Origin of the sequence: Streptomyces maremycinicus, assembly GCF_001184025.1 — a bacterium.
GTDB lineage: Bacteria > Actinomycetota > Actinomycetes > Streptomycetales > Streptomycetaceae > Streptomyces > Streptomyces maremycinicus.
On sequence record NZ_BBYG01000016.1, the window covers coordinates 115344 to 173014 of the forward strand.

Genomic DNA, 57671 nt, shown 5'->3' on the forward strand with positions numbered 1-57671 from the left:
AGCCGACCGAGTACTGCGAGATCAGCTCGTCGATGCGCCGGGCGTACCCGGCGTAACCCTCGACCAGCTGCATCGTGTACTCGCTCACCGGCGGCTGCCGGGTGTCGGCCCGGGAGAGCCGGATCCAGTCCGCGAGGACCGTCAGGACGTCGACTCCGCGCTGGTCGCCCTCGAAGAGGATCTGGAAGGCGCGCTTGCGGGCCGTGTTGCGAGCAGCCACGGTTAGCTGTTCACCCGGCCGAGGTAGTCGCTGGTGCGGGTGTCGACCTTGATCTTCTCACCGGTGGTGATGAAGAGCGGGACCTGGATCTGGTGACCGGTCTCCAGGGTGGCGGGCTTGGTGCCACCGGTGGAGCGGTCCCCCTGGAGGCCCGGCTCGGTCTCCTGCACGACGAGCTCGACGGCGGCCGGCAGCTCGACGAAGAGCACCTCGCCCTCGTGCTGCGCGACGGTGGCCGTGAAGCCCTCGATCAGGAAGTTGGCGGCGTCGCCGACGGCCTTGCGGTCGACCATCAGCTGGTCGTAGGTCTCCATGTCCATGAAGACGAAGTACTCGCCGTCCATGTACGAGAACTGCATGTCGCGCTTGTCGACAGTGGCCGTCTCGACCTTGACGCCGGCGTTGAACGTCTTGTCGACGACCTTGCCGGAAAGCACGTTCTTCAGCTTGGTGCGCACGAAGGCCGGGCCCTTGCCGGGCTTGACGTGCTGGAACTCGACGACGGACCAGAGCTGGCCGCCTTCGAGCTTGAGCACCAGGCCGTTCTTGAGGTCGTTCGTGGAAGCCACGGTTGCGGAATCTCCTGGACTGACGTGGACGACCCCGGTGCGCGCACCTGCCTAGAGGGCGAGCAGCTCCTTGGTCGTGATGGTGAGTAGCTCGGGTCCGCCGTCCGCCTCGGGGCGCACGACGAGCGTGTCATCGATCCTGACACCGCCCCGGCCCGGGAGGTGGACCCCCGGTTCGACGGTGACCGGCACGCAAGCGTCCAGTTTACCCATGGCCGCGGGGGACAACTGCGGGTCCTCTTCGTTTTCCAGTCCGACACCGTGTCCGGTGAGCGCGTGAAGGCCCTCGGAGTGCCCCGCCGAGTCCAGGATCTGGCGGGCCGCGCGGTCCACGTCGCGGAAGGCGGCGCCGGGCGCCAGAGCCTCGCGTCCGGCCCGCTGGGCAGCGAAGACGAGGTCGTACAGCTCGATCTGCCAGTCGGCGGGAGAGGTGCCGATCACGAAGGTACGGCCGATCTCACAGCGGTAGCCGCGGTAGCTCGCCCCCAGGCAGACGGAGAGGAAATCACCCTCCTCCACCCGCCGGTCGGTGGGCCGGTGTCCGCGCCGGCCGGAGTTCGGGCCGGTGGCGACCGAGGTGGCGAAGGCGGGTCCGTCGGCACCGTGATCGACGAGACGCCGCTCCAGTTCGAGGGCGAGGTGCCGTTCCGTACGGCCCACCAGGATGGATTCCAGCAGCTCTCCGAGGGCCTGGTCGGCGATCTCGGCCCCGATCCGCAGAGAGGAGATCTCCTCCTCGTCCTTGACCACCCTCAACTGCTCGACCGCCCCGCCCAGGTCGGCGAGGCGCAGCCGGGGTGCGACGGACCGCAGGGCGCGGTGCCGGGCGACCGTGAGGTGATGCTCCTCCACCGCGAGGGAGTCGCCTCCCTCGGCCACCAGGAGATCCACGGCGGCGACCGCCGGATCGCCGCCGGACCGGCGCAGGGAGTGGACACGCAGGGCCTCGTCCGGGCGGCCCTCGCCCGGACGGTCGTCCGGCGGATCCACGCAGACGAGCACATCCTCACGTCCGCCGAGCAGCAGGACGGCGCCGCGCGGCGCCGCGCCCGCGAGGTATCTCACGTTGGCGGGGCGGGAGATCAGCGCGGTGGCGCTGCCGCTGGCGTTGCAGCGTTCTCTCAGCCGGGAGCGGCGGGACGCGTAGACCTCTGACATGACACGAGCGTAGGAGGATCGACCGGTTTGTGCCGGTTGGGAGAGCGTTCGGGGGAACCGGCCGGGACGGGTCGGAGCGCCGGGAAGCGCTCTACCACTTCGGGGGGCTCGCGATCGCCCTCGCCAGCACGTCGTCCAGGACTCTCGCCGTCGTCGGGACGTCCATCTGGGAGTTGTCGATGATGGGGAGGCCGGAGCCGTACCAGCCGGCCATGCGGCCGTGGATACGGGCCACCTCCTCGTCGGTGAGGCGGCGGTTGCCGGAGCGTTCGGCGTTGCGCTCCAGGACGACTTCCAGGCCGGGCAGCAGGACGACGGGCAGCAGCCCCGGGCCCACATGCCGTTTCCAGCCGCCCAGGCCCACGGCCGGGCGGTCGGGGAAGATCGCGTCGTCCAGGATGCACGAGATGCCGTTGGCCAGGAAGTTGCGCGCGGCGAAGCCGCAGGTGCGGCGGGCCAGCCGGTACTGGGCCTCGGAGTGGTCGTTCCACCCCGACTGCGGGTCGGCGAAGCCCGAGCGGACCCATTCGCGCACGTCGTCGAGGCTGACGTGGGCCGTGGGGACCCGGCGGTGGTCGGCCCAGAACTTCGCGACGCTCGTCTTCCCGGCGCCCGCCGGGCCGATCAGCAGCACCGCCAGCGTGGTGGCCGTCGGATCGGGGACGGTCGGGGCGGGCGGCGCGCTGGGCATCGGGACCGGACCGCCGGGCGGCAGCGGGACGTGCCCCGTGGTCTCGGTGCCGTGCGGGACCGGGGCGTGCGGGACCGGGGCGGGCGGGGGCGGCACGGGCGGGACCGGTGGCTGGGGCGCGGGCGGCACCGGGCCCGAGGGGGCGCCGAGGTACCCCGGCTGCTGCTGGGGGGCGCCGCCCGGCTGGTGGGGCGGCGGCAGCGGAGAACCCACTGCGTGCTGCATCCGGTGCCACTCCGTCTCGTACAGGCAATGGGCGCTGGTTGTGAGGGGTGCGGAACCCGCTCTTCGCTACTGAACGGTACCGCCCCCGGGTGTCGTTTGGTGAACGGCCGGGGGCGGTCCGAAGTGCCCGGTGTGGAGGGCGAATCGGGCAGAAGGGAAGCGGGCGGACCTTCTCGCCCGTCCCGCGCTCCTACTCGCCCACCTCGCCGTACGCGGCCAGCAGGACGGCCGGGTCGGGTCCCTCGAGGACGTTCGGCTTGCCGAGGCCGTCCAGGACGATGAACCGCAGCAGGTCACCGCGGGACTTCTTGTCGACCTTCATGTTCTCCAGCAGCTTGGGCCACTGGTCGTAGCGGTAGTGCAGCGGCAGCCCCACCGACTCCAGGACCGTGCGGTGCCGGTCGGCCGTCGCGTCGTCCAGCCGGCCCGCCAGGCGGCCCAGTTCGGCGGCGAAGTGCATGCCCACGGACACGGCCGCGCCGTGCCGCCACTTGTAGCGCTCGTTCTTCTCGATGGCGTGCGCCAGCGTGTGACCGTAGTTGAGGATCTCCCGCAGGCCCGACTCCTTCAGGTCGGACGACACGACGTCCGCCTTGACCCTGATGGAACGCTCGATGAGTTCGGCGGTGTGCGGTCCCGCCGGGGTACGGGCGGCCTCGGGGTCGGACTCGATCAGGTCGAGGATGGCCGGGTCGGCGATGAAGCCGGCCTTGATGATCTCGGCGAGCCCGGAGACGTAGTCGTTGACCGGCAGGGAGTCCAGCGCGGCCAGGTCGCACAGCACACCGGCCGGCGGGTGGAAGGAACCGACGAGGTTCTTGCCCTCGGCGGTGTTGATGCCGGTCTTGCCGCCGACGGCCGCGTCTACCATGGCCAGCACGGTGGTCGGGACGGCGATCCAGCGCACCCCGCGCAGCCAGGTCGCGGCGACGAACCCGGCCAGGTCGGTGGTCGAGCCCCCGCCGACGCCCACGACGACGTCGCTGCGGGTGAAGCCGGACTGGCCGAGCGCCTTCCAGCAGTAGGCGGCGACCTCGGCGGTCTTGGCCTCCTCCGCGTTCGGCACCTGGATGGCGACGGCCTCGTAGCCCTGTTCGGCCAGGTCGGCGCGGAGCGCGTCCCCGGTGTCCGCGAGCGCCTCGGGGTGGATCACGGCGACCCGCTTGACCCGGTCGCCGATCAGCCCGCCGAGTTCGCCCAGCAGCTGACGGCCGACCAGGACCTCGTACGGATCCGAGCCCGCGCTGCCGCCGATCCGGATCCGCGTTACGGACTCGCTGCTCATGCTTCCTTCAACTCCAAAGCGTCCAAGGCCACTTGGGTGACCTCTTCGGGCGTACGACCGTCCGTGGTCACGACCGCGGTGGCGACACCCTCGTAGAGGTGGCGGCGGGCTTCCATCAGCTCGCGCCACTGCTTGCGCGGATTGACGGCGAGCAGCGGCCGCGCGGCGTTCAGGCCGGTGCGCTTGACGGCTTCCTCGACGTCCATGGCCAGGTAGACCACCCGCTGCCCGGCCAGCAGCGCGCGGGTTTCCGCGTCCAGGATCGAGCCGCCGCCGAGCGCCAGCACGCCGTCGTGCTCGGCGAGCGCGCGCAGCACGGCCCGCTTCTCGACCGCGCGGAAGGCTTCCTCGCCCTCGTCGACGAAGATCTCCGCGATGCTGCGGCCCGCCTCGGCGACGATGTCGTCGTCGGTGTCCCGGTAGCCGACGCCGAGCCGCTCGGCGAGCAGTTGCCCGACGGTGGACTTGCCGACGCCCATCGGGCCGACGAGGACGACCAGCGGCCCGCTCATCGGATGTGCAGGCTGTCGAGGTACGACCGCACGTTGCGGCGGGTCTCGGTGACGCTGTCGCCGCCGAACTTCTCCGCCACCGCGTCCGCGAGCACCAGCGCGACCATCGCCTCGGCGACGATCCCGGCGGCCGGGACCGCGCACACGTCGGAGCGCTGGTGGTGCGCCTGGGTGGCCTCGCCCGTGGCCACGTCCACCGTCCGCAGGGCCCGCGGCACGGTGGCGATCGGCTTCATCGCGGCGCGCACGCGCAGCAGCTCACCGGTGGTGAGGCCGCCCTCGGTGCCGCCGGACCGGCCGCTCGTGCGCCGGATGCCGTCGGGCGTGGTGACGATCTCGTCGTGCGCCTTCGAACCCGGCACGCGCGCGAGGTCGAAGCCGTCGCCGACCTCGACGCCCTTGATCGCCTGGATGCCCATGAGGGCGGCGGCGAGCCGGGCGTCCAGCCGGCGGTCCCAGTGCACGTGCGAGCCGAGGCCGACCGGGACGTCGTACGCGAGCACCTCGACGACGCCGCCGAGGGTGTCGCCGTCCTTGTGGGCCTGGTCGATCTCGGCGACCATCGCCTTCGACGCGTCGGCGTCCAGGCAGCGGACCGGGTCCGCGTCCAGCCTCTCGACGTCGGCGGGGGTCGGCAGGACGCCGTAGGGCGCCTTCGCGGCGGCCAGTTCGACGACGTGCGAGACGATCTCGATGCCGGCCGTCTCCTTCAGGTACGACCGGGCCACCGCGCCCAGCGCGACCCGGGCGGCCGTCTCGCGCGCGGAGGCGCGCTCCAGGATCGGCCGGGCCTCGTCGAAACCGTACTTCTGCATCCCGGCGAGGTCGGCGTGGCCGGGGCGCGGGCGGGTGAGCGGGGCGTTGCGGGCGAGGCCGGCGAGGACCTCCGGGTCGACCGGGTCGGCCGCCATGACCTGTTCCCACTTCGGCCATTCGGTGTTGCCCACCATGACGGCGACCGGAGAGCCCATGGTCAGGCCGTGCCGGACACCGCCGAGGAAGGTGATCTCGTCGCGCTCGAACTTCATGCGCGCTCCACGCCCATAGCCGAGCCGTCGCCGCGCGAGATGGTCGGCGACCATCTCCGTGGTGATCGGCACGCCGGCGGGAAGGCCCTCCAGCGTCGCGACAAGTGCGGGACCGTGGGACTCCCCCGCGGTCAGCCAACGCAGCCTGCTCAACGATGCTCCTCAGTGCTCGCGCCCTGGTACTGCTCTGCGTACACGCGTCCGTCGTGTACGTCGGTGGCGTGACCGGGTGCGCGGCCCTGGCCCGCCACCTCCGATCCTCCCACGTCCCGGCCCTGGAACCGGTCGCCGGTCCAGCAAGCGGACGGAGGGACGGCGGGGAGGGCGGGCTCAGGGGTGGGGCGAGGCCCCGCGGGCGGCGAGGGCGTGCTCGCCCGCCTTGCGCATGGCCTCCACCGGCGCCGGGATCCGGCCGGTCATCTGCTCCACCTGGAGGACCGCCTGGTGCACGAGCAGGTCGAGGCCGCTGACGACGGCGCCGCCGAACATCGACCAGCGGGCGGCCAGCTCGGTCGGCCACGGGTCGTAGAGCACGTCGAACAGTGTGGCGGGGCGCTCCGGCACCGAGGCGGCGAGGGCGTCCGTGGCTCCGGCCGGGGTGGTCGCGACGACCAGCGGGAAGCGCAGCGCGTCGGCGGCGTCCGCCCAGTCGGCGATCCGGACCTCGACGTCGAGCCGCTCGCCCCACTGCCGCATCTCGGCCGCTCGGGCCGCGCTGCGGACGTAGGCGACGATCTCGCCGGTGCAGACCCTGGCCAGGGCGGCCAGGGCGGAGGACGCGGTGGCGCCGGCGCCGAGGACCGCGGCCGAGTCGACCTGTTCGACACCGCGCTCGCGCAGGGCGGCGACCATACCGGGGATGTCGGTGTTGTCGCCGATCCGGCGGCCGTCCTCGGTGAACACGAGGGTGTTGACCGTCTCTACGGAGGCCGCCGTCTCGCTGATCTCGTCGAGCAGCGGGATCACCGCGCGCTTCAGCGGCATGGTCAGCGAGAGCCCGGCCCATTCGGCACCGAGCCCGGCGACGAAGGAGGGCAGGGCGTCCTCGTCGACGTCGAACCGGTCGTACGTCCAGCCGGTGAGTTCCAGTGCCTCGTACGCGGCGCGGTGCAGCACCGGGGAGAGGGAGTGGACGATGGGGCTGCCGAGTACCGCGGCCCGGCGGGCGTCAGTTGCCCGTGCTGGCATCGAACTTTTCCTTGAGTCTCTGGAATTCCGCGTAGGTCTTCGCGAATTCGGTGTTGCTCTCGCCGTCGGTCGCCACGAAATAGATCCAGCCGTCCGAGGTCGGATTCATCGTGGCCTTCAGCGCGTCCTCACCGGGATTCCCGATCGGTCCCGGCGTCAGGCCCTTGTTGGTGTAGGTGTTGTACGGGTCCTTGTTGCTGTTGATCTCGGACTCGCTGATATTGATCTTGCTCTCGCCCTTCAGGTAATTGAAGGTCGAGTCGAACTGGAGCAACTGGTTGGTCTGGTCGTTCGTCGGCTTGAGCCGGTTGTAGACGACCTCGGCCATCTTGCGGTAGTCGTCGTGCGTCTTGCCCTCGGCCTGGACGAGGCTGGCGACCGTGATGACTTGCAGCGGGCTTTCCAGCTTGAGCGTCTTGGCCTTGGCCTCGAGGTCGTACTCGCCGTACACCTCGTTGGCGTGGGCGACCATCGACCTCAGGACCGCCTCGGGCTTCATGCCCTTGGCCGCGCCGTAGGTCCCCGGGAAGAGGAAGCCCTCCAGCGGGTCCTTGATGTCCTCGTTGTCGTTCGCCCAGGCGGGCAGGCCGAACTTCTTGTAGCCGCTCTCCGCCACCTTCCGGGTGGCACCGGGGGCCAGTCCGAGTTTCGTGTCGATGGCCTTGTAGACGGCGACGTTCCGCTGCCCCGGGGTGACCAGCACGTTGGCCTGGCTGGCCGGGTCGAGCATCATCTCCACGGCGCTCTTCGCGGACATCTCCTTCTTCAGGATGTACGCGCCCGCCTGGATGCCGCCCGCCTCGGGATTGTTCGTGACCGCGGAGACGAACGCGTCCACGCTCTTGACGACGCCGGCCTCCTTCAGCAGGCGGCCGATGGCGGCGCCGCCGGAGCCCTTGGGCACCTGGATGCTGACGGTCTGTTCCGTGCCGTCGCCCGTGTAGTCCGGAGCCGCGGCGTAACGATTCTTGTAGTAGTCGTAGCCGAAATAGCCGACGCCCGCGACGCCGCCGCCGAACACCAGCACGACGACCAGACAGGCGCAGCCGCTGCGGCTCTTCCGGCTCTTCGTGCCCTTGCCGCCCCGGCCCCGCCGGTCGCCGCGGCCCTCCGCCTCGTCGTCGTCCTCGTCGTCCTCGGCCCCGCCGCCCGCGAAGAACGCGTGCTCACCCTGGTCGGGCCCGGGGTCCCAGTCGGTCTTCGACCCGGCCTCCGCCTCGGGCTCCGGTTCGGGCTCGGAGCGCCGCCGGGCGGGCGGCTCCGGCGGCGGGTACGCCTCCGGGGTGCCGTAGAAGTCGGGCTGTTCGGCGCCGTAGGCCGCGGCCTGTTGTCCGTAGGGGTCGCCCGGGTCGGCGGCGTAGGGGACATGGGCATGGGTGCCCGTGCCGTCCCAGCCGCCCTCCTGGTACCCCTCGTGGAAGGCCTGCTGGTCGTGCTGGGCGTACTGCTGGTCCTGAGCGGCGTACTGCTGCTGGTCGTAGCCCTGGTACTGCGGGTCGTACTGCTGCTGAGCGTAGTGCTGCTGCTGGTCGTACTGCTGCGCCTGTCCGTGACCCCAGTCGCCGTACTCCTGCTGCTGCGGCTGCTGCTGCGGGTAGTGGTGGTGCTGTGGCTGGCCGCCGTAGGCAGGCTGATGGCCCGTGGGGGCCTGCTGCCCTTCCCATCCGCCGTCCCCGTACAACGGGTCCTCCGGATGCCACGGTTCGGAGCCTGGGCCCCGGCCATACTCAGTCATCGATCCCCTAGAGCCGCGAGGCGGCGATCACGCGGCTTTCTCAGGCCCGTCACCGTTCCGTCTCTCTCTGTGCGGCTGCTGTTCGAACACCGCCGCATCGCGCGGAACGTTACCGTATCGCGATCAGACAACCACTTCGACGCCCTCGCCCGGCGCTGCACCTGACACCCGTTCGGATTCCAGTGCCTGCTGAAGGATGATCACAGCGGCTGCCTGGTCGATCACCGAGCGGCCCTTCTTCGCTTTCACACCCGAGGCACGCAGTCCCTGACTGGCTGTCACCGTCGTCATCCTCTCGTCCACCAGACGTACGGACACGGGCGCGATTTTGTTCGCCAGCTCCTGTGCGAAGCCGCGGACCTTGACCGCCGCCGGGCCCTCGCCCCCCTTGAGGGAGCGAGGCAGACCCACGACGACCTCGATCGGCTCGTACTCCTCGACCAGTTGTCCGAGTCGGCGGTAGGCCGCGGGGAGGTCCCGGCCGGGGACCGTCTCCACCGGAGTGGCGAGGATCCCGTCGGGGTCGCACGAGGCGACCCCGATCCGGGCGTCCCCGACGTCGATCGCGAGTCGACGGCCCTTCCGCATCGTCCGGCTCACTTGGCCGTTTCCGCCACGAGCCGCTCGACGGCGTCGACGGCGTCGCCGACGGCGGCCGGGTTCTGGCCACCGCCCTGGGCGACGTCCGGCTTGCCGCCACCGCCGCCGCCGAGGGTCTTGGCGGCCGTACGGACCAGTTCACCGGCCTTGAGACCGCGCTCGCGGGCCGCCTCGTTGGTGGCGATGACCGTCAGCGGCTTGCCGTTGTTCACCGTGAACAGGGCGACCACGGCGGCCCGGCCGCCCTGGATGCGGCCGCGCACGTCGAGGACGAGCCTGCGCAGGTCGTCGGGGGTCGTGCCGTCCGGGACCTGACCGGTGACGACGGCGACACCGCTGACGTCCTTGGCGGACTCCACGAGACCGGCGGCGGCCTGGAGGACCTTCTCCGCGCGGAACTTCTCGATCTCCTTCTCGGCGTCCTTCAGCTTGCCGAGCATGGCGGAGACCTTTTCCGGGAGCTCCTCCGGACGGCCCTTGATCAGCTCCTGGAGCTGGGCGACGACCGTGTGCTCCCGGGCCAGGAAGTTGTAGGCGTCGACGCCGACGAGGGCCTCGATGCGGCGGACCCCCGAGCCGATCGACGACTCGCCGAGCAGCTTCACCAGGCCCAGCTGGGAGGTGTTGTGCACGTGCGTGCCACCGCACAGCTCCTTGGAGAAGTCGCCGATGGTCACCACCCGGACCCGCTCGCCGTACTTCTCGCCGAACTCCGCGATGGCGCCCTGCTTCTTGGCCTCGTCGATGCCCATGACCTCGGCCTGGACGTCCAGGTCGCGGGCGAGGATCTCGTTGATCTTCTGCTCGACGTCGGTCATCACCGCCGTCGGGACGGCGGACGGGGAACCGAAGTCGAAGCGGAAGCGGCCGGGCTGGTTCTCGGAACCGGCCTGGGCGGCCGTCGGGCCGAGGGCGTCGCGCAGCGCCTGGTGGGTGAGGTGGGTGGCCGAGTGGGCACGGGCGATGGCCGTGCGGCGGCGGCGGTCGATCGAGGCGTGGGCCTTGGCGCCGAGCGTGACCTCGCCGACCTGGACGACGCCCTTGTGGACGTACACGCCGGGCACCGGCTTCTGGGTGTCGCGGATCTCGATGACGGCGCCGGTGTCCACCCTGATGCGGCCGGTGTCGCCGATCTGGCCACCGCCCTCGGCGTAGAACGGGGTGCGGTCGAGGACGATCTCGACCTCGTCGCCCTCGGTGGCGGCCGGCGAGGAGGCACCGTCGACGAGGATGCCGACGATCGTCGACTCGCCCTCGGTGTCCGAGTAGCCGATGAAGTCGGTCGCCCCGGCACGGTCGGCGATCTCGCGGTAGGCGCCCACGCCGGCGTGCCCGGTCTTCTTGGCCTGGGCGTCGGCCTTGGCGCGCTCCCGCTGCTCCTTCATCAGGCGGCGGAAGCCGTCCTCGTCCACGGACAGCCCCTGCTCGGCGGCCATCTCGAGGGTGAGGTCGATCGGGAAGCCCCAGGTGTCGTGGAGCAGGAAGGCCTTGTCACCGGCGAGGACCGAGCCACCGGACTGCTTGGTCTCGGTGACGGCGGTGTCGAGGATGTTGGTGCCGGCCTTGAGCGTCTTGAGGAAGGCGTTCTCCTCGGCGAGGGCGACCTTCTCGATGCGCTCGCGGTCGGTGACGAGCTCGGGGTACTGCTGGCCCATCATCTCGATGACGGTGTCGATGAGGTCCTTGACGACCGGACCGGTGGCACCGAGGAGGCGCATGTTGCGGATGGCGCGGCGCATGATGCGGCGCAGGACGTAACCGCGGCCCTCGTTGCCGGGGGTGACACCGTCGCCGATGAGCATCACGGAGGTGCGCATGTGGTCGGTGACCACGCGCAGCGAGACGTCCGAGTCGTGGGCCTCGCCGTACTCGACACCGGTCAGCTCGGTGGCCTTCTTGATGACGGCCATCGAGGTGTCGATCTCGTACATGTTCTGCACGCCTTGCAGGATCATCGCCAGACGCTCGAGTCCGAGGCCCGTGTCGATGTTCTTGCTGGGCAGCTCGCCGAGGATCTCGAAGTTGTCCTTGCCGATGCCCTCGCCGCGCTCGTACTGCATGAAGACGAGGTTCCAGATCTCCACGTACCGCTCGTCGTTGACGGCGGGGCCGCCCTCGACACCGAACTCGGGGCCGCGGTCGTAGTTGATCTCGGAACAGGGGCCGCAGGGTCCGGGGACGCCCATGGACCAGTAGTTGTCCTTCATGCCGAGGCGCTGGATGCGCTCCTTCGGCACGCCGACGACCTCGTGCCACAGCCGCTCGGCCTCGTCGTCGTCCTTGTAGACGGTGATCCAGAGGCGCTCCGGGTCCAGGCCGTAACCGCCCTTGTCCTGGGGGCTGGTGAGCAGCTCCCAGGCGTACTTGATGGCGCCTTCCTTGAAGTAGTCGCCGAAGGAGAAGTTGCCGCACATCTGGAAGAACGTGCCGTGGCGGGTGGTCTTGCCGACCTCTTCGATGTCGGGCGTGCGCACGCACTTCTGCACGCTGGTGGCGCGCGCCCACGGCGGCTTGACCTCACCGAGGAAGTACGGCTTGAAGGGGACCATGCCGGCGGGGACCAGGAGCAGAGTCGGGTCGTCCGCGATGAGCGACGCCGAAGGGACGACGGTGTGCCCGCGCTCCTCGTAGAAGCTCAGCCAGCGGCGGCGGATCTCGGCCGACTCCATCAGTGGTCCTCATTCCGGTTGTGCGAGTACGTCGTGTTCTCGATGTGCTCGGGGTACGTGGGGGTACTGCGGTTGTTCTCGATGGCGGTGTACCGCCGGGGCGCGGGGAGTTCGGGGTCCGCGTGGATCCCCAGCGCCTCCCCCAGCTCGGCCTCCCGCTGGGCCATGTTGTCGCGGACGTCGAGCGCGAAACCCACCGCGCGGTCCTTGAGGCGCGCTCCCGTCTCGAGCGCCTTGTTGGCCGCGGTCGCGGCGAGGCTCTCGGGGGTCAGCTGCTTCAGCTTGCGATTGACCTTGGTGGTGGCCCAGACACCGGCGGCGACGCCCGTGGTGAACCAGAAGGTACGGCGGAACATCGCGGTCTCAGTCCCTCTTTCCACGGGGCTTGCGCTTCTCCCGCCGGGAGACCGTTCGGCCCACGATCACGGTGCGCCGGGGTTCCCTGGCGGGCACGTCGTCCTTGCGGCCGCCGAGGGCCCGGCGCACGCCGTAGCCGAAGGCGGCGACCTTCACCAGGGGGCCGCCGAAGGTGGAGGCGACCGTGGTGGACAGCGCCGAGGCGTTCGACGTGACTTCCTGGACGTCGGTGGCGATCGCGTCGACCCGGTCGATCTGGGTCTGCGCGGAACGCACCGCGGCGGAGGCGTCGGCCAGCAGCGGGACGGCCTGCTCGGTCACGTCGGCGACGAGTCTGGTGGTCGCCCTGAGCGTCTGGGCCAGCCTCGCCAGCGCGACGGCCAGGAAGGAGACCAGGATCGCCCAGAACACGGCCACCAGGATGCCGGCCACCTCTCCACCGGACACTGCGCACCCGCTCCCTGTCTGACGAACACCTATCTCTGGAGGCGAGCCTATCGCGCCGGCGCCGGCGTTCCGTACCGGATTAGGCGTGCGAAAGCCCGCCGTCCCACCTGCCCGGAAGGGCAGGGGGACGACGGGCCTTGACGCAGAAGTCCTACGACCGCCGCGGACCGATCCGGAAGGGGATCAGCGGGCGTAGTACTCGACGACGAGCTGCTCGTCGCAGATCACCGGGATCTCCTTGCGGTTCGGCTCGCGGTCCAGGCGGAACGCCAGGGCGCCGAGGTTCACCTGGAGGTAGCGCGGGGTCTCGCCGTCGGGGGCGAAGCCACCGGCGCGGGAGACCTCGAACAGCGTCTTGCCGCGGCTGCGCTCGCGGACCATGACGACGTCGTCCGGCTTGACGCGGAAGGACGGCTTGTCGACCTTCTGGCCGTTGACCTCGATGTGGCCGTGGACGACCATCTGGCGGGCCTGGTAGATCGTGCGGGCGATGCCCGAACGCAGGACCAGCGCGTCGAGACGGCGCTCGAGCTCGATGATCAGGGCCTCACCGGTCTTGCCCTGGACCTTGGAGGCACGCTCGTAGGCGCGGACGAGCTGGCGCTCGGACACGTCGTACTGCGCGCGCAGACGCTGCTTCTCGAGCAGACGGACCTTGTAGTCCGAGTTCTGCTTGCGGCCACGGCCGTGCTCGCCCGGCGGGTAGGGGCGGGCCTCGAAGTACTTGACGGCCTTCGGGGTCAGCGCGATGCCGAGGGCACGCGACTTCTTGACCTTGGGACGGGACTGGTTAGCCACTGTCTTTTGTCTCTTTCCTGAATTTCGGCTTGTCAGAGTTAAGGGAGGTCGCATCCGCAGCCGGGGAGACCCGCCGGGTCCGCGTGGGACCTGTCGGGCAGCCGCTCCCCTGATCTGGGCACATACGTGCAGCACGCGAGTGGCCCACCGACCGTTCCCTGAGCTCCGGGTGGTGGTGGGCTGCCCGCGACACCGTTCGACGGTGCGCGACGCTCCTGGAGCGAGGTCCGAGGACCGGTGCTCCGGCCGACTGTCCTGTTCTGACTGCACGGGACGCGGCACTTCGGGCGAGTCTACAGGGTGCTCAGGACCCGTCGCGACCGAGGTGCTGCCTGGTCCACTCGACCGCGTCCGCGTAGCGGGCCTCGGCGCCGTGCCGGGTGGGCTCGTAGTACGCGCGGTCCTTGATGGCGTCCGGCGCGTACTGCTGGGCGGCGATGCCCTCGGGCAGGTCGTGCGGATACACGTACCCCTGCGCGTGCCCCAGCTTGGCGGCGCCCTTGTAGTGCCCGTCGCGCAGATGCGGCGGGACCGGGCCGGCCAGTCCCTTGCGCACGTCCTCCAGGGCGGCGCCGATCGCGGTCGTCGCGGCGTTGGACTTGGGCGCGAGGGCGAGGGCGATGGTGGTGTGGCTGAGCGTGAGGGCCGCCTCGGGGAAGCCGATCATGGCGACGGCCTGGGCGGCGGCGACCGCGAGGGGCAGCGCTCCGGGATCGGCGAGGCCGATGTCCTCGCTGGCGGAGATCATCAGGCGGCGGGCGATGAACCGCGGGTCCTCGCCGGCCTCGATCATGCGGGCCAGGTAGTGCAGGGCCGCGTCGACGTCCGAGCCCCGGATGGACTTGATGAGGGCGCTGGCGACGTCGTAGTGCTGGTCGCCGTCACGGTCGTACTTCACCGCCGCGCGGTCGACCGTCTGCTCCAGGGTCTGGAGGCTGATCTCGCTCTCGTCCTGGTCCAGGGCCGCTCCGGCGGCCGCCTCCAGGGCGGTGAGCGCGCGGCGGGCGTCGCCGCCGGCGATGCGCAGCAGATGCGCCTCGGTGTCCTCGGGGAGGGTGAGGGAGCCCTTGAGGCCGCGGTCGTCGGTCAGGGCGCGTCGGACGAGGTCGCGGAGGTCGTCGTCCGTGAGGGGTTCGAGGGTCAGCAGTAGGGAGCGGGAGAGCAGGGGCGAGATGATCGAGAAGTACGGGTTCTCGGTGGTCGCCGCGATCAGTGTCACCCAGCGGTTCTCGACGGCCGGCAGGAGGGAGTCCTGCTGGGCCTTGCTGAAGCGGTGGATCTCGTCGAGGAAGAGGACGGTCTCCTTGCCGTAGCCGCCGATGGCGCGGCGGGCGCCGTCGATGACGGCGCGCACCTCCTTGACGCCCGCGGTGATGGCCGACAGCTCGACGAACCGCTTGTTGGTGGCCTTGGAGACGACGTACGCCAGGGTCGTCTTCCCGGTGCCGGGCGGCCCCCAGAGGATCACCGAGGAGGGTCCGGCCGGGCCGGTCGCGCCCTCGCCGACCAGGCGGCGCAGGGGTGAGCCGGGCTTCAGCAGGTGCTGCTGGCCCACCACCTCGTCGAGGGTGCGCGGGCGCATCCGGACCGCCAGGGGGCTCCCGGCTGGGTCCTTCTCCTGGCGGTCTTCGGCTGCGGCGGTGAACAGGTCGGGCTCCACACGTCGGAGCCTACGTCAGAGGTCCGACAGTGGGCTTCGACGCCCTTGCGGTACGGGGCTCAGGCCCAGAGGTCCGCGCCCCAGCGGGTCAGGATCAGCATGGCGATGATGCCGACGTGGGTGACGGGCAGGACCCAGGTGAACTCGGCGAGGAAACGCCTCAGCCAGCCCGGCGCGGGCAGGAGGCCGTTGCGCACGTTGAACGAGGTGACGTACCAGAACATGGTGATCGTCGCGACCCAGGCCAGCGAGCACCACAGGCACAGGGCGTTGATCTCGTACAGCGACTGGTACTGGAGCCAGGTGCAGAAGCCCACGCCGAAGAGCGTGCCGAAGTTGAAGGTCAGCCAGTACCAGCGGGGGAAGGCGACCCGGGTCAGCAGGCTCATGCCGACGCAGATCACGATGCCGTAGGCGACGAGACCGAGCATCGGGTTGGGGAACCCGAAGGCGGCGGCCTGCTTGCTCTCCATGACGCTGCCGCAGCTGATGATCGGGCTGATGCTGCAACTGGGCGTGAAGGTCTTGCCCTCGACCTTGGCCTCGAGGATCTTGAACTTGTCGAGCGTGATGACCCATGCGGCGAGCAGACCGGCGGCGCCGGTGATCAGCAGCAGGATCGCGAACGCACGGCTGCCGCCCACGGTCCGGGGCTCGGTCGCGGCGACGCGCTCGGGCTCCTGGGTGGAGACGTCCTTGACTGTCGTCTTGCTCATCACGCCGATCCGTCACTTGAGAGTTGGACCATCTTCGGGCAGGGGCCATTGTGCCGCACCGGGCCGGGTGCGCACCGTTCGGTGCGCATAAGGAAGTACGTACGGCCGCCCCGCGGCGTTCGGTTCCGGCCAAGGCCAGGCGCGCGACGGCACACGCGCGCGGCCCCCGGGCGGGAGTCCCCTCGCGAGGGCGAACGGGCGGCCGCCGGGTTGACGCCCCGGCGCACGAGGAAGGCGCCGGGTCGGACGACCCGGCGCCTTCCTCGGACGGTGACGCCCGCTAGCCCAGCTTCGACTCGAGCTCGGCCACGATCTCGTTGACGCCGATCGCCGTCTGCTCGCCGGACTCCATGTCCTTGAGCTGGACGACGCCCTCGGCGAGGTCGCGTTCGCCCGCCACGATCGTGTAGCGGGCCCCGCTGCGGTTGGCGCTCTTCATGGCGCCCTTGAGCCCCCGGGAGCCGTACGAGAAGTCCGCCGCGACGCCGAGCTTGCGCAGTTCGGTGACCTTCGCGAAGAGGACCCGGCGGGCCTCCTCGCCGAGCGGGACGGCGAACACGGAGGTCGCGGCGGGCAGTTCCAGCTCCACGCCCTCCGCCTCCAGCGCCAGCACCGTGCGGTCGACGCCCAGCGCCCAGCCCACCGACGGCAGCGCGGGGCCGCCGATCATCTCGGACAGACCGTCGTAGCGGCCGCCGCCGCCCACCGCGGACTGGGAGCCGAGCCCGTCGTGGACGAACTCGAAGGTCGTACGGGTGTAGTAGTCGAGTCCGCGCACCAGCTTCGGGTCGTCCTCGAAGACCACGCCGGCCGCCGTGATCAGCTCCCGGACCTCCTCGTGGTACGCCTTGCACGCGTCGCAGAGGTAGTCACGCAGCAGCGGCGCGCCGCCGAGCTGCTTCTGGACCGCCTCGCGCTTGTCGTCCAGGACCCGCAGCGGGTTGATCTCCGCGCGGCGCAGCGTGTCCTCGTCGAGGTCCAGGCCCCGCAGGAAGTTCTGGAGCGCCTCCCGGTAGACCGGGCGGCACTCCTTGTCGCCGAGGCTGTTGAGCAGGATGCGGAACCGGCGCAGCCCCAGCGACCGGTACGCCTGGTCGGCCAGGATGATCAGCTCGGCGTCCAGCGCCGGGTCCTCCGCGCCGATCGCCTCGGCGCCGACCTGCGAGAAGTGCCGGTACCGGCCCGCCTGCGGCTTCTCGTAACGGTAGTACGAGCCCGAGTACCAGAGCTTGACCGGCAGGTTGCCCTGCTTGTGCAGGTTCGCCTCCAGGGCGGCGCGCAGTACGGACGCCGTGCCCTCCGGGCGCAGGGCCAGCTGATCGCCTCCCTTGGTCTCGAAGGCGTACATCTCCTTGCTGACGATGTCGGTGGACTCACCCACACCGCGCGCGAACAGGTTGACGTCCTCGAAGCCGGGCGTCTCGACGTAGCCGTAGCCGGAGTTGCGCAGCGGGGCGGCGATCGCCTCGCGCACCGCGAGGAACTTCGCGGACCGCGGCGGAATCAGGTCGTACGTGCCCTTGGGGGCCTGAAAGGTACTCACGGAAGGTCTCTCGTCACATTCCTCGTCGGGGAGGGGCGTGCGAACCCGCTCCCTGGCCGCCGGCCGCCACCTGCCGGAGATACCGGTTGGTGGCGCGCTCCTGGCCGATGGTCGTCTGGGGGCCGTGGCCGGACAGCACCACGGTCGAGTCATCGAGCGGCAGGCACACGCGGGCCAGCGACTCGAGCAGCTCGGCCATGTCGCCGCCGGGCAGGTCGGTGCGTCCGATGGAGCCGGCGAACAGCAGATCCCCGGAGAAGAAGACCGACGGGACGTCGGCCGTCTCGGGCATCCGGAAGCTCACCGACCCCTTGGTATGGCCCGGCGTGTGCGCGACGGAGAACTCCAGACCCGCCAGGTCCAGCCGGACGCCGTCGGCCAGCTCGCGGACGTCGTCCGGCTCCCCCACGGTCAGTTCGCCCATCAGCGGCATCCCGATGGACCGGCCGAGCGCCTTCTCGGGGTCGCTCATCATGTAGCGGTCCTCGGGGTGGATCCAGGCCGGCACGTCGTGCGCTCCGCACACGGGGACGACCGAGGCCACGTGGTCGATGTGGCCGTGGGTGAGGACGACGGCGACGGGCTTGAGCCGATGCTTCCTGATCGCTTCCTCGACTCCCGGGGCCGCCTGGTGGCCCGGGTCGATGATCACGCACTCCTCACCGGCGGCGGGGGCGACGAGATAACAGTTCGTCCCCCAGGCCCCGGCGGGGAACCCGGCAATGAGCACGATCGTCCTTCGTTTGTGTCGATACGCGTGGGCTTCTGGGCGGCTGCGCCAGTGGTCAGAGCCTACCGGCGCTGCCGATTCCTCAGCGAACCCATATACGGTACGGGGCACACGCAGGCGGTCGGCTCACAAGACGCACGCGTCCCAGTCGACGTACGAGACGCACGAGGAGAGAACCCGGTGGTCACCCAGGAACAGCGGAAGCGTCAGCTCGCCCGGGAGAAGTTCTTGCGGCAGCAGCAGAGGCGCACCTCCGCGCGACGCAAGGCGCGTGCCCGCAACTCGGTGATCGCGTCGGTCCTCGGCGTGATCATCATCGGCAGTGTGGCGCTGTACGCGACCGGTGTCATGAAGGACGACGACAAGGCGAACGCGAGCTCGGAGACGACGCCGTCCGCGACGCCCAGCGCCGTCAAGGACCCGTGCGAGAAGGCGGCCGCGGGCACGGTCAAGACGCAGACCTGGAAGAAGGAGCCTGCGGTCACGATCGACAAGTCGGCGAAGTACACGATGACCCTCGCGACGACGTGCGGGGACATCGACATAGCGCTCAAGGCGAAGGCCGCCCCGCACACGGTGAACTCGTTCAGCTTCCTCGCCGGCAAGGGCTACTTCGACCACACCAAGTGCCACCGTCTCACCACCAGCGGCATCTACGTCCTCCAGTGCGGCGACCCGACGGGCAGCGGCAGCGGCGGTCCCGGCTACACCATCCCGGACGAGAACCTGAAGGACGCCAGCCTCAAGAACAACATCTACCCGGCGGGCACGATCGCCATGGCCAACACCGGTCAGGCGCACACCGGCGGCAGCCAGTTCTTCCTCGTCTACCAGGACAGTCAGCTGCCGCCGAGCTACACGCCCTTCGGTACCGTCTCGGCCGACGGCATGAAGGTGCTGGCGAAGATCGCCGCCGCGGGCGAGAACACGGGCGCCGGTGACGGGGCCCCGAACGCGACGGTCGTGATCGACAAGGCGACGGTCACGAAATCCTGACGGCGACCTGCCGACCGAGGGGCGGTCAACTGCGCAATTTCGGTCGCGCTGGATGCGGACAGGCTGCCCGCCGGTCGCCTATGTTGGCCGTGACGAAACTGTGGACGATGCCCGGGGGCGCTGAAGCCCCTCGGAGGCATCATGTGGAGGAGGCGCTGTGAGCAGCGACCCGTGGGGCCGCGTCGACGAGACGGGGACCGTGTACGTGCGTACGGCCGACGGCGAGCAGGTGGTCGGTTCCTGGCAGGCAGGCTCCCCCGAGGAGGCGCTGGCCTATTTCGAGCGCAAGTACGAGGGCCTGGTTGTCGAGATCGGCCTCCTCGAGAAGCGAGTGAAGACCACCGATCTGTCGACGAAGGACGCGCAGGTCGCGATCGACCACATCCGCGAACAGGTCGACGCGCACCACGCGGTCGGTGATCTCCAGGCGCTGCGGGACCGGCTGGACAAGCTGGTGGCGACCGTCGAGTCGCGGCGCGAGGAGCGCAAGCAGCAGCGGGCCAAGCAGTCCGACGAGGCCCGCAAGGCCAAGGAGGACCTGGTCACCGAGGCCGAGCAGCTGGCCCAGTCCGACCAGTGGCGGGCCGCCGGTGAGCGGCTGCGGTCGCTGGTGGACACCTGGAAGGGTCTGCCGCGTCTCGACCGCAAGTCGGACGACGAGCTGTGGCACCGGTTCTCGCACGCGCGTTCGGCTTTCTCCAAGCGCCGCAAGGCGCACTTCGCGCAGCTGGACGCGCAGCGCGAGGAGGCCCGCCGGACCAAGGAGCGGCTGGTCTCCGAGGCCGAGGCGCTGTCCGGTTCGTCGGACTGGGGTCCGACGGCGGCTCGCTACCGCGAGCTGATGGCGGAGTGGAAGGCCGCGGGCCGCGCCCAGCGCGAGCACGAGGACGACCTGTGGAACCGCTTCCGCGGCGCCCAGGACGTCTTCTTCGCCGCCCGCAGCTCGGTGTTCGCCGAGCGGGACGCGGAGCAGACGGAGAACCTGAAGCTCAAGGAGGAGCTGGCCGAGGAGGCCGAGAAGCTCCTGCCGATCGGTGATCTGAAGGCCGCGCGTGCCGCGTTCCGCTCGATCAACGAGCGGTGGGAGGCCATCGGTCACGTGCCGCGCGACGCCCGGCCGAAGGTCGAGGGCCGGATGCACGCCGTGGAGCGGGCCATGCAGGAGTCCGAGGAGGCCGAGTGGCGCCGGACGAACCCGGAGGCACGCGCGCGTGCCGCGGGTCTGACGGGTCAGCTCCAGGCCGCCGTGGACAAGCTGCGGACCCAGATCGACGCGGCCCGTGCCCAGGGCAACACCGCGAAGGCCGACAAGCTGGAGCGTGAGCTGGAGGGCCGCCAGGCCCTGCTGGACCAGGCCCTGAAGGGTCTCCAGGAGTTCGGCGGCTGATCCGGGCCCCCGGCTCCCGGCCCGCCCGGTCGACGAAGAGGCCCCCGTACATCGCGTACGGGGGCCTCTCGCGTGCTCTGCTACGGCCTGCGCGCCGATGTGACCCGGTAGACGTCGTAGACGCCCTCCACGCCGCGTACGGCCTTCAGGACGTGTCCCAGGTGCTTGGGGTCGCCCATCTCGAAGGTGAAGCGGGAGGTGGCCACCCGGTCGCGGGAGGTCTGCACCGCCGCGGACAGGATGTTGACGTGCTGGTCGGACAGCACCCGGGTGACGTCCGACAGGAGCCGGGACCGGTCGAGGGCCTCGACCTGGATGGCGACCAGGAAGACGGAGGACTGGGTGGGCGCCCACTCGACCTCGAGGATGCGCTCCGGCTCACGGGACAGCGACTCCACGTTGACGCAGTCGCTGCGGTGGACCGATACACCGCTGCCCCGCGTGACGAAGCCGATGATGGGGTCGCCGGGGACGGGCGTACAACAGCGGGCCAGCTTGACCCAGACGTCGTCGACGCCCTTGACGACCACCCCGGGGTCCTGGTTGCTGCGCCGCTTGCGGCCGCGGGTGCGGGAGGGGACCGTCTCGTCGATCTCCTCGGTGGCCGCCTCCTCGCCGCCGAGGGCCTGCACCAGCTTCTGCACGACGTTCTGCGCGGCCACATGGCCCTCGCCGATCGCCGCGTACAGCGAGGAGATGTCCGGGTAGCGCATCTCGTGCGCCAGCGTGACCAGCGAGTCGCCGGTGAGGATCCGCTGGATCGGCAGGTTCTGCTTGCGCATGGCCCGCGCGATGGCGTCCTTGCCCTGCTCGATGGCCTCGTCGCGGCGCTCCTTGGAGAACCAGGCCCGGATCTTGTTGCGGGCCCTCGGCGACTTGACGAAGTTCAGCCAGTCCCGGGACGGCCCTGCCCCGGCCGCCTTGGAGGTGAAGACCTCCACCAGGTCGCCGTTGTCGAGGGTCGATTCCAGCGGGACGAGGCGTCCGTTGACGCGGGCTCCTATGGTGCGGTGGCCCACCTCGGTGTGCACCGCGTACGAGAAGTCCACGGGTGTGGCGCCGGCCGGCAGCGCTATCACGTCACCCTTCGGCGTGAAGACGAAGACCTCGTTGCGCGACAGGTCGAAGCGCAGGGACTCCAGGAACTCGCCCGGGTCCTCGGTCTCCTTCTGCCAGTCGAGGAGCTGGCGCAGCCATGCCATGTCGTTGAGGTGGTCGTCCTTGCCGGTGGTCCTCGGCTGGTCCGAGCGCACCTTGGAGGCGCCGGCGACGGCCTCCTGCTTGTACTTCCAGTGCGCGGCGATGCCGTACTCGGCGCGGCGGTGCATGTCGAAGGTGCGGATCTGGAGTTCGACCGGCTTGCCGTTGGGGCCGATGACCGTCGTGTGCAGCGACTGGTACATGTTGAACTTCGGCATCGCGATGTAGTCCTTGAACCGGCCGGGGACCGGGTTCCATCGCGCGTGCACCGTGCCGAGGGCCGCGTAGCAGTCCCTGACCGTGTCCACCAGGACGCGGATGCCCACCAGGTCGTAGATCTCCGCGAAGTCACGGCCGCGGACGATCATCTTCTGGTAGACGCTGTAGTAGTGCTTCGGGCGGCCCGTCACGGTCGCCTTGATCCGGGCGGCGCGCAGGTCGGCCTGGACCTCGTCGGTCACTATGGCCAGGTACTCGTCACGCTTCGGAGCGCGCTCGGCCACCAGCCGTACGATCTCGTCGTACATCTTGGGGTAGAGGATCGCGAAGGCGAGGTCCTCCAGTTCCCACTTGATGGTGTTCATGCCGAGACGGTGGGCGAGCGGCGCGTAGATCTCGAGGGTCTCGCGCGCCTTCTTCTCCTGCTTCTCGCGCTTGAGGTACCGCATGGTGCGCATGTTGTGCAGCCGGTCGGCGAGCTTGATGACCAGGACGCGCGGGTCCTTGGCCATGGCGACGACCATCTTGCGCACGGTCTCGGCCTGCGCGGCCTCGCCGAACTTGACCTTGTCCAGCTTGGTGACGCCGTCGACGAGCAGGGCGACCTGGTCGCCGAAGTCGCGGCGCAGGTCCTCCAGGCCGTACTCGGTGTCCTCGACGGTGTCGTGCAGCAGGCCCGCCATGAGCGTGGCCGGATCCATGCCCAGCTCGGCGAGGATCGTGGTCACCGCGAGCGGGTGCGTGATGTACGGGTCGCCGCTCTTGCGCTTCTGACCGCGGTGCCAGCGCTCGGCGACCTGGTAGGACTTCTCGATCTGGCGCAGCGTCGCCGTCTCGATCTTGGGGTCGTTGCTGCGCACTATCCGCAGCAGCGGCTCCAGGACCGGGTTGTACGGGTTCTGCCGCTGGACGCCGAGCCGGGCGAGGCGGGCACGTACGCGGTTGGAGGAGCCGGAGCGGGCCGGGGGCTGGGCGGCGGCCGGCCGGCCCGCGGGCACCGCGGCGGAGCCGTCGGGCTGGGCCGGCTTGGGCCGGGGCTGCTCGGCCGGCTTGTCGACCGGCGCGGACCGGTCGTGCTCGACCGCCCCGCGGCTGTCGTCCTTCGCCTGCGACGCGGACGTGGCCGCGGGGCCCGAGGCGGACTCGGGCTTGGCGGCGGTCAGGTGCTGGGCCTCGTCTGGCAAGAGGACTCCTCGTGCGCGATCCGGGTCCCCGGTCAGGCTCCGGAGCACCCATCGTAGCGATCCCGGGCTCCGGGATCGCCTTCAGGCCGATGTGAGGGCCGTCTACCGGAGAAACACAAGGGGCGGGCCCCGGAATTCCTCCGGGGCCCGCCCGCTCGGGCTACGACGGTTCCACGACCGCGCTCAGATCGTGAGCAGTGCCTCCAGGGGCGCTCCGCCGAGGGCCGCCTCCAGGCGGGGACGGCCGTCGAGGAAGGCCAGTTCCATCAGGACGGCGACGCCCGCGACCTGGGCGCCGGCCCGGTGGATGAGCTGGATCGCCGCCTCGGCGGTGCCGCCGGTGGCGAGGACGTCGTCGACGATCAGCACACGGTCGTCGGCGGACAGGTCCTCGGCGTGCACCTCGATCTCGGCCGAGCCGTACTCCAGGTCGTAGGCCTGGCCGAGGGTGGCTCCGGGGAGCTTGCCCGCCTTGCGGACGGGGATGAAGCCGAGGCCGGCCCGGACGGCGACCGGGGCGCCCAGGATGAAGCCCCGGGCCTCCAGTCCGACGACCTTGGTGGCGCCGGTGCGCTCCGCGATCGCGGCGAACGTGTCGGTGAGCGCGGTGAACGCCACCGGGTCCGCCAGGAGCGGGGTGATGTCCTTGAACACCACTCCCGGCTCCGGGTGGTCGGCCACGTCACGGATGCGGCTGTGCAGCAGCGCCGTGATGTCGGTGAGCTCGGTCATCGGCGCTTCCCCGACGGACGGCCGCGGCCCCGGCCCCGGGACGCGGGCTGGTGGCGCGGTCCGACGACCGCGGCTTCGGCGTCCTCCGGCTCGTCGCGGTGGACGTCGTCGCCGCGGTGCTGCGCGGGCGCCTCCTCGGACGCCGCCTGGGCACGCTTGGCCAGGACCCGCTTCTTCAGCGCCTTGATCTGCGGCTCGCGCTCCTTGAGGTCGGCGACGAGCGGCGTGGCGATGAAGATCGACGAGTACGCGCCGGCCGCGAGGCCGACGAACAGCGACAGCGAGATGTCGTTGAGCGTGCCCGCGCCGAGGAAGCCACCGCCGATGAACAGCAGGCCCGCCACCGGCAGCAGCGCGACGACCGTGGTGTTGATGGAGCGGACCAGGGTGCCGTTGATCGACCGGTTGGCGATCTCGCTGTAGGTGAACCGGGTCTGCTTGGTGAGGTCCTTCGTCTGTTCCTTCAGGGAGTCGAAGACGACCACCGTGTCGTACAGCGAGTAACCGAGGATCGTCAGCAGACCGATCACCGTGCCGGGCGTCACCTCGAAGCCGACGAGGGCGTAGATGCCGACCGTGATGGTGATGTCGTGGATCAGGGCGACGAGGGCCGCGATGGCCATGCGCCACTCGAAGGCGATCGCCAGATAGATCACGACCAGGACCATGAAGATCGCCAGGCCCTGCCAGGCCTTGCTGGCGATCTGGTCGCCCCAGCTGGGACCGACCAGCTCGGCGGTGATCGTCTCCGGGTCGACCTTGAAGTCGTCGGCCAGCTCGCTCTTGATCTCGTTGGACTGCTTGATGTCCATGCCGGCGATCTGGATGCGCAGCGTGCCGTTGCCCAGCTTCTGCACGACCGCGTCGTGGCCGGACGCGTCCTTGGCGTAGTCCTCGGCCTGGGAGACGGAGACGCTCGTCTTCTCGGTGGTGAAGACGGCGCCGCCCTGGAAGTCGATGCCCATGTTCAGGCCGCGCACCGCCAGGCCGACGATGGCCGTGATGGTGATCAGGATCGAGATGCTGTACCAGAGCTTGCGGTGGCCGATGAAGTCGTAGCTGATCTCGCCACGGTGCAGCCGGGCGCCGAGGTTACCGAGTTTCGACATCGCTCAGGCCTCCTTCGTCTCGACGGGGCCGGCGGCGGGACCGCCGGGACGGCGGGTGCGGCGCAGCGGGGGCTGGGCACCCAGGCTCTTCGGGTCGAGGCCGGACCACTTGTGGCCGTTCGCGAAGAACTTCCGCCGAGCGATGAGCGTCATCAGCGGCTTGGTGAAGAAGAAGACCACGACCACGTCCAGGACGGTGGTCAGGCCCAGCGTGAAGGCGAAGCCCTGGACCTTGCCGACCGTGACGATGAAGAGCACGGCGGCGGCGAGGAACGACACGAAGTCGGAGACCAGGATGGTGCGCCGGGCACGCGGCCAGGCCCGCTCCACGGCGGGGCGCAGGGTACGGCCCTCGCGGATCTCGTCCCGGACGCGTTCGAAGTACACGATGAACGAGTCCGCCGTGATGCCGATGGCGACGATGGCTCCACAGACGGCGGGCAGGTTCAGCGCGAAGCCGATGGCCGGGCCGAGCAGCGCCATGAGCACGTAGGTGAGGGCCGCGGAGACCAGCAGCGAGGCGAGCGCGACGAGCGCCAGGCCGCGGTAGTAGGCCACCAGGTAGATCACGACCAGCAGGAGGCCGATGGCACCGGCCAGCAGACCGGCGTGCAGCTGGTCACCGCCGAGCGCCGCGGTCACCGTGGTCACGCTCTGCTCCTGGAAGGAGAGCGGGAGCGCACCGTAGGACAGCATGTTGGCGAGGCCCTGGGCCTCCTCCTGCGTGAAGCTGCCCGAGATCTGGGCCTGGCCGCCGGTGATGGAGGAGCTCACGTACGGGCTGGAGACGACGTTGCCGTCGAGCACGATGCCGAACTCGTTCTGCGGCTGGGTGTTCTGCGCGAGCTGGCCGGTGATCGTGGCGAACTTCTTGGCGCCGGACTTGTTGAAGTCCATGGTGACCTGCCAGCCGGCGGCGGTCTGCGTGTCGTAGACCGCCTGGGCCTTGTCGACCTCGGTGCCGTCGACGGCGGCCGGGCCGAGCAGGTACTTGTACCAGACCTTGTCGATCTCACCGCAGGCCACGGTCGTGTCCTCGGGCTTGACGCCCTCGCCGGCCTTGGCCCGGACGGACTCCTTCGAGCAGTCCAGGGCGGCGTACTTGGCCTGGAGCGCGGCGTCGTCCGCGGTGACGGCGCCGCCGCTCGCGGAGGCCGACGGGCTGGCGGAGGAGCTCGCCCCGGCGTCGGCGGAGGCCGAAGGGGTGGCGTCGGCCTTCAGCCCGTCGGTGACGGCGCGGCCCTGCGAGGTGGCGGAGGCCGAGGGGGAGGACGAGGAGGTCGCCTTCTCACCGGTGCCGGAGGCACTCGCCGAGGGGCTCGGCGAGGCGCTGGACGAGCCGCTCGCGGACGCGCTCGGCGAGGCGGTGACGGCGGCGCCGGTGGCCTCCTGGGCCAGGACCGGACGGAAGTACAGCTTGGCGGTGGTGCCGACCTGCTCCCGGGCCTTCTCCGAGTTGGTGCCCTTGGGGATGTTCACGATGATGTTGCGACTGCCCTGGGTCTGCACCTCCGCCTCGGAGACGCCCAGCCCGTTGACACGGCGGTTCATGATCTCGACCGCGGTGTCCATGTTGGCCTTGTTGATCGCTGAGCCCTGGTCCGACTTCGCCTCCAGCGTGATGCTGGTACCGCCGGCGAGGTCGATGCCCAGACGCGGAGTGGTGTGACCGGAGGCGAACATGCCTGCGGTGAGCCCCACGATGGCGATCAGGATCAGGGCCAGCGAGCGCCCTGGCTTGCTCTGGGCACTCGCGCTCCGGCCCTTCTTAGGTGCTGCCACCTTCTCGTACTCCCTCTCGGGCCGCCTCACGCCGGGTCAGCGCGGCGGCGGCCATGACATGGTGTCGGGATCCCCTGGCGAGATGCGCGCGCCCCGGCGCGGACGGGTGGGACCCGTGCGCGCCGGGGACGTGGCTACTTCTTCGCGTCGGAGTCGCCGTCGGTCTTCTTCGGCTCTTCGGCGGTCTCGGCCTGCTCGTCGGCGGCCTTCTCCTGCGTCTCGTCGGTCGCGTCCTTCTTGCCGAGGTCGACGGACTTGTCGTCGGAGGCGGCAGCTTCGTCGACGGTGTCGTCGCTCTCGGCGGACCCGGTGAGGGAGGAGGCGTCGTCCGGGACGACGTCGGAGTCGGACTTCAGGTCGTGCTCGATGCCGTGGACGATGCGGTTGTACTCGTCGTCGGTCAGGACGGCACCGATGGAGTTCTTCGCGAAGAGCAGGTCGACGCCCGGACCGGCGTCGAGGAGGACCGTGTCCTCGTTGACCTCCTTCACCGTCGCGTACATGCCCCCGATGGTGCGGACACCACTGCCGGGCTGCATGTCGTTTCGCATGGCGGCGGCCTGCTGCTGCTTCTTCTTGGCCGACCGGGTCATCAGGAACATGGCCCCGATGAGCACGATGAACGGGAGGAGGGTCACAGGACTCACGGGACGGACTTCCTTCGGACGACCGCGATGGTGGAGCGGCCTGTTGGATGGGGGTTGTGTGCTGCCGACAACGGCGGCATCGGCGGAGTCTAAGCGAGTCCGCGCGCATGGAACAACGCTCAGCATGGCACCTGGGTTCCTGACCCGGCCAACACCTCCGCCGCGGCCCTCGGCGTCACGCCCCGAACAGGTCCTGTTGTCCACTTCCCTGAGCCGGGGTGAGACCGAGATGCGCCCACGCGGCCGGGGTGGCCACCCGGCCTCGCGGGGTACGGGCCAGCAGGCCCTCCCTCACCAGGAAGGGCTCGGCGACCTCCTCCACGGTCTCACGCTCCTCCCCCACCGCCACGGCGAGCGTGGACAGGCCCACCGGGCCGCCGCCGAACAGCTTGAGCAGGGCCTCCAGGACCCCGCGGTCGAGACGGTCCAGGCCGCGGCCGTCCACCTCGTAGACCTTCAGGGCGGCCTCGGCGATCTCGCGGGTGATCCTTCCGTCCGCCTTGACCTGCGCGTAGTCACGGACGCGGCGCAGCAGACGGTTGGCGATGCGGGGGGTGCCGCGGGAGCGGCCGGCGATCTCGGCGGCCCCCGCGGTGTCGATCTCCACGTCGAGGAGGTCCGCCGAGCGGTGGATGACGCGCTGGAGTTCCGCGGGTTCGTAGAACTCCATGTGCGCCGTGAATCCGAAGCGGTCGCGCAGCGGGGGCGGCAGCAGGCCCGCGCGCGTGGTGGCGCCGACCAGTGTGAACGGGGGCAGCTCGAGCGGGATGGCGGTGGCGCCGGGGCCCTTGCCGACGATGACGTCGACGCGGAAGTCCTCCATCGCCATGTAGAGCATCTCCTCGGCGGGCCGCGACATGCGGTGGATCTCGTCGAGGAAGAGGACCTCGCCCTCCTGGAGGGAGGAGAGGATCGCCGCGAGATCGCCCGCGTGCTGGATGGCGGGGCCGCTGGTGATCCGGATCGGGGCGCCCATCTCGGCGGCGATGATCATCGAGAGGGTGGTCTTGCCCAGGCCGGGGGCGCCGGAGAGCAGCACGTGGTCGGCGGTGGCGCCGCGCGCGCGGGCGGCGCGCAGCACGAGGTCGAGCTGTTCGCGGACCTTCTCCTGGCCGATGAACTCACCCAGGTCCTTGGGGCGCAGCGCGGCCTCGACGGCCTGGTCCTCGCGGTCGGCGACCGAGCCGACCAACCGCTCCGGGGCGGTCTCTTCGGTCGTGTCGTCCCAGTTCACTGACGTCTCCTAGCGGGCGCGGTTCAGGGTCTGAAGGGCGGCCTTCAGGAGGTGTCCCACCTGGGGCGCGCCGTCCGCGGCCTCGGCCTGCGGGGTCACGGCGGCGACCGCCTCGTCGGCCTCGCGGGTCGCGTAGCCGAGGCCGATCAGGGCGGCGTGCAGCTGGTCGCGCCAGCCGCTGGTGACCGGGGCGCCGACCACGGGGGCGCCGAGCGGCTCGCCCAGCCGGTCCTTCAGCTCCAGCAGCAGCTTCTGGGCGCCCTTCTTGCCGATGCCCGGTACCGCGACGAGGGCCTTCTCGTCCCCCGTGGCCACCGCGCGGCGCAGGGCGTCCGGCGCGTGCACCGCCAGCATGGCCTGGGCCAGCCGGGGGCCGACCCCGCTCGCCGTCTGGAGCAGCTCGAAGACCTGGCGCTCGTCGTCGTCCACGAAGCCGTACAGGGTCAGCGAGTCCTCGCGTACGACGAGGGAGGTGGCGAGCTTGGCGGGGCGGCCGAGCCGGAGCGTGGAGAGCGTGTTCGGCGAGCACTGGACGGCCATGCCGACCCCGCCGACCTCGAGCACGGCGGCGTCGGGGGCGAGTGCGGCGACCGTGCCACTGACGAAGGCGATCATGCGGTACGGCCTTTCGATGCGTTCGGGGTCTTGGCTGCGTGCAGGGCGACGGCCTGCTGAAGGCGGTTCTGGGCGACCGCCTGCTTGAGGCGCTGCTGTGCGGGCGCGCGCCAGATGTGACAGATCGCGAGGGCGAGGGCGTCGGCGGCGTCGGCGGGCTTGGGCGGCGCGTCGAGCCGGAGCAGCCGGGTCACCATGGCGCCGACCTGGGCCTTGTCGGCGCGCCCGCTGCCGGTGACGGCGGCCTTGACCTCGCTCGGGGTGTGCAGGGCGACGGGGATGCCGCGGCGGGCGGCGCACAGCATGGCGACGGCGCTGGCCTGGGCGGTGCCCATGACCGTGCGGACGTTGTGCTGGCTGAACACCCGTTCCACGGCGACGTATTCGGGCCGGTGTTCGTCCAGCCACGCCTCGATGCCCTGCTCGACGGCGACCAGGCGCAGGCCCAACTCGGCGTCCGCCGGAGTCCGTACGACACCGACGCCCACCATCGTGAGCGGCCGGCCCGCGACGCCTTCGACGACACCGACACCGCAGCGGGTGAGACCGGGGTCCACCCCGAGTACGCGCACGAGCCCTCCCTTCGATCGCCTGTTTGTGCAGGCTAGCGGGTCCCACTGACAAAGCGACGGGCCGACGGGTGTGTCCCGTCGGCCCGTTGAGCCTCTCGGTCGGCCCGGCTCGCGGCAGCGCTACGCGTCGACCTTCTCCATGACCTCGTCGCTGACGTCGAAGTTGGCGAAGACGTTCTGGACGTCGTCGCTGTCCTCGAGCGCGTCGATCAGCTTGAAGATCTTCCGCGCGCCCTCCTCGTCGAGCTCGACCTGCATGGTCGGGACGAAGTTGGCCTCGGCGGAGTCGTAGTCGATGCCGGCCTCCTGGAGCGCGGTGCGCACCGCGACCAGGTCGGTGGCCTCGGAGAGGACCTCGAAGGTCTCGCCGAGGTCGTTGACCTCTTCGGCGCCCGCGTCGAGCACGGCGCCGAGGACGTCGTCCTCGGCCAGCTCACCCTTGGGGACGATGACGACGCCCTTGCGGTTGAAGAGGTACGAGACCGAGCCCGGGTCGGCCATGGAGCCGCCGTTGCGGGTCATGGCGACGCGGACGTCGGAGGCGGCGCGGTTGCGGTTGTCGGTGAGGCACTCGATGAGCACCGCGACGCCGTTCGGCCCGTAGCCCTCGTACATGATCGTCTCGTAGTCGGCGCCGCCGGCCTCGAGACCGGCGCCGCGCTTGACCGCGGAGTCGATGTTCTTGTTCGGGACCGAGCTCTTCTTGGCCTTCTGGATGGCGTCGAACAGCGTCGGGTTGCCGGACACGTCCGCGCCACCGGTACGGGCCGCGACTTCGATGTTCTTGATCATCTTCGCGAAGAGCTTGCCGCGCTTGGCGTCGATCACGGCCTTCTTGTGCTTCGTCGTAGCCCATTTAGAGTGGCCGGACATCTGCCTGTCTCCTTCGCGTAACCCAACCTGGACGAACTCCCCGGGCCTGCGGAGCCTGAGGGGACCCCCAGATCCTACAAGGACGCCGCCGCACGGTTCGCGCGCACCATGTCGACGAACAGGGCGTGCACACGGTGGTCACCGGTCAGTTCCGGGTGGAACGAGGTGGCCAGCGCGTTGCCCTGGCGGACCGCGACGATGTGGCCCTCGTGCTCGGCGAGCACCTCGGTCCCGGCACCGACGGACTCGACCCAGGGGGCGCGGATGAAGACACCCTCCACCGGATCGCCCGCGATGCCGCGCACGTCGAGAGCGGCCTCGAAGGACTCGTTCTGCCGCCCGAACGCGTTGCGGCGCACGATCATGTCGATGCCGCCGACGGTCTCCTGGCCCGAACGCGGGTCGAGGATCTTGTCGGCGAGCATGATCATGCCCGCGCAGGTCCCGTAGACGGGCATCCCGGCACGCACCCGCGCGCGGAGGGGCTCCATCACGCCGAAGAGGACGGCGAGCTTGGAGATCGTGGTCGACTCGCCGCCGGGGATGACGAGACCGTCGACCTCGGCGAGTTCCTCGGGGCGCCGCACCTGCCTGGCCACGGCGTCGGCCGCGGCCAGGGCGATGAGGTGCTCCCGGACGTCGCCCTGGAGGGCCAGGACGCCGATGACAGGGGCTTCGTGGCTCATGGAAGTGCTTACCAGCCGCGGTTGGCGTAGCGCTCGGCCTCGGGCAGGGTGTCGCAGTTGATGCCGACCATGGCCTCGCCCAGGTTGCGGGAGGCGTCCGCGATGATCTTCGGGTCGTCGTAGAAGGTGGTGGCCTTCACGATGGCGGCGGCGCGCTTGGCCGGGTCGCCGGACTTGAAGATGCCGGAGCCGACGAAGACGCCCTCGGCGCCGAGCTGGCGCATCAGCGCGGCGTCGGCGGGGGTGGCCACACCACCGGCGGAGAACAGCACCACCGGGAGCTTGCCGAGCTCGGCGACCTCCTTGACGATCTCGTACGGGGCGCGCAGCTCCTTGGCGGCGGCGTACAGCTCGTTGTTGTCGAAGCCGCGCAGCTTGGCGATCTCGTTCTTGATCTGGCGCAGGTGGCGGACGGCCTCGACGACGTTGCCGGTGCCGGCCTCGCCCTTGGAGCGGATCATCGCGGCGCCCTCGGCGATGCGGCGCAGGGCCTCGCCCAGGTTGGTGGCACCGCAGACGAAGGGGGTGGTGAACGCCCACTTGTCGGAGTGGTTGACCTCGTCGGCCGGAGTGAGGACCTCGGACTCGTCGATGTAGTCGACGCCGAGCGACTGGAGGACCTGGGCCTCGACGAAGTGGCCGATGCGGGACTTGGCCATGACCGGGATCGAGACGGCCTCGATGATCTCCTCGATCATGTTCGGGTCCGACATGCGGGCCACGCCGCCGTCCTTGCGGATGTCCGCCGGGACCCGCTCCAGCGCCATGACGGCGACGGCGCCCGCGTCCTCGGCGATCTTCGCCTGCTCGGCGTTGACGACATCCATGATCACGCCGCCCTTGAGCTGCTCGGCCATTCCGCGCTTCACGCGCGCGGTGCCGGTCTCGGGGGTCTGGTGTGCGGAGAGCGTGCTGGACACGGGGGGACCTCACTCGTAGGAAAAGAGGGCTTCGGCAGCACCGAGGAAACGCGAGTGGACCAGTCCACAGCAAGGGCCAATGGAAAGCCCGTGGATCCTTTTGGCCGATCATGCGGACCGCACACCGGCCCTGCCCTCGGTTTCAGGCCGCGCGGTCCGCGAGGGCGGGGGGCGGCTCGTCGTCCATCTCGAACGCCATCGGGAAGGGGGCGTGGCCGGCCAGCCGGAACCAGCGGACCTTGCGGTGCTGGCGCAGTCTGCGGACCGCGCCGACGGCGTCGTTGTGGAAACGGCGGGCCATGGGGACCCGGCGGACGGCCTCGTTGAGCTCATGGGCCGCCGCGTCTCCCCCGGGCGCCGCGCGTACGACGTCCAGCTGCCCCGCGTCCGCGAAGACGGCCCTCAGGGCCTGGCTGAGCTCGCTCTCGGCGACCTCCCGCTGCTCCTCCTCGGCCTGCCGCGCCGCGTGCGCGGCCTCGTACAGGACGATCGAGGCGGCGGGGTCGAGCACCTTGGAGGTGGCCAGTTCCTGGGCCACGGACGCGCGGCGCAGCAGCTGGGCGTCCAGCGCCGCGCGGGCGGCGTCGATACGGGCGTGCAGCCGGTCCAGCCGCCCCGCCGTCCAGCTCAGGTACAGGCCGATGGCGACGAGGACGACAAGGGTCCAGATCAGGGTTGCGGTCACGGGCGGCAAGGCTACCCGTGACCCTCACGGCGGCGGGGCGGCCGGTGGCCGGGCTGCGCGGTGGCCGGGGGGGGGCTGTGGCCGGGGGGCTGTGGCGGGGTGCGGTCAGTCCCGGGCCAGTCCGAGCCGCGCCCGCAGGCCCGGTGATCCCCGGTCGTCCTCGGCCGCGACGGCGGCGGCGCCCGCCGTCACCGTCTCGTACACCGACAGGATGTCCGCGCCGACGGTCGACCAGTCGAAGCGGCGGACGTGCGCGCTGCCCCGCTCCCGCAGCCCGGCTCTGCGCTCCGGGTCGCCCAGGAGCCGTACCGCCGCCTCGGCGAGGGCGTCCGCGTCCTCGTTGGCGAAGAGGTCGCCGGCCGCTCCCTGGTCCAGTACCTGGGCGAAGGCGTCGAGGTCGGAGGCGAGCACGGGGGCCCCGGCCGACATGGCCTCGACGAGGATGATGCCGAAGCTCTCGCCACCGGTGTTGGGCGCGACGTACAGGTCCACGCTGCGCAGGAAGCGCGCCTTGTCCTCGTCGCTGATCATGCCGAGGAACTCCACGCGCGCGTGCAGCTCCTTCGGCAGGTTCTCCACGGCCTCCTTCTCGTCGCCGCGGCCCGCGACCAGCAGCCGGGCGTCCGGGCGCTCGGCGAAGATCTTCGGCAGGGCCCGCATCAGCACGGGCAGGCCCTTGCGGGGTTCGTCGATGCGCCCGACGAAGCCGATCGTGCCGCCCTGCCACTCGGGGCGGGGCTCGGCGTCGGCGAAGAAGTCGACGTCGACGCCGTTGGGGATGACCACCGCGTCCCCGCCGAGGTGCTCCACCAGCGTGCGCCGGGCGTACTCGCTCACCGCGATCCGCGCACTGATCTTCTCCAGGGCGGCCTGGAGGATCGAGTACGCGGCGATCATCGCGCGCGAGCGCGGGTTCGACGTGTGGAAGGTGGCCACGATCGGGCCCGAGGCCGCCCAGCAGGTCAGCAGGCCGAGCGACGGCGAGGTCGGCTCGTGGATGTGCACGACGTCGAAGGCCCCGTCGTGCAGCCAGCGCCGTACCCGCGCGGCGGACAGGAAGCCGAAGTTGAGGCGCGCCACCGAGCCGTTGTACGGCACCGGGACCGCCCGGCCGGCCGAGACGACGTACGGCGGCAGCGGGGTGTCGTCGTCGGCCGGAGCCAGCACGGACACCTCGTGGCCGAGCCTGATGAAGTACTCCGCGAGGTCGCGGATGTGGAACTGGACGCCGCCGGGTACGTCCCAGGAGTACGGGCAGACGATGCCGATTCTCACGCGGCGTCCCCGTCCGACGGGCGGGGTTCCAGGTCCGCGAGCCACAACCGCTGAAGCATGTGCCAGTCCTCCGGATGGTCGGCGATGCCGGTGGCGAAGGCGTCTGCCAGCGACTGTGTCATGACAGACGTCTTCTCGGCCCGCGTACCTGACCCGGGTACCTCGACCGGGGGATGCACCCGGCCCCGCATGACGGGCGAGTCGTCGTACCAGAGGGTGACGGGGAGCAGCAGCGCGCCGGTCTGCTGGGCGAGCAGGGCCGGTCCGGCGGGCATCGTGGCGGTGTCCCCGAAGAAGGTCACCTCGACCCCGGAGGCGGACAGGTCGCGCTCGGCGACCAGACAGACCAGCCCGCCGTCGCGCAGCCGCCGGGCCAGGGTGCCGAAGGCGCTGCCGCCGCTGTGCGGCAGCACCTCCATGCCGAGGCCCTCCCGGTAGGCGACGAACCGGTCGTACAGCGTCTCGGGCTTGAGGCGCTCGGCGACGGTGGTGAAGGGCATCGAGAGCCTGGTGGTGAGCCAGGCGCCGGCGAGGTCCCAGTTGGCCATGTGCGGCAGGGCCAGGATGACGCCCCGGCCCGAGGCGATCCCGTCGGTCAGATGGTGCAGGTCCTTGGGCTCGAAGCCGTTGCCGACCCGCTCGGCGCTCCAGGCCGGCAGCCGGAAGGACTCCATCCAGTACCGCAGATAGGAGCGCATCCCCGCGCGCGAGAGCTCGGCCAGGCGCTCGGGGCTCGCGCCCGGCACCACGCGCGCGTAGTTGCTCTCCAGCCGCCGCACCCCCTTGCCGCGGCGCTTCCACGCGAGGTCGGCGATGGTACGGCCGAGGCGCACGGCGACGGGCTCGGGGAGTTTCTTGACGGTGCTCCAGCCGAGGCCGTACAGCGCGTCGGTCAGGCGCTCCTGGGCGCTCACTTCGCGGCCTCGCTCCCCTGCGCCTCGTGTCCCGTGGACTCCTGTGCCCCCTGCGCCTCCTGCGCCTCCTGGTCCGCGGCGGCCTCCGCCTCGGCCGACTCGCGCCGGACCGTGACGACCCGCTGGATCAGGGTGACGAGGCTGCCGACGGCGACGATCCACAGCGCGATCGGCAGCAGCACCTGGATGCCGGGCACGCCGAACGTGTGCAGACCCGCGAGGCCGGCCGCGACCAGGGAGATCACCAGGCGCTCCGCGCGCTCCACGAGTCCGTTGACGGCGACCGGCAGGCCGATGGACTCGCCCCGGGCCTTCGTGTACGACACCACCTGGCCGCTGGCCAGGCAGAAGATCGAGACGGCGCACAGGACGTTGTCGTCGCCGTTGCCCGCGTACCAGAGCGCGAAGCCGCCGAAGATCGCGCCGTCGGCCACCCGGTCGAGCGTGGAGTCCAGGAAGGCGCCCCAGCGGCTGGTCCGGCCGAGCTGGCGGGCCATGTTGCCGTCGACCAGGTCGGAGAAGACGAAGAGCGTGATCACGATCGTGCCCCAGAAGAACTCGCCCCTGGGGTAGAAGACCAGCGCGCCCGCGATCACGCCGGCGGTGCCGAGGAGCGTGACCGTGTCGGGGCTCACACCCCGGCGGATGAGAAACGCGGCGAACGGTGTGAGGACACGCGTGAAGAATGCACGCGCGTACTTGTTCAGCATGGCCTTCCCGAGGGTCGGTGTCGCCGCGCGGCCCCTGCTGGCCGCCGGCTGGCCCATCGTAGCCACGCGCGCGTGTGTGCGACGGTCGGGCACCCGGACCCCGGTGTCACGGCCCGACGGCATCCGGGTCACGGCCGGGTCCCGTCCGCCGTATGGACGCGCCGTGACGGGAGTGGAAAGCTCGAAGGACCGCGGGCGTCGCCGGAGCCGCCATCGCACGCGGGGCCGTGGTGCCCGCGCCCCCAGTGACCTCACCGTGTTCGGGAGGCAAGGAAAATGGGCGACAAGGCGAATGCACATCCCGGAGCCGCCGGCAGGGCTACAGCGGCCGACCACCCCGCGTCCGTACGGAATGTGGTGCTGGTCGGCCACTGCGGATCGGGCAAGACGACTCTGGTGGAGGCTCTCGCGCTGACGGCGGGAGCGGTGAACCGGGCGGGCCGCGTGGAGGACGGCGGCACCGTCTCGGACTACGACGAGATCGAGCACCGGCAGCAGCGCTCGGTACAGCTCTCCCTGGTGCCCGTGGAATGGGACGGCATCAAGGTCAACGTCCTCGACACCCCCGGATACGCCGACTTCGTCGGAGAACTCAGGGCCGGTCTGCGCGCCGCGGACGCGGCCCTCTTCGTCGTCTCGGCGTCGGACGGCGTGGACGGCTCGACCCGGATGGTGTGGGAGGAGTGCGCGGCCGTCGGCATGCCCCGCGCGATCGTGGTGACCCACCTGGAGGCCGCCCGCGCGGACTTCGAGGAGATGACGCGGATCTGCGCGGAGGCCTTCGGCGGCGACGACCCGGACGCGGTCCTCCCGCTGTACGTGCCGCTGCACGGGCCCGAGGGTCCCGACGGGCACGCGCCCGTGACCGGGCTGACCGGGCTGCTGTCCCGGAAGCTGTTCGACTACTCCACCGGCGAACGCAAGGAGTCCGAGCCGGGCGCGGACCAGCTGCCGGACATCGAGGCGGCCCGCAACCGGCTGATCGAGGGGATCATCGCCGAGAGCGAGGACGAGACCCTCATGGACCGCTATCTCGCCGGTGAGCAGATCGACGTCAAGACGCTGATCGAGGACCTGGAGCGGGCCGTCGCGCGCGGCACGTTCTTCCCCGTCCTCGCGGCCGCCCCGGCCGCCGAGGGCGCCCGGCAGGGCCTCGGCACGGTGGAACTGCTGGAACTGGTCACCCGGGGCTTCCCGACGCCCCTGGAACGCCCGGCGCCCCGCGTGACGACCATCGACGGCGAGCCGCGCGAGGTGGCCTCGTGCGATCCGGACGGTCCCCTGGTCGCGGAGGTGGTGAAGACCTCGTCCGACCCCTACGTGGGCCGGGTGTCGCTGGTACGGGTCTTCTCCGGCACCCTGCGTCCCGACGAGACCGTCCATGTCTCGGGGCACGGCCTCGCCGACCGCGGCCACGAGGACCACGACGTCGACGAGCGGATCGGCGCCCTGTCCGCGCCGTTCGGCAAACAGCAGCGGAACCTGACGCACTGCATCGCGGGCGACCTCGCGTGCGTGGCGAAACTCGGCCGCGCGGAGACCGGCGACACCCTGTCCGCCAAGGGCGACCCGCTTCTGATGGAGCCCTGGCAGATGCCCGACCCGCTGCTGCCGCTCGCCATCCAGGCGCACAGCAAGGCCGACGAGGACAAGCTCTCGCAGGGACTGGGCCGGCTGGTCGCCGAGGACCCGACGATGCGCCTGGAGCAGAACCAGCAGACCCACCAGGTGGTCCTGTGGTGCCTGGGCGAGGCCCACTCGGACGTGGCCCTGGAGCGGCTGCGCTCGCGCTACGGCGTCCAGGTCGACGTCGTCCCGCACAAGGTCCCCCTCCGGGAGACGTTCGCGGCGAAGTCCGGTGGACGCGGGCGGCACGTCAAGCAGTCCGGCGGACACGGCCAGTACGCCATCTGCGAGATCGAGGTGGAGCCGCTGCCGGGCGGCGCGGGCATCGAGTTCGTGGACAAGGTCGTCGGCGGCGCGGTGCCGCGCCAGTTCATCCCGTCGGTGGAGAAGGGCGTACGGGCGCAGGCCGCGAAGGGGGTGGAGGCCGGACATCCGCTGGTCGACATCCGGGTCACCCTGCTCGACGGCAAGGCGCACTCGGTGGACTCCTCCGACGCCGCGTTCCAGACGGCCGGCGCGCTGGCGCTGCGGGAGGCGGCGGCCGAGGCCCGGATCCATCTGCTGGAGCCGGTGGCGGAGGTGACGGTCCTGGTCGGCGACGCGTACGTGGGCGCCGTGATGAGCGATCTGTCGGGGCGGCGCGGGCGGGTGCTGGGCACCGAGCAGACCGGTGGCGGGCGCACCCTCGTCAGGGCCGAGGTGCCCGAGATCGAGATCGGCCGGTACGCGGTCGATCTGCGCTCCCTGTCCCACGGCACGGCGCGCTTCCAGCGCGCGTACGCCCGGCACGAGCCGATGCCGGCGCAGGTGGCCGAGAAGGTCCGCCAACAGGCGCAGAGCGGCTGACGGTTGACGCCCACCGGTTCCCAAGTGGCCGGTGGGACACCGTTGTGGAGGATTTCCCTCCGATTCGGCGGGCGGCTTCGGCCGTCCGCCGACGGATGTCACCGCCTGCGGATACGCTGATGACCTGATCAACAGGTGTGCGAAGTACGGAAGTCGGGAAAGCCGCAGAAGCGGGAGCGGCGATCGGGGGCGGGAATGACCGTTGGCAGCGGTTACGCGGACATCTTCGGACCACAGGTGCCGCAGACGGGGGACGGCGGGCAGACCCCGACCTTCGCCCTGGCCTCGGCGGCCTACCGGGACAACCCGGTCGAGGACATCAAGAAGGCCGACAACGAGTGGCACCAGACCGCGGTCAATCCCGGCCGCAGCTGGGCCAGGATCTTCCGGCCCAACCTCGGCGAGGCGTTCTCCCAGGCGGTGATCGACCGCATGCTGGGCGTCGGCCGCAAGCCGCTCATCCAGTCCTTCGGCAGTGAGCCGCAGGCCGTCGTGGAGCACTGCCTCGCGGCCAACCGCATCCGCCGCGAGCGCGACCAGAAGCTCACCGGCGTGATGCTGCTGTGCGGTGTGCTCTTCCTGCCCGGGCTGCTGGTGTGGCTGCTGGTCTTCCAGTTGCGGGCGACCATGGGGAAGCTGGACAACAAGCGGGTCTCCGGTATCGGCACCGGCCTGCTCGTCGCGGTGGGCGCCCTGGCCGTGCTCTTCCTGGTCAAGATGCCGTTCGGCGGCATCGTGGGCTGGTACGCGCGCGGGTGCGTCGTGGCGCCCGTGGCCGGCTGGTTCCTGGCCAAACGGATCTGCGAGGGCACGGCGACGGACCTGCGCGGGCGCTGGGACAGCCTGCTGTCCGGCAGCAGCGTCGGCGCCAAGGTCCCCGAGGCCGTGCCGACCAGCCCGAACCAGACGGCCGCCGAGCAGTTGCGTCAGTCCCTGGCCCGGCTCAGCGCCGAGCAGCAGTCCAACTCGGTCTTCTACGCCGGCCCCAAGGGGATACTCGGCATGGGCACGCGCTGGGGCGCGTGGCACCTCGCCGAGGAGCTGACACCGCTCGACCCCGTCAAGGGCGTACACGAGTTCCGCAGCTGGACGGTCGTCCGGGCCATCCACGACCAGCTGAACCTGCTGCCCCGGCAGAGCCTGAAGACCGGCGGCTTCCCGCCGCCCACGGTCCGGCACTGGATCGTCACCCCGGTCGGTGAGAACGCCAAGGCGGTCGCCCGGCCGGAGGGCACCGATGTCGAGGCCTACCAGGTCAAGCCGAAGGCGATAGAGGACATCTGCAACAACCAGCAGTTCGGTGGCGGCGACCGGCACTACCTGGGCGTGCAGTGGCCGCTCTGGGACGGCCAGTTGATCATCACCATGCTGATCACGGTGACGGTGCTGCACGAGACGCTGCGCATCGAGGTCACCGGGCACGCCCTGGGGCCGGTCAACGGCCTGTTCACGACGAAGTCCGAGGCCCCCACCAAGGAGGTCGCCAAGAGCGTCCGCTTCTGGGAGACCCGGACGGTCAAGCTCCCGCTGGTCACCGCCGACGAGGTGGTCCGGCTGGCCGCGCGGGCCACGATCAGCTGGTACCCGCCGCTGCTGAAGTGGCTCGGCGGCTCCATCGGCCTGCCCGAGCCCTTCGGCCTGCGGCACGCCTGGGCCGACCAGCCCTGGCGGCACCGGTTCATGGCCGACGACGCGCTGCGCGCGGCCACGCCGGTGCTGCGCGTGGTGCACTCGGCCGCGATCAGGGTGCTCAAGGAGCACGACGTGGACATCGACAAGTTCAGCTCGCGCTCGTCGGCCCTCAGCGGTGCGGTCCAGGACGTGTCACCGCGCAAGGCCGACTCGTACGACGCGTAGGCGGCCCGCCGCGTCGGCCCGTCCGCGGGCGGTCGCCCGCGTCGGGCGCCTGCGTCAGGCCGTCGGCCAGGATTCCGCCAGCATCTTCCTGGTGTCCGCCAGGAGCTGCGGCAGTACGCGCGTGTGGCCGACCACCGGCATGAAGTTCGTGTCCCCGCCCCAGCGGGGCACGATGTGCTGGTGCAGATGGGCGGCGATACCGGCGCCCGCGACGGTCCCCTGGTTCATACCGATGTTGAAGCCGTGCGCGCCGGACGCGGTGCGCAGCGCCGTCATCGCCTGCTTCGTCAGCTCGGCTAGCTCGGCGGTCTCCGGCACCGTCAGGTCCGTGTAGTCGGCGACGTGCCGGTAGGGGACGGTCATCAGATGGCCGCCGTTGTAGGGGTACAGGTTCAGCACCGCGTACACGTGCTCACCGCGCCGGACGACCAGCCCGTCCTCGTCGGACTTGGCCGGGATCGAGCAGAAGGGACAGCCGTCGTCGGCACCCGGGCCGGTCGGCTTGTTCTCACCCTGGATGTAGGCCATCCGATGGGGGGTCCACAGACGCTGGAACGCGTCCTGCGTACCCACTCCGATCTGCTGCTCCGGCTCACTCGTCATGCAAGGCAGCATATTGCTTCGCCCGTTCGCGGCGTGTCGCAGGGGTTGGGCGAACAGCGACCCGGTCCAAGCTGGGCCGATGGACGCAGACAGCCGTCTGGCCCGCTGGGAGCAGAGCACCGAGGTCCCCCTCGCGTTCGCTTCCCTGGCCTTCCTCATCGGGTACGCCATCCACGTTCTCGCCCAGCAGATCGCGGACGGCTGGCGGGACTTCTGCCTGGCCGTGATGCTGATCGCGTGGGTGATGTTCGCCTCGGACTACGCGGTGCGCTGGCGGCTCAGCGGACAGCGGCTGCGCTTCCCGCGCACGCACTGGCTGGACGGTCTGGTCGTCCTGCTCCCCCTGCTGCGCCCGCTGCGCATCGTCAAGCTCTACGAGGCCGTGCAGCGCCGGCACGGCGAACCCCGGTTCTCGTTGCACGCGCGTGTGATCACCTACGCCGGGCTGTCGGCGGCGCTGCTGGGCTTCGCCGGGGCGCTCGCCGTGTACTCCCAGGAGCGCGGCGCCCCGGGCGCGAACATGAAGACCTTCGGCGACGCCCTGTGGTGGACCTGCGAGACGCTCACCACCGTCGGCTACGGGGACATCACGCCCGTCACCCCGTGGGGCCGCCTGATCGCGGTCGGCATGATGGCGGGCGGACTGGCCCTGCTGGGCGCGGTCACCGGGTCGTTCTCGTCCTGGCTGATCCAGGTGTTCGCCCGGGAGGGCGACACCGAGGACCCGCAGGGGCCGCCGGGCCCCCGGAACGGCGAAGGGCCCTCGGGAGAGTGATCTCCCCGAGGGCCCGCGCACGACAGGATCAGACCTGCGTCCGCTCCTCGACGACCTTCGCGATCTTCGCGATGGCCTCGTCGAACGGGATGCCGTTCTCCTGCGAGCCGTCGCGGTAGCGGAAGGAGACCGAACCGCCCGCCATGTCCTCGTCGCCCGCGATGACCATGAAGGGCACCTTCTGCTTCTGGGCGTTGCGGATCTTCTTCTGCATCCGGTCGGAGGACGAGTCCACCTCGACCCGCAGGCCCTGCTTCTTCGCGGCCGCGGCGAACTTCTCCAGGTACTCCACGTGTCCGTCACCGATCGGGATGCCGATCGCCTGGACCGGGGCCAGCCACGCCGGGAACGCGCCCGCGTAGTGCTCCAGGAGCACCGCGAAGAACCGCTCGATCGAGCCGAACAGGGCACGGTGGATCATCACCGGGCGCTGCTTGGCGCCGTCCGGCCCGGTGTACTCCAGGTCGAAGCGCTCCGGCAGGTTGAAGTCGAGCTGGATGGTCGACATCTGCCAGGTGCGGCCGATGGCGTCCTTCGTCTGGACGGAGATCTTGGGGCCGTAGAAGGCGGCGCCGCCCGGGTCGGGCACGAGCGGGAGGCCCTGCTTCTCGGCGACCTCGCGCAGCGTATCGGTCGCCTCCTCCCAGACCTCGTCGGAGCCGACGAACTTCTCCGGGTCCTTGGTGGAAAGCTCCAGGTAGAAGTCGTTCAGACCGTAGTCGCGCAGCAGGCCGAGGACGAAGGTGAGCGTCTTGTCGAGCTCCTCCGACATCTGCTCGCGGGTGCAGTAGATGTGCGCGTCGTCCTGGGTGAAGCCGCGCGCGCGGGTCAGTCCGTGCACCACGCCCGACTTCTCGTACCGGTACACGGTCCCGAACTCGAAGAGGCGCAGCGGCAGCTCACGGTAGGAGCGGCCGCGCGCGTCGAAGATCAGGTTGTGCATCGGGCAGTTCATGGGCTTGAGGTAGTAGTCCACGCCCTCGTCGAGCTGCATGGGCGGGTACATGCCGTCGGCGTACCAGTCCAGGTGGCCCGAGGTCTCGAAGAGCTTCCCCTTCGTCGCGTGCGGGGTGTAGACGAACTCGTAGCCCTCCTCCTCGTGGCGGCGGCGCGAGTAGTCCTCCATGACCCGGCGGATGATGCCGCCCTTGGGGTGGAAGACGGCGAGGCCGGAGCCGATCTGCTCCGGGATGGAGAAGAGGTCCAGCTCGCTGCCCAGCTTGCGGTGGTCGCGCTTCTCGGCCTCGGCGAGGAAGTCGAGGTGGGCCTTCAGCTCCTCCTTGGAGGGCCAGGCGGTGCCGTAGATGCGCTGGAGCATGGGGTTCTTCTCGCTGCCGCGCCAGTAGGCGGCCGCGTTGCGCATCAGCTTGAACGCCGGGATGTTGCGGGTGGTGGGCAGGTGGGGACCGCGGCAGAGGTCCTTCCAGCACAGGTCACCGGTCTTGGCGTCCAGGTTGTCGTAGATCGTCAGCTCGCCGCCGCCGACCTCGACGTCCGCGCCGTCGTCGGTGGAGGCCGAGCCCTTGATGCCGATGAGCTCGAGCTTGTACGGCTCGTCGGCGAGCTCCTCGCGGGCGGCCTCGTCGGTGACCACGCGACGGGAGAACCTCTGCCCCCGCTTCTGGATCTCCTGCATCTTCTTCTCGACGGCCTTGAGGTCCTCGGGCGTGAACGGCTTCTCGACGTCGAAGTCGTAGTAGAAGCCGTCCTTGACCGGCGGGCCGATGCCCAGCTTGGCCTCGGGGAAGAGCTCCTGCACGGCCTGCGCCATGACGTGCGCGGTGGAGTGGCGCAGGATGTTCAGGCCGTCCGGGGAGGAGATCTCGACGGCCTCGACCTCCTCGCCGTCGGTGAGCACGTACGACAGGTCCCTGAGCTCGCCGGCCACGCGCGCGGCGACGATCGAGCGCTCACCGGCGAAGAGCTCGGCGGCCGTGGTGCCCGTCGTCACCGTGCGCTCTTCCCGCTCGGAATCGCGATGGATGATCACACGGACGTCTGACACCGGTATCTCCTGACTGAAGGTGGGTGCGGCGCCATACGCCGGGCGCGCGCAAGAGGCGATCGTACCGACCCGCACCCGCCGACCGCGAAATCAGTCCCCCAGCTGTTCCCCTCCGCAGGCTTCCTCGAAGTAGTCCAGATTCTCCTGGAGCGACTTCATCAGCCGGTCCCGCTCCTCCTCGTCGACCTGCACGGGGACCACCCCGCAGGCCCCGGAGAGCCTGCGGAACCCGCCCCTGCTCTCCAGCCGGCCCTGCACCCGCACCGGCAGCCCGACCAGGTGGGCCTGCCCGGCGATGCGGTAGTCCTCCTCGTCGAGGGTGAGCCGTACGTGCGGGACCTCGGCGCCGGCCAGCACGCGCAGCCGTACGCCGCCCTCGCCGCGCGGCCCCGACCTGCGCATCCGGACGACCGTGCCGGTGATCCGCACGGGCACGGAGGGTTCGGCGCGCAGATAGCGGGCGCCCGCCTCGCGCAGCACCGACAGGTCGCCGGGCGAGAACTCGACCGGCTCACCGCCCGCGGCACACGTCTCGGGGACTCCCGCGGCCGGCGCCCACTCGACGGCGATCCGGGCGCCCTCGGTGCCCCGGACGAGGTTGATCAACGCCTCGGTGAGCTCGCGGCTGGCACCGGCCTCCACGGCGCCGTCGAAGGCGTCCATGCCTCCGGTGGCCCGCTGGTAGTCGATGGCCTCACGCACCGCGTACAGGGCCTGGTGGAGGCGCACGGCGAGGGGGCGGGCGCCGGTCACGGGGACGAAGGCCGTCAGCCGGCGCCCACCGGCCGCGGAGCCGACGAGGACGCTCTCCAGCGCCGCGAAGGCCGCGCGGCGGTGCCGGGCGCCGTAGTAGCCGGCACGCGCGCGCGTGGCGAGCGCTCCGGCCAGCAGCATCTGCCGGGCGGCGGCCCGCAGCTGTTCCTCGACGGGCCAGGACGCGGCGCCGGCGGGCCCGGCGGGCGTGTCCCGCCACCAGCGGATCTCGTCGCTCGGGACGGCCAGCCCGACCAGCACCTCACGCGCGGCGGGCATACCGCTGCGGGCCAGCGCGAGCAGCGCCTCGCCGAGCAGGTCGTCGCTGTCGGGAAAGGCGCGGCTCTCCGGCACGAGCAGGCTGGTCCCGCCGCCGCCGGGCCCGGGCGGGGTCCAGCGGCCGTAGCGGCCGGCCGCTCCGCCGCGCCGCTGCCAGCCGTGCCGGCGCAGCAGGGCGCCGAGGACGGCCGGGTCGACCTCGCCGGGCTCGGGCGACCGGTTCCAGAGCGCCTCGGGGTGCGGCCGGACGGGCCGCAGCGGTTCGTCGAGGGGGCGGTGGGTCATGGTCTGCCTCCCGTCCCGGCCCGCGTCATGATCTCGCACAGCGCCCGGTCGTCGAAGATGCGTGTGGTCGGTATCCGCACGGTGGTCCGGGTCCGGCCGGTGATCGGATGGCCGGCGAGATTGACCCAGTAGCAGCAGTGCCGCAGTTCGAGGCAGTCGTGGCCGGCCCGCAGCCACTCGTCCTGGGACCGCGGGACGAGCATCACGACGAGGATCTTGTGCACCGACACCGGGGTGCGGGCGAGCTTGCGCAGGTGGTCGTTGTCGAGCGTGAAGGAGAAGAAGCGGCCCGGCGGGTGGGGCCGGATCTGGTAGGTCGCCTTGAGCTGCACCTTGATGGTCACCTCGTCGTCGACGGTGTGCCCGGGCGCGCTGTGGCTGACGTGCCAGTCGATGCCGTTGTCCGGGAACGGCTGGGACAGCGAGCAGCCCGCCGCCGCCGCGACGGCGTGCAGATAGCCCACCTGGAGTGTCTCCATGCAGGCGGTGGTGGCGAGCGTGCCGCGATGAAGGCCCTCGCGTTCGGGCAGCAGCCCGCCCCGCTCGGGCTGCGCTATCGCCATGACCAACAGCCTTCCACGCAAAGCCAGTCCCCGTGACGAGCCGCTGAACTGCGATGACCCGTACTCGTGTTGTGTCCTTCCGGCGTACGGCGCAAACAGCCCGGGTATCACCAAACAGGCAGAAGACGGGGCGTCAGCTGCCGTGGGTGAACGAGGGGTTGTGTGGGTATGACGTACTGGTACGAGGGGCCTCTGGCCGCCTTTGACACGGAGACGACGGGCGTCGACGTGGAGACCGACCGGATCGTGTCGGCCGCCCTAGTCGTCCAGGACGCGCCGGGGGTCCGGCCCAGGGTGAGCCGCTGGCTGGTGAACCCGGGCGTGCCGGTGCCGGCCGGGGCGACGCAGGTGCACGGACTGACGGACGAACACCTCCAGCGCAACGGCCGCTGGCCGTCACCGGTGATGTTCGAGATAGCCGAGCTGCTGGCCGAACAGGCCGCCGCCGGGCGCCCGTTGGTGGTGATGAACGCACCGTTCGACCTGACGCTGCTCGACCGTGAGCTGCGCAGGCACCGCGCCTCCGCGCTGGGCAACTGGGTGGACGCGGCACCGCTGCGGGTGCTGGACCCGCGGGTCCTCGACAAGCATCTGGACCGCTACCGCAAGGGCCGGCGCACCCTCACCGACCTGTGCGCGCACTACGGCGTGACGCTGGCCGACGCGCACGACGCGGCGGCGGACGCGCTGGCCGCGCTGGAGGTCGTCCGGGCGCTGGGCCGTCGGTTCGCGGCCCGGCTGGAACGCCTGTCCCCCGCCGAACTGCACGCGCTCCAGACGACCTGGCACGCGGCTCAGGCACGCGGACTCCAGGCGTGGTTCGCGCGCAGCGGCACGCCGGAGACGGTCGACACCTCCTGGCCCCTGCGCCCGGAGCTGCCGGCGGCGGCCTAGGCCGGGGCGTCTGGGCATCTGAGCGCTGACGCGTCCGTGCGCCGGAACGCCTCGACGTCTGAGCGCCGGACGCACGAAAAAGCCGGTCCGCGTGGTGCGGACCGGCCTTTCCCGGTGGGCGATACTGGGTTCGAACCAGTGACCTCTTCGGTGTGAACGAAGCGCTCTCCCACTGAGCTAATCGCCCGGGAACGCACCGAACAATACAGGTCTTCGCGGGCTTCGTTCAAACCGCTTCCAGGTACGCGGCAAGGCCGCGCCGTCCGGCCCGCATCATCAGCCGGTGGTTGAGCCGGAACACCGGCCGGCCGGGGACGGCCAACCGCCGCAGCAGCGGCTTGTCGACGCGGACGACCTGGTCGTAGCGGGCGAGGGAGCCGGATCCGTCGGCGGTGACCGTCCAGCGCGCCCAGCCGTCGATGTCGCCCGTCATCGCGATCTCCAGGACCCCGGCGGCCGCGTCGCGCCGCACCTCACGCGCGGTGAAGGTCAGGTCGTACGGGAGGAAGGACCGGACGCGGATGACGCCGGTCGCGTCGTCGACCTGGTTCACCTCGCGGACCTGGCGCCACCAGCGCGGGTAGTCCTCGGCCCGCTCCAGCGCGTCGTACACGCGGGCGGGCGGCGCGGGCAGGGCCCACAGGCTGCGGAAGCGGTACCGGGTCCAGTCCATGGACCGAGTGTGCCCGCGTGAGGGAGGGCCCGACGGCATTTGAGTACGTTCTGAGTATGCGCGCTCATGCCCGGGGGGCGTGACGCGGACCACACTCCGACCATGACGTACTTTCCGCCCCCGGCCGAGGAACTGCGCTTCCTCGACGGCGAACTACGGCAACTGGACGCCCGACGGGCCCAGTTGCTGGCCCGCCGCGCCTGGCTGATCACCGTGCTCCAGCAGGCGGCCCCGGTGGCCCCGGCGGCTCCGCCGGTGTGGCCGGACCGGCCACAGCACTCCGGCCCTTCTCCCCGCCCCGAGGCCACCGCCCCGGGCGTGCAGAACGTGCTCCTGTTGCTCGGCGGTGTCCTGCTCACCATCGCGGCGATGGTGTTCACACTGGTCAGCTGGGGACACCTGGGGATCACCGGCCGTTCCCTGGTACTGGGCGCGGTCACGCTGGCGGTGCTCGGCGCGCCCGTGGCACTGCTGCGGCGGGGGCTGCGCTCGACCGCCGAGTCGGTGGCGGGCCTCGGCCTCGCGCTGACGGTGCTGGACGCCCACGCCCTGCGCGAGGTCGTCTTCACGGGGGCGGACGGCACGACGTACGCGGCGGCGGCGTCGACGGCCCTGGCGGCGCTCTGGGCGGCGTACGGCACCGCGCTCGCCGCACTGCCGGGCCCGGCCGCGCTGCGCCTGCCGCACCCCGCGGCGCTGGTGGTCGCCCAACTCCCCCTGCTCCTCTGGACGGTCGCGTTCGGCGGCGGGCCGCTCGCGGTCACGGCCGCGCTGCTGCTGACGGCGGCGCTCGACGCGGTGGCCGCGCTCCGGGTGTCCACGCGGCCGCTCCGTCCGGTCGCCGCGGTGTGCGCCTTCGGCACGGGCGGCTCGGGGGTCCTGGCGGCCGGGCTGCTCTGTCTGGGAGCGACCGGTCCGAGCGCCGCCGCCCGTGCGGCGGCGCTCCTCCTCCTGGCGGCGGCGATCGCCCTCGGGGTGGCCCGGTCCGCGCCCCGGGCGGGGCTCGCGTCGGGGATGGCCACCGCGACGGCGGCGACCGGTGCCCTGTGCGCGGTGATCGGAGTGGGTGGCGTTCTGCGGGTGTCGGTGCCCGGTGACTGGGTGGTACCGGCCTGGCTGGCCTGCGGGATCGCTCTGTCGGCCGCCGCGCGGGGTCCGGTGGCGGTGCGACGGGGGGTCGCCCTGGCGTCCGGTGTGGTCCAGGCGGGCGCGGTGCTGTGGTCGGTGCCGGCCGTGGGCGTCACGCTGCTGGGGCCGGCGGCGTGGCTGCGCCACCCCTGGTCCGGGGCCCCGGCCGACGCCCGGGCCGCGGTGACGGCCGACGCCTTCTGGCCGCCGTACGCCGTCACGGTGCCGCTGGTCTTCGTCGCGGTCGCCGTGGTGCTGGCCGTGCTCGTCCGCGACCAGGAGTGGCGCCCGCGGGCGCTGACCGCCGCGCTGACGCTGACCTGGGCCGGCGTGCTCGTCACCCCCACGGCGCTGGAACTCCCCTACGCCGTCGGTCTGCTGCTCCAGGGGCTCACCGTGCCGGCGCTGCTGACGCCCGCGCTGCGGGGGGCGACGGCACGGACGGCCACCGGGCTCGCCGTGCTGACCTCCCTCGTCCTCGCCTTCTCGTCCCTGGCCGCCGAGTCGGCGACCCTCACCGTTCTCGCGGCGCTGACCGTCGTGTTCGCGGTGGCCGCGTGGCGCGGCCGACAGGCGCCGGTGGCCGCGGCGGCCGCGCTGGGCTGGGCCACGGCCCTGGCCTGCGCCGTGGGCGCGTCCGCCGGCTGGCGGCCGGAGACCGCCGCGCTGCTGGTGCTCGTCGTCCCGGTGACAGCCGCCCTGCTCGCGGCGCGGCTGGACGACTCCGTGACGACGGTGACGGTCGAGGTCACGGGGGCCTTCGCCGGGCTCGTCGCCATCGCTCTCGCGGTGACCGACCCGCCCCTGCTGGCCCTCGTGCTGTCCCTGTGCGGGGTGATCGTGGCCGGCACGGCGGTGCGTCCGGACCGCCGTGACCTCGGTTACGCGGCCGTCGCGCTCTTCGTGCTGGCCGCGTGGGTCCGGCTGGCGGCCTGGCGGGTGGGGCTCCCCGAGGCCTACACGCTGCCGGTCACGGTCCCGGCGCTGTTCGTCGGAGCCCTGCGCAGGCGCAGCGACCCGGCCGCGTCGTCCTGGACGGCGTACGGTCCCGGTCTCGCCGTGACGCTCCTGCCGAGCCTCGCCGCGGCCTGGAGCGACCCGGAGTGGACCCGTCCGCTGCTGCTGGGCGCGGCCGCGCTGCTGCTCACCCTGCTGGGCGCCCGGCACCGGCTGCGGGCGCCGCTGGTGCTGGGCGGCTCGGTGCTCACCCTGGTCACGCTGCACGAGCTGGCCCCGTATCTGGTCCAGGTGACCGACGCGCTCCCGCGCTGGGTGCCTCCCGCCCTCGCCGGGCTGCTGCTGCTCGCACTCGGTGCGACGTACGAGCAGCGGCTGCGCGATGTCCGGCGGGTGCGGGAGGTCCTCGGGAGGATGAACTAGCCGCGCGCTACGGCATCTTGTCGCCGAGCAGGGCCAGGTTCTCGATGGCGGCGAGGCCGTAGAGGGCGGTGTCGTTGGTGGACACCCAGGCGGCCTCGCTGCCCGCGACCAGGGTGGCGGGGCCGCTCAACGGCTCCGTCTTCCACGGCGCGGACTCCAGGTAGCCGTCGGAGTTGTAGAACTTCGTCCACGCCCGCTTCGCGAGCGTCTCGTCCCCGGTCTGGACGGCGGCGTACGCGTCGAGGCGCGAGTGGCCCTGGAAGAGCAGCAGGGTGCCGAAGTTGCTGCCGTAGCGCGCCGCCTGTTCCGCCTTCGTGGCGTTGAAGTAGCGGCAGTAGTCGAGGTACGCCTCCTTGAACTTCGGGACGTCGACGAGGTGGATGAGTTCGGCGCACAGTTCGTTGAGGCCGAAGACGGCGGACAGGTGCGAGACGCCGACGACCGGGGTGGTGGCCACCGCGAACTTCCCGGTGTCGAGGTCGTACAGGCCGCTGCCCTGCACGAACCCGTTGGGCTGGGCGCCGATGGTCTCCATGGTGGACAGGACGCGGGCCTTCGCCTTCTCCCACTTCGGGCCCTTGCGTTCCCACTCGGTCAGCCACGCGGACACCAGGCCGCTCCAGTCGGTGCCGAAGCCGATCGACAGGGCGTGCCGGTCGGGCGTGTACGGCTCGGTGCGGATCTTGCGCAGCGGGTCCAGGGCGAGGAACGTCTCGTCGGAGTCGACGTTGGCGTGCATGAGGTCGCCGACGCGTTCGTCGGCGGTGAGGAAGTAGTAGTAGCGGCGGTAGGTGGTGTTGGCGATGCGCTGCTGTTTGGCGCTGTCGGCGTAGTGCTGCACGCCGTGGCGGGTGCCCAGGCCCGCCCACTGACCGAGGTGGTAGACGTCGACCTCACCGGTGTGCCGGGTCATCGCCTCGGCGAAGCGGAAGATGTCGGCCCGTCCGCTGCGCAGGTAGGCGAACCAGAGCCAGAGGTCGGGCGACAGCTCGGAGTTGTCCCAGGCGTAGCCGCCGATGTCGTACCGCCACTGGTGCCTGACGGTGTCGTAGGTGTGCATGATGTCGCCGTAGTCCCAGAAGCCGTACCAACGGCGCTGCTCCACCTGGTCCTTGTAGTAGGTGAAGAGAAAGTCGAGGTGGTCCTCGATCTTCGCCTTGGCGGGCGTCGAGCGGTCCGGCTCGGCGTACAGGCCGGGGCCGAACACCTTGGCCTTGATGAGCTGCTGGGGCGGCGCGGCGAGCTGGGGCAGCACCCGCACGGCCTCGACCTGTTCGGCGAGCTTCTCCGGGGTGGGCGTCGACTCGTTGGCCCAGAAGAGGAGTTCGGAGGTACGGGCGATGCCGTAGGGGGTGCCGAAGCCGGGCTCGTAGTCCTCGTAGGTGATGTTGAGGCCCTCGAGCTGCTCGGGGAAGGTGTCCTGGCCCATGCCGTCGTGGTAGAAGCGCAGGTCCATGGGCTGAGCCTCGGGTGACCAGAGCCAGAGGGTGACCTCGGCCTCGTCGGTGTGCGCGTCGCGGATGTCGAGCTGGGCGGGGTGCTTCTCCCAGAAGTCCCTGAGGCCGAAGGAGAATCCGCCGCTCGCGCCGCCGACGTAACCGAAGCCGGAGGCCCGCTTGCCGCCGCCGGCGCCGATCCAGCCGTAGCCCTTCTTGGTGCGCTTGCGGAGCGCGAAGCCGTCCGCCGAGAGCTGGGAGAGGGTGTAGTCGCCCCATTCGGGGATGTACTGGAGGCGGGTGGTGACCCGCTGGTCCCAGGTGGCGGGGTCGGGGAGCTTCTGGCCCGCGTACTGGGCGGCCTGCACCGCCGCGCCGGGGTCGCGGCGCAGACCGGTGATGCCCTTGACCGCCTCGCGGAGCAGACCGGTGCCCTCGCCGCCGATGCGGATGTGGCGGTCGTAGGACTCGTCGCGCATCGGGACGGTGAAGCGGACGCCCAGCCCGCGGATGAAGTCGCCGCTCGCCTTACCGGGCTCCTGCTTCCCGTCGTAGGTGATGGTGTGCACCATGCGGAAGGAGTCGGCGCCCGCGTAGAAGTACAGGCGGAGGGAGAACGGGAGCCAGCTGCGGCTGCCCTTGCGGTGTCTGCCGTCGATACGGACGACCGCGCGGACCGGGCCGGTCTGCTCGACGGTGACGGCGTCGATGGCGCCCTCGAAGCGCTCGGTCCTGACGGTGCCCTGGTCCTCGTCCTCGATCTCGGGCTGCCGGATCAGGACCAGCCTGCCGTTCTTGGCGATCTCGGTGGAGCCGCGGGTGACGGACTTGACGATCGTGGCACCCGACTTGGCGATCCTCGCGGTGATGACACCCGTCGACACGTCGATGGTGCCGCCGCTCTTGTCGACGGTGACCTTCTTCGCGGGGGCGGCCGGGGCACCGGGCGCGAGGGTGAGCTTGCCGGAGCCCGAACCGACGGCGTGGGCCGTCCATTTCAGCGATCCGTCCGGCCAGTAGGCGAGCGGCCAGGACTGTACGGGGACGTCCTTGCCGTCGGCGTCCGTCAGCGCGAAGGTCTGGTCCTCCTGGAAGGTGCCCATGGGCCAGGGCACACCGAGCGTGGAACCGGGGGCGGCGCCGAGGCCGCCGTCCTCCAGCCAGTCCAGGGTCACGGGATCGGCGTCGGCCGCGGCGGCTCTCGGCTCGGCCTGGGCGTCCTTGGCGCCCAGCGCCCAGCTGAACTGGGCGGCGGCTCCGGCGACGGCCGCCGCCTTGAGGAGGGACCTGCGGGGGATGGGAGACATGGGATGCAGCCTTTCCTTTCCGTGCGGGTGCGGGGGTGGTCAGGGGCATGGTCAGGGGCATGACAGAAAGAGACGCGGCGCCCGGGGCGCCGGCCTGCTGCGGGGGCGCGGCCGTCAGCGGCGCCGGTACCGCTCCTCGACGGCGACGGCCGCCGCCGCGACGGCTCCGAGGACGGGGACCGCCAGCGGAGCGACGATCCAGGCGGACAGGGCGACGACGGCCAGCCCGCAGACGACCAGGAAGGACCCGGCGGGATCGAGCACGGTCCGCCGCCCGGCCGACGCGAGCAGCGCCCGCCAGGGACGGCCCGGGGTCCAGACGGCCGCCGCCCGCAGCAGGGCCACGGCGAGCCCGATCAGCGCGAGGACACCGACGGACCCGACGAGCGGCCCGCCGGGAATCCCGGCCCGCGCGGCCAGGACGTCCACCCATACCGCGACGGCGACCGCCCACCCGGCGAGCCCGACGGCCCACCCGCCGCGCAGGGCGGCCCGGAAGTCCGCGACGAACGTCCGCAGGCCGCCGACCTCGTGGCGGGTACGGCGCCGCAGATGCCGGGCGCCGGCGGCAAAGGCCGCGGGGTAGGTGACGACCCCGAGACAGGCCACGGCGATCCATGTCCCGGTGAGCAGGCATTCGGCGAAGACCGCGAAACGCTCGCCGAACACGGACTCCCTGCGCGCGGAGCGGGCCTTCACCCGTGCCAGTGCCATGGTGGCCTCCTCAGCCCTTCAGTCCGGAGGTCGCCATGCCGTCGATCAAGTAGCGCTGGAAGGCCATGAAGAAGGCGATGACCGGAACCAGTGCCACCAGTGACATCGCGATCATGCTGCCGTAGTTGGAGATGCCCTCCTGGTCGCGGAACATCATCAGGCCGAGCGAAACGGTGTACTTGGAAGGGGTGTTGAGGTAGATCAACGGCCCCATGAAGTCGTTCCACGCGTTGATGAACGTGAAGATGGCGCTGGTGATGATGGCGGGGCGGCTCAGCGGCAGCACGATGGACCAGTAGGTCCTCAGGTGCCCGCAGCCGTCGAGCTTGGCCGCCTCGTCCAGCTCGCGCGGCAGCCCGCGCATGAACTGCACCATCAGGAAGACGAAGAACGCCTCCGTGGCCAGGAACTTGCCCGCGACGAGCGGCACGAGCGTGTCGATGTAGCCGAGGTTGCGGAACAGCACGTACTGCGGGATGAGCAGCACGTGGTACGGCAGCAGCAGGGTGCCGATCATCAGGGTGAAGAGCAGGTTGCGCCCGGCGAACCGGATCTTGGCGAAGGCGTACGCCGTCAGCGAGCTGGAGAGCACCACCCCGGCCACGGCCAGGCCCGCGTACATCAGCGAGTTGGTGAAGAAGCTGGTGATGGAGATGCCGGAGATGCCGTCGGCGAGCCCGGAGAAGTTCGCCCAGACCGGCTCGGTGGGCAGCAGGTCGAGGCTGGCGATGATGTCCTTGCTCGGCTTGAACGACGCGCCGAGCACCCAGATCACCGGGTAGAGGACGACCGCGAGCACGAGGATCGCGCCCAGGTGCCAGGCGAGGGATCCGACGCGCCGGCGTTCACCGGCGGAGCGTACGGCGGGACGGGTGGCGGTGCTCACTTGGCGGCCTCCTCGTAGTGCACCCACTTCTTCTGCGACCAGAACAGGACCGCCGTGACGAGCGCCACCGCGACCACCAGGGTCCAGGCCATCGCGGAGGCGAAGCCCATCTGGGCCTCCTTGAAGCCCTTCTGGTACAGGTAACAGGTGTAGACGAGGGTGGCGTCGGCCGGTCCGCACCGGGTGTCGGAGACGACATAGGCGGAGCCGAACACCTGGAACGCGTGGATGGACTCCAGCAGCACGTTGAAGAACAGCACCGGGGAAATCATCGGCAGGGTGATGTTCCAGAACCGCCGCAAGGGGCCGGCGCCGTCCATCTCGGCGGCCTCGTACAGCTCCTGCGGCACCTGCTTGAGCCCCGCGAGGAAGATGACCATCGGGGCACCGAACTGCCAGATGCTCAGCGCCACCAGGGAGTACAGGACATAGTCCGGGTTGCCGATCCAGCCGCCGACATCGAGCCCGAAGATCTTCTGCGTACGGTCCACGACGGCGTCGTCGGAGAACAGCGCCCGCCACACGAAGCCCACGGAGACGCTCGCGCCGATGAGCGAGGGCATGTAGAACGCGGCCCGGTACAGGGCCTGTCCGCGCCGCCTCTGCGCGAGCAGCAGCGCCACGCCGAGCGCGAGGAGCAGCTTCAGCGGTGTCGCCACGACGACGTACTTCAGCGTGACCTCGACCGACTTCTGCCAGCGCGGGTCCTGGAACATCGTCGTGAAGTTGTCCAGCCCCACCCACCGGGGCGGCGTGAACAGGTTGTAGCTGGTGAACGCGTAGTAGAGCGACGCGATCATCGGCCCCGCCGTGAGCAGCAGGAAACCCGCGATCCACGGCGACATGAAGAGATAGCCGGCGAGGTTCTCGCGGCGCCGCCCGCGCCGCCCGGCGGCAGGAGCGGCGGACCGCTTCTTCGCCGGGCGCGCGGGCGCTTCCTTGACGAGCGTCATGGTGGTACGTCCCCTCAGCCCGCGAACGCGGCCTTGGCCTCGCTGAACAGTGCCTTCGCCGCGTCGGCCGGCTTGGTCTTGCCCTGGGCGACCTCACCGCCGATCCGCAGGAAGGCCGCCTCGATGACGTCCGCGCCGGACGGGTGCGGGGTGATCTTCCCTAGGACGTCGGCCTTGGCGACCTCGTCCTCGTAGGCCGCGACGCCCTTGTTGTTGGGGTCGGTCGGCTGGAAGGCTGCGTACTGCTCGGAGGTGGCGAGGATGCCGCGGTCGTAGCCCATGATCTTGCCGACCTCGGGGTCGTGGACCATGAAGTCGATGAACTGGGCCGCTTCCTTCGGGTGCTTCGTCCCGGAGAAGGCGCTCAGCATCAGCGAACCGAGGTACTGGCCGGTGTCCTTGCCGTCGGTGGTGGGGATCGGCGCGAGGCCGTAGTCCGACTCGCCCTCGCCCTGGTAGCGGATGGAGAAGTTGTCCCAGGTGAACTCGGACGCGGCGAGGCCCGCCGAGAGGCCCGACTTCGGCTTGACCTGCTCGATCTTCTTCGGGTCGGCGACCAGCCCCGACTTCACGCGCTTGTAGCCGTCCGCCCACCACTGCGTCACATCGTCCTCGGTGAAGCCGAGATCGCTGTCGGTGAAGAAGGCCTTGCCGTTCTGACGCAGGTACAGGTCGTACAGGTACATGATGCTGAAGTAGCCGGTGTCACCGGCGATCTTCAGCTTGTCCTGGATCGTCTGGAGCGCGTCGAAGTACTCGTCCCAGGTCCAGCCGAACTTCGCCTCGACGCCCGCCTTCTGAAAGGCCTTGAGGTCGATCACGAGCGCCATGGTGTTGGCGCCGACGGGTATGCCGATCTGCTTTCCGTCGACCTGACCGTTCGCCAGAACCCCGTTGCGGAAGTTCTCCAGGCTCAGGTTCCCCGCGTCCGCCTGCGACTTGAGATCCATCAGAACGCCGCGCTTGTCGTACTTGCGCAGAAAGCCGACCGCATTCTGGAAAACGTCCGGCGGATTTCCACCGGAGGCCTGGGTCTGGAACTTCTCCCAGAACGCCTCGTAGTCGGTGAATTCGGGCTTGATCTTGATCTTCGGGTACTTCTTCTCGAAGAGCGCGATCGTCTTCTTGATGGCGATGGTGCGCGGCTCGCCACCCCACCACGCGTAACGGATCGTGACCGTCCCGTCCGCCGACGTACCGCTGTCTCCCCCGCACCCGGTGGTCGCGGCCAGGCCCAGTGTGGCCGCCGTCGCCCCCGCGGCCTTCAGGATCGTTCGCCTCTCAACATTCCTGCTGGTTCCCACAGTCGGGCCCTCCCCGCAGCGTCGTTGCCGCTTGCATGAATCGTTTCAAGAAAGCGCTTGCTGGCACAAGGTACGAGGGGGTTGAGAGAGCGTCAATGATTCGGACAGGAATTTCTTGCGCGCGGAATCGGCGGCGAAGTGTGCCCGCGTGGGTGACGCGGACCCATTGACGCGGCGAACTCGCAGGTGAGAGAGCTCTGTTCGAATTGCCGAACCGCTGACTGGCCGTCGGACGATCGCGCGCGGGGCTGAAATCCGGCTGTGGAGGAGGGGCGGCGGAGGTACGGGGTGTGGGGCGGCGGGAGGGCGTGTGGGGGCGGGAGGGTGTGTGGGGGCGGGAGGGAGGGTGTTCATGGCCGGGCTGGAGGGTGTTCATGGCCGGGGGGGGGAGGGAGCGTGAGGGCGAGGGCGAGAAGGGAGTGGGGATGGGACATGCGAGGCGTGGGGACACGCGGGGCGTCGGGACATGCGGAGCAAGAGGGCGAGGGGACACGCGGGGGCGAGGGGGGTCGGGTGGCGGTGTGCGGTGACGTGGGGCGACGGGCGGGGACGCTGCGGCCCGAGCGGCGAGGGGGTGGCCCGGGGCAGGGTTCGCAGGCGGAGTCACCGCGCTGCCGAATCTGGGGCCGAAGGAAGGGCCTGGCCTTGCCCGAGAGGCCGGGAGAACCGGGCGTGACAGTAGAGACGACGCCGCGGACGGGCCTCACGCCGGGCAGCGGGGCGGTCAGACCTGCCGGGCCTCTGACGCGACACAGTCAGGCCTGACGGACCCCCGGAACGACACAGCCAGGCCTGACGGGCCTCCGGAACGACACAGCCTGACGGACCTCGGACACGACACGGCAAGACCTGACGGCCTCCGGAGCGACACAGCTGAGCTTCAAGGGCCATGGAGGCGGCGCAGGGGAGTTTGGAGGGCCGTGGAGACGGCGCAGTCGGGCTTGCAGGGGCCGTGGTGGAGGGGGCTTTGGAGGGCCGCGGGGGCGGCACAGCCGTGCTCTCAGGGCGGTCGGAGGTGGGACCGCCGGGCCCGCGCTCGGAGAGGTCGAGGCGCCCGCCCTTCGCGGCAGGAGGGAGGAGCAGGGCCCACCCCGGAGGGCGGGAGGTGCGGCACAGCTGACCCCGGCCCCGAGGGGCTGCGCGGCAGGAGGGGCGACACCGCCCAGCCCGTAAGGCGGGAGTGCGGCACAGCCCACCCGGCCCGCGAGGGTCGGACAGGCCTGCGGCAGAAGGGACCACACGTCGGACCGGGCCGAGAGACAACGCACCGGGCCGGGGTGGGCGAGGCGGACGGCACAGCCGGACTCGCGTGACCTGCTGGAAGGCCGGCCAGCACGTCAGGAGACGCGGCACAGCCATGCCCGGATGGGCCACAGGGGCGGCGCGGCTGGTGATCCGCCCCGGAGGGCGGGAAAAGCCCGCGGCGGGAGGGGCGGCGCAGCCGGGCTCGGGGGCACCAAAGAAGCGGCACAGCCGGGCTCAGCGGTACCGAGGTATCGGCGCAGCACGCCAGGCCCCGGACCGGAAGCCGGA

50 protein-coding genes and 1 tRNA gene (1 of these 51 only partly in view) are annotated in these 57671 nt (G+C 70.9%); 7 read left to right on the plus strand and 44 right to left on the minus strand.

The features are described from left to right. From nusB to AOQ37_RS23850, 18 genes are all read right to left on the minus strand, one after another. On the minus strand, nucleotides 1-220 hold the 5' portion of the coding sequence (gene nusB, locus AOQ37_RS23765; RefSeq protein WP_020128857.1) for a transcription antitermination factor NusB. 209 nt of this gene lie to the left of the window's left edge; 220 of the gene's 429 nt are visible here — the first part of the coding sequence; it begins with the start codon at nucleotides 218-220; its stop codon lies beyond the left edge, outside the window. 2 nt (nucleotides 221-222) lie between these two features. Beyond that, on the minus strand, nucleotides 223-789 hold the full coding sequence (gene efp, locus AOQ37_RS23770) for an elongation factor P (protein WP_020117452.1): 567 nt from the start codon (nucleotides 787-789) through the stop codon (nucleotides 223-225). 51 nt (nucleotides 790-840) lie between these two features. Then, nucleotides 841-1947 carry an aminopeptidase P family protein gene (locus AOQ37_RS23775; protein WP_062646670.1) on the minus strand — a complete coding sequence of 369 codons (1107 nt, stop codon included), beginning with the start codon at nucleotides 1945-1947 and terminating at the stop codon, nucleotides 841-843. A gap of 91 nt (nucleotides 1948-2038) precedes the next feature. After that, entirely contained in the window at nucleotides 2039-2863 is an 825-nt protein-coding gene (locus tag AOQ37_RS23780; protein ID WP_062646671.1) for a Pro-rich N-terminal domain-containing protein, read from the minus strand. A gap of 190 nt (nucleotides 2864-3053) precedes the next feature. Next, nucleotides 3054-4148, minus strand: a complete 1095-nt coding sequence (aroB, locus tag AOQ37_RS23785) for a 3-dehydroquinate synthase (RefSeq protein ID WP_062646672.1) — start codon at nucleotides 4146-4148, stop codon at nucleotides 3054-3056. Further along, on the minus strand, nucleotides 4145-4660 hold the full coding sequence (locus AOQ37_RS23790; RefSeq protein ID WP_062646673.1) for a shikimate kinase: 516 nt from the start codon (nucleotides 4658-4660) through the stop codon (nucleotides 4145-4147). The genes aroB and AOQ37_RS23790 overlap by 4 nt, the downstream gene beginning before the upstream one ends. After that, entirely contained in the window at nucleotides 4657-5841 is a 1185-nt protein-coding gene (gene aroC / locus AOQ37_RS23795; RefSeq protein WP_062646674.1) for a chorismate synthase, read from the minus strand. Before aroC ends, AOQ37_RS23790 begins: the two co-directional genes overlap by 4 nt. Nucleotides 5842-6018: 177 nt before the next feature. Continuing rightward, nucleotides 6019-6876 carry a shikimate dehydrogenase gene (locus tag AOQ37_RS23800; protein WP_062646675.1) on the minus strand — a complete coding sequence of 286 codons (858 nt, stop codon included), beginning with the start codon at nucleotides 6874-6876 and terminating at the stop codon, nucleotides 6019-6021. Beyond that, the gene (mltG, locus tag AOQ37_RS23805) at nucleotides 6857-8611 is read right to left on the minus strand and encodes an endolytic transglycosylase MltG (RefSeq protein WP_078890328.1); all 1755 of its coding nucleotides are present in this window, start codon (nucleotides 8609-8611) and stop codon (nucleotides 6857-6859) included. The genes AOQ37_RS23800 and mltG overlap by 20 nt, the downstream gene beginning before the upstream one ends. Nucleotides 8612-8734: 123 nt before the next feature. Beyond that, nucleotides 8735-9199 carry a Holliday junction resolvase RuvX gene (ruvX, locus tag AOQ37_RS23810; RefSeq protein WP_062646677.1) on the minus strand — a complete coding sequence of 155 codons (465 nt, stop codon included), beginning with the start codon at nucleotides 9197-9199 and terminating at the stop codon, nucleotides 8735-8737. Between the two features lie 8 nt (nucleotides 9200-9207). Further along, complete coding sequence (gene alaS / locus AOQ37_RS23815; RefSeq protein ID WP_062646678.1) at nucleotides 9208-11880, minus strand: alanine--tRNA ligase; 2673 nt, start codon at nucleotides 11878-11880, stop codon at nucleotides 9208-9210. After that, nucleotides 11880-12236, minus strand: coding sequence for a hypothetical protein (locus AOQ37_RS23820; protein ID WP_062646680.1), 357 nt, complete (start codon nucleotides 12234-12236; stop codon nucleotides 11880-11882). The genes alaS and AOQ37_RS23820 overlap by 1 nt, the downstream gene beginning before the upstream one ends. A 7-nt stretch (nucleotides 12237-12243) precedes the next feature. Further along, on the minus strand, nucleotides 12244-12684 hold the full coding sequence (locus AOQ37_RS23825; protein ID WP_062646681.1) for a DUF948 domain-containing protein: 441 nt from the start codon (nucleotides 12682-12684) through the stop codon (nucleotides 12244-12246). A gap of 183 nt (nucleotides 12685-12867) precedes the next feature. Next, nucleotides 12868-13482, minus strand: a complete 615-nt coding sequence (gene rpsD / locus AOQ37_RS23830) for a 30S ribosomal protein S4 (RefSeq protein ID WP_062646683.1) — start codon at nucleotides 13480-13482, stop codon at nucleotides 12868-12870. Nucleotides 13483-13786: 304 nt separating this feature from the next. Continuing rightward, complete coding sequence (locus tag AOQ37_RS23835; protein ID WP_062646685.1) at nucleotides 13787-15142, minus strand: replication-associated recombination protein A; 1356 nt, start codon at nucleotides 15140-15142, stop codon at nucleotides 13787-13789. Between the two features lie 59 nt (nucleotides 15143-15201). Next, complete coding sequence (locus tag AOQ37_RS23840; RefSeq protein ID WP_062646687.1) at nucleotides 15202-15858, minus strand: vitamin K epoxide reductase family protein; 657 nt, start codon at nucleotides 15856-15858, stop codon at nucleotides 15202-15204. Between the two features lie 280 nt (nucleotides 15859-16138). After that, nucleotides 16139-17401, minus strand: coding sequence for a histidine--tRNA ligase (gene hisS, locus AOQ37_RS23845; RefSeq protein ID WP_062646688.1), 1263 nt, complete (start codon nucleotides 17399-17401; stop codon nucleotides 16139-16141). 13 nt (nucleotides 17402-17414) lie between these two features. Beyond that, the gene (locus AOQ37_RS23850) at nucleotides 17415-18131 is read right to left on the minus strand and encodes an MBL fold metallo-hydrolase (RefSeq protein WP_062646690.1); all 717 of its coding nucleotides are present in this window, start codon (nucleotides 18129-18131) and stop codon (nucleotides 17415-17417) included. Between the two features lie 180 nt (nucleotides 18132-18311). On the opposite strand from AOQ37_RS23850, the gene AOQ37_RS23855 reads away from it, so the two are divergent. Beyond that, on the plus strand, nucleotides 18312-19127 hold the full coding sequence (locus tag AOQ37_RS23855; RefSeq protein WP_062646692.1) for a peptidylprolyl isomerase: 816 nt from the start codon (nucleotides 18312-18314) through the stop codon (nucleotides 19125-19127). Nucleotides 19128-19284: 157 nt separating this feature from the next. Continuing rightward, nucleotides 19285-20514, plus strand: a complete 1230-nt coding sequence (locus AOQ37_RS23860) for a DUF349 domain-containing protein (RefSeq protein ID WP_062646694.1) — start codon at nucleotides 19285-19287, stop codon at nucleotides 20512-20514. Between the two features lie 80 nt (nucleotides 20515-20594). On the opposite strand, the gene AOQ37_RS23865 is transcribed toward AOQ37_RS23860, so the two are convergent. The 15 genes from AOQ37_RS23865 to pgsA form a co-directional block, all read right to left on the minus strand. Beyond that, the gene (locus tag AOQ37_RS23865; protein WP_062646696.1) at nucleotides 20595-23117 is read right to left on the minus strand and encodes a RelA/SpoT family protein; all 2523 of its coding nucleotides are present in this window, start codon (nucleotides 23115-23117) and stop codon (nucleotides 20595-20597) included. A gap of 183 nt (nucleotides 23118-23300) precedes the next feature. Next, nucleotides 23301-23849 carry an adenine phosphoribosyltransferase gene (locus tag AOQ37_RS23870; RefSeq protein ID WP_062646698.1) on the minus strand — a complete coding sequence of 183 codons (549 nt, stop codon included), beginning with the start codon at nucleotides 23847-23849 and terminating at the stop codon, nucleotides 23301-23303. Then, a complete protein-coding gene (secF, locus tag AOQ37_RS23875) occupies nucleotides 23846-24958 on the minus strand; it encodes a protein translocase subunit SecF (RefSeq protein WP_062646700.1) in 1113 nt (370 codons plus the stop codon). Before secF ends, AOQ37_RS23870 begins: the two co-directional genes overlap by 4 nt. Nucleotides 24959-24961: 3 nt before the next feature. Beyond that, on the minus strand, nucleotides 24962-26740 hold the full coding sequence (gene secD / locus AOQ37_RS23880) for a protein translocase subunit SecD (protein WP_199825074.1): 1779 nt from the start codon (nucleotides 26738-26740) through the stop codon (nucleotides 24962-24964). Between the two features lie 134 nt (nucleotides 26741-26874). After that, nucleotides 26875-27387, minus strand: coding sequence for a preprotein translocase subunit YajC (yajC, locus tag AOQ37_RS23885; RefSeq protein WP_062646702.1), 513 nt, complete (start codon nucleotides 27385-27387; stop codon nucleotides 26875-26877). Nucleotides 27388-27562: 175 nt separating this feature from the next. Then, nucleotides 27563-28621 (minus strand): Holliday junction branch migration DNA helicase RuvB, encoded by a 1059-nt coding sequence (gene ruvB / locus AOQ37_RS23890; RefSeq protein ID WP_062646704.1) that lies wholly within the window; start codon nucleotides 28619-28621, stop codon nucleotides 27563-27565. A gap of 9 nt (nucleotides 28622-28630) precedes the next feature. Further along, nucleotides 28631-29236: a Holliday junction branch migration protein RuvA gene (ruvA, locus tag AOQ37_RS23895; protein ID WP_062646706.1), complete on the minus strand. Its 606-nt coding sequence runs from the start codon at nucleotides 29234-29236 to the stop codon at nucleotides 28631-28633. Beyond that, nucleotides 29233-29808 (minus strand): crossover junction endodeoxyribonuclease RuvC, encoded by a 576-nt coding sequence (gene ruvC / locus AOQ37_RS23900; RefSeq protein ID WP_062646708.1) that lies wholly within the window; start codon nucleotides 29806-29808, stop codon nucleotides 29233-29235. Before ruvC ends, ruvA begins: the two co-directional genes overlap by 4 nt. A 120-nt stretch (nucleotides 29809-29928) precedes the next feature. Then, on the minus strand, nucleotides 29929-30681 hold the full coding sequence (locus tag AOQ37_RS23905) for a YebC/PmpR family DNA-binding transcriptional regulator (RefSeq protein ID WP_057606920.1): 753 nt from the start codon (nucleotides 30679-30681) through the stop codon (nucleotides 29929-29931). Nucleotides 30682-30755: 74 nt separating this feature from the next. Further along, a complete protein-coding gene (gene pdxT / locus AOQ37_RS23910) occupies nucleotides 30756-31367 on the minus strand; it encodes a pyridoxal 5'-phosphate synthase glutaminase subunit PdxT (protein WP_062646710.1) in 612 nt (203 codons plus the stop codon). Nucleotides 31368-31375: 8 nt separating this feature from the next. Beyond that, a complete protein-coding gene (pdxS, locus tag AOQ37_RS23915; protein WP_062646712.1) occupies nucleotides 31376-32287 on the minus strand; it encodes a pyridoxal 5'-phosphate synthase lyase subunit PdxS in 912 nt (303 codons plus the stop codon). A 142-nt stretch (nucleotides 32288-32429) separates the two neighbouring features. Continuing rightward, the gene (locus AOQ37_RS23920; protein WP_062646713.1) at nucleotides 32430-32981 is read right to left on the minus strand and encodes a LemA family protein; all 552 of its coding nucleotides are present in this window, start codon (nucleotides 32979-32981) and stop codon (nucleotides 32430-32432) included. A 96-nt stretch (nucleotides 32982-33077) separates the two neighbouring features. Beyond that, complete coding sequence (locus tag AOQ37_RS23925; protein WP_062646715.1) at nucleotides 33078-34247, minus strand: glycosyltransferase family 4 protein; 1170 nt, start codon at nucleotides 34245-34247, stop codon at nucleotides 33078-33080. Further along, nucleotides 34244-35161 carry a phosphatidylinositol mannoside acyltransferase gene (locus AOQ37_RS23930; RefSeq protein ID WP_062646717.1) on the minus strand — a complete coding sequence of 306 codons (918 nt, stop codon included), beginning with the start codon at nucleotides 35159-35161 and terminating at the stop codon, nucleotides 34244-34246. The genes AOQ37_RS23925 and AOQ37_RS23930 overlap by 4 nt, the downstream gene beginning before the upstream one ends. Then, nucleotides 35158-35928: a phosphatidylinositol phosphate synthase gene (gene pgsA, locus AOQ37_RS23935; RefSeq protein ID WP_078890329.1), complete on the minus strand. Its 771-nt coding sequence runs from the start codon at nucleotides 35926-35928 to the stop codon at nucleotides 35158-35160. The genes AOQ37_RS23930 and pgsA overlap by 4 nt, the downstream gene beginning before the upstream one ends. A gap of 219 nt (nucleotides 35929-36147) precedes the next feature. Between pgsA and AOQ37_RS23940 the strand changes: the two genes are divergently transcribed. Next, complete coding sequence (locus tag AOQ37_RS23940) at nucleotides 36148-38343, plus strand: elongation factor G-like protein EF-G2 (protein WP_062646720.1); 2196 nt, start codon at nucleotides 36148-36150, stop codon at nucleotides 38341-38343. Nucleotides 38344-38538: 195 nt separating this feature from the next. Continuing rightward, the gene (locus tag AOQ37_RS23945) at nucleotides 38539-40200 is read left to right on the plus strand and encodes an AbeC-like domain-containing protein (protein ID WP_062646722.1); all 1662 of its coding nucleotides are present in this window, start codon (nucleotides 38539-38541) and stop codon (nucleotides 40198-40200) included. Nucleotides 40201-40254: 54 nt separating this feature from the next. On the opposite strand, the gene AOQ37_RS23950 is transcribed toward AOQ37_RS23945, so the two are convergent. Beyond that, nucleotides 40255-40815, minus strand: coding sequence for an HIT family protein (locus AOQ37_RS23950; RefSeq protein WP_062646724.1), 561 nt, complete (start codon nucleotides 40813-40815; stop codon nucleotides 40255-40257). 67 nt (nucleotides 40816-40882) lie between these two features. On the opposite strand from AOQ37_RS23950, the gene AOQ37_RS23955 reads away from it, so the two are divergent. Beyond that, nucleotides 40883-41578 carry a potassium channel family protein gene (locus tag AOQ37_RS23955; protein WP_062646726.1) on the plus strand — a complete coding sequence of 232 codons (696 nt, stop codon included), beginning with the start codon at nucleotides 40883-40885 and terminating at the stop codon, nucleotides 41576-41578. 28 nt (nucleotides 41579-41606) lie between these two features. Here the strand turns inward: AOQ37_RS23955 and thrS are convergent, their stop codons facing one another. From thrS to AOQ37_RS23970, 3 genes are all read right to left on the minus strand, one after another. Next, nucleotides 41607-43583 carry a threonine--tRNA ligase gene (thrS, locus tag AOQ37_RS23960; protein WP_062646727.1) on the minus strand — a complete coding sequence of 659 codons (1977 nt, stop codon included), beginning with the start codon at nucleotides 43581-43583 and terminating at the stop codon, nucleotides 41607-41609. A 90-nt stretch (nucleotides 43584-43673) separates the two neighbouring features. Further along, nucleotides 43674-44900 (minus strand): hypothetical protein, encoded by a 1227-nt coding sequence (locus AOQ37_RS23965; protein WP_062646729.1) that lies wholly within the window; start codon nucleotides 44898-44900, stop codon nucleotides 43674-43676. Beyond that, entirely contained in the window at nucleotides 44897-45463 is a 567-nt protein-coding gene (locus AOQ37_RS23970; RefSeq protein ID WP_062646731.1) for a DUF4365 domain-containing protein, read from the minus strand. Before AOQ37_RS23970 ends, AOQ37_RS23965 begins: the two co-directional genes overlap by 4 nt. 168 nt (nucleotides 45464-45631) lie before the next feature. Here AOQ37_RS23970 and AOQ37_RS23975 point away from each other — a divergent pair, with 168 nt between their 5' ends. Then, the gene (locus AOQ37_RS23975; protein WP_062646733.1) at nucleotides 45632-46357 is read left to right on the plus strand and encodes a 3'-5' exonuclease; all 726 of its coding nucleotides are present in this window, start codon (nucleotides 45632-45634) and stop codon (nucleotides 46355-46357) included. Nucleotides 46358-46472: 115 nt separating this feature from the next. Here the strand turns inward: AOQ37_RS23975 and AOQ37_RS23980 are convergent. After that, nucleotides 46473-46544: transfer RNA gene (locus AOQ37_RS23980), tRNA-Val, on the minus strand. 39 nt (nucleotides 46545-46583) lie between these two features. Then, a complete protein-coding gene (locus AOQ37_RS23985; RefSeq protein ID WP_062646734.1) occupies nucleotides 46584-47030 on the minus strand; it encodes an SRPBCC family protein in 447 nt (148 codons plus the stop codon). Nucleotides 47031-47132: 102 nt separating this feature from the next. On the opposite strand from AOQ37_RS23985, the gene AOQ37_RS23990 reads away from it, so the two are divergent. Next, nucleotides 47133-49538, plus strand: coding sequence for an SCO7613 C-terminal domain-containing membrane protein (locus tag AOQ37_RS23990; RefSeq protein ID WP_234436990.1), 2406 nt, complete (start codon nucleotides 47133-47135; stop codon nucleotides 49536-49538). A 7-nt stretch (nucleotides 49539-49545) separates the two neighbouring features. On the opposite strand, the gene AOQ37_RS23995 is transcribed toward AOQ37_RS23990, so the two are convergent. The 5 genes from AOQ37_RS23995 to AOQ37_RS24015 form a co-directional block, all read right to left on the minus strand. Beyond that, nucleotides 49546-52281: an exo-rhamnogalacturonan lyase family protein gene (locus AOQ37_RS23995; protein ID WP_062646737.1), complete on the minus strand. Its 2736-nt coding sequence runs from the start codon at nucleotides 52279-52281 to the stop codon at nucleotides 49546-49548. Nucleotides 52282-52395: 114 nt separating this feature from the next. Then, complete coding sequence (locus tag AOQ37_RS24000; RefSeq protein WP_062646739.1) at nucleotides 52396-52995, minus strand: hypothetical protein; 600 nt, start codon at nucleotides 52993-52995, stop codon at nucleotides 52396-52398. A 10-nt stretch (nucleotides 52996-53005) separates the two neighbouring features. Then, nucleotides 53006-53881 carry a carbohydrate ABC transporter permease gene (locus AOQ37_RS24005; protein ID WP_062646741.1) on the minus strand — a complete coding sequence of 292 codons (876 nt, stop codon included), beginning with the start codon at nucleotides 53879-53881 and terminating at the stop codon, nucleotides 53006-53008. Beyond that, nucleotides 53878-54834, minus strand: a complete 957-nt coding sequence (locus AOQ37_RS24010; RefSeq protein WP_062646743.1) for a carbohydrate ABC transporter permease — start codon at nucleotides 54832-54834, stop codon at nucleotides 53878-53880. The genes AOQ37_RS24005 and AOQ37_RS24010 overlap by 4 nt, the downstream gene beginning before the upstream one ends. 14 nt (nucleotides 54835-54848) lie before the next feature. Further along, nucleotides 54849-56138, minus strand: coding sequence for an ABC transporter substrate-binding protein (locus AOQ37_RS24015; RefSeq protein WP_062646744.1), 1290 nt, complete (start codon nucleotides 56136-56138; stop codon nucleotides 54849-54851). Nucleotides 56139-57671: the final 1533 nt, after the last annotated feature.

Coding starts and splice junctions, on each gene's coding strand:
- AOQ37_RS23775 (WP_062646670.1), bottom strand. CDS start 1,947: ATGTCAGAGGTCTACGCGTCCCGCCGCTCCCGGCTGAGAGAACGCTGC.
- AOQ37_RS23780 (WP_062646671.1), bottom strand. CDS start 2,863: ATGCAGCACGCAGTGGGTTCTCCGCTGCCGCCGCCCCACCAGCCGGGC.
- aroB (WP_062646672.1), bottom strand. CDS start 4,148: ATGAGCAGCGAGTCCGTAACGCGGATCCGGATCGGCGGCAGCGCGGGC.
- AOQ37_RS23790 (WP_062646673.1), bottom strand. CDS start 4,660: ATGAGCGGGCCGCTGGTCGTCCTCGTCGGCCCGATGGGCGTCGGCAAG.
- AOQ37_RS23800 (WP_062646675.1), bottom strand. CDS start 6,876: ATGCCAGCACGGGCAACTGACGCCCGCCGGGCCGCGGTACTCGGCAGC.
- mltG (WP_078890328.1), bottom strand. CDS start 8,611: ATGACTGAGTATGGCCGGGGCCCAGGCTCCGAACCGTGGCATCCGGAG.
- ruvX (WP_062646677.1), bottom strand. CDS start 9,199: ATGCGGAAGGGCCGTCGACTCGCGATCGACGTCGGGGACGCCCGGATC.
- alaS (WP_062646678.1), bottom strand. CDS start 11,880: ATGGAGTCGGCCGAGATCCGCCGCCGCTGGCTGAGCTTCTACGAGGAG.
- AOQ37_RS23820 (WP_062646680.1), bottom strand. CDS start 12,236: ATGTTCCGCCGTACCTTCTGGTTCACCACGGGCGTCGCCGCCGGTGTC.
- AOQ37_RS23840 (WP_062646687.1), bottom strand. CDS start 15,858: ATGAGCAAGACGACAGTCAAGGACGTCTCCACCCAGGAGCCCGAGCGC.
- AOQ37_RS23870 (WP_062646698.1), bottom strand. CDS start 23,849: ATGACCGAGCTCACCGACATCACGGCGCTGCTGCACAGCCGCATCCGT.
- secF (WP_062646700.1), bottom strand. CDS start 24,958: ATGTCGAAACTCGGTAACCTCGGCGCCCGGCTGCACCGTGGCGAGATC.
- ruvA (WP_062646706.1), bottom strand. CDS start 29,236: ATGATCGCCTTCGTCAGTGGCACGGTCGCCGCACTCGCCCCCGACGCC.
- AOQ37_RS23905 (WP_057606920.1), bottom strand. CDS start 30,681: ATGTCCGGCCACTCTAAATGGGCTACGACGAAGCACAAGAAGGCCGTG.
- pdxT (WP_062646710.1), bottom strand. CDS start 31,367: ATGAGCCACGAAGCCCCTGTCATCGGCGTCCTGGCCCTCCAGGGCGAC.
- pgsA (WP_078890329.1), bottom strand. CDS start 35,928: ATGGGCCAGCCGGCGGCCAGCAGGGGCCGCGCGGCGACACCGACCCTC.
- AOQ37_RS23940 (WP_062646720.1), top strand. CDS start 36,148: ATGGGCGACAAGGCGAATGCACATCCCGGAGCCGCCGGCAGGGCTACA.
- AOQ37_RS23945 (WP_062646722.1), top strand. CDS start 38,539: ATGACCGTTGGCAGCGGTTACGCGGACATCTTCGGACCACAGGTGCCG.
- AOQ37_RS23950 (WP_062646724.1), bottom strand. CDS start 40,815: ATGCTGCCTTGCATGACGAGTGAGCCGGAGCAGCAGATCGGAGTGGGT.
- AOQ37_RS23955 (WP_062646726.1), top strand. CDS start 40,883: ATGGACGCAGACAGCCGTCTGGCCCGCTGGGAGCAGAGCACCGAGGTC.
- AOQ37_RS23965 (WP_062646729.1), bottom strand. CDS start 44,900: ATGACCCACCGCCCCCTCGACGAACCGCTGCGGCCCGTCCGGCCGCAC.
- AOQ37_RS23970 (WP_062646731.1), bottom strand. CDS start 45,463: ATGGCGATAGCGCAGCCCGAGCGGGGCGGGCTGCTGCCCGAACGCGAG.
- AOQ37_RS23975 (WP_062646733.1), top strand. CDS start 45,632: ATGACGTACTGGTACGAGGGGCCTCTGGCCGCCTTTGACACGGAGACG.
- AOQ37_RS23985 (WP_062646734.1), bottom strand. CDS start 47,030: ATGGACTGGACCCGGTACCGCTTCCGCAGCCTGTGGGCCCTGCCCGCG.
- AOQ37_RS23990 (WP_234436990.1), top strand. CDS start 47,133: ATGACGTACTTTCCGCCCCCGGCCGAGGAACTGCGCTTCCTCGACGGC.
- AOQ37_RS23995 (WP_062646737.1), bottom strand. CDS start 52,281: ATGTCTCCCATCCCCCGCAGGTCCCTCCTCAAGGCGGCGGCCGTCGCC.
- AOQ37_RS24000 (WP_062646739.1), bottom strand. CDS start 52,995: ATGGCACTGGCACGGGTGAAGGCCCGCTCCGCGCGCAGGGAGTCCGTG.
- AOQ37_RS24010 (WP_062646743.1), bottom strand. CDS start 54,834: ATGACGCTCGTCAAGGAAGCGCCCGCGCGCCCGGCGAAGAAGCGGTCC.